The organism is Photorhabdus sp. RM96S (genome assembly GCF_042879335.1).
GTDB classification, from domain to species: domain Bacteria; phylum Pseudomonadota; class Gammaproteobacteria; order Enterobacterales; family Enterobacteriaceae; genus Photorhabdus; species Photorhabdus kayaii.
In genome coordinates, this window is record NZ_JBHFKT010000024.1 from 1 (window position 1) to 57,671 (window position 57,671).

At 40.4% G+C, this 57,671-nt stretch carries 46 protein-coding genes and 8 pseudogenes; 31 read left to right on the top strand and 23 right to left on the bottom strand.

The annotated features are described in order from the left end of the window. Positions 1-322: 322 nt before the first annotated feature. From ACGF49_RS15130 to ACGF49_RS15140, 3 genes and pseudogenes are all read right to left on the bottom strand, one after another. Positions 323-1,270 (bottom strand): annotated as a pseudogene (locus ACGF49_RS15130) (ATP-binding protein); the annotation flags it as partial. 631 nt (positions 1,271-1,901) lie between these two features. Continuing rightward, positions 1,902-2,375, bottom strand: coding sequence for a hypothetical protein (locus ACGF49_RS15135; protein ID WP_228903062.1), 474 nt, complete (start codon positions 2,373-2,375; stop codon positions 1,902-1,904). Beyond that, entirely contained in the window at positions 2,375-2,872 is a 498-nt protein-coding gene (locus ACGF49_RS15140; protein ID WP_113042817.1) for a hypothetical protein, read from the bottom strand. The genes ACGF49_RS15135 and ACGF49_RS15140 overlap by 1 nt, the downstream gene beginning before the upstream one ends. A 633-nt stretch (positions 2,873-3,505) precedes the next feature. Here ACGF49_RS15140 and ACGF49_RS15145 point away from each other — a divergent pair. Beyond that, complete coding sequence (locus ACGF49_RS15145; RefSeq protein WP_228903230.1) at positions 3,506-3,886, top strand: triacylglycerol lipase; 381 nt, start codon at positions 3,506-3,508, stop codon at positions 3,884-3,886. Between the two features lie 226 nt (positions 3,887-4,112). Here the strand turns inward: ACGF49_RS15145 and cynS are convergent, their stop codons facing one another. The 3 genes and pseudogenes from cynS to ACGF49_RS15160 form a co-directional block, all read right to left on the bottom strand. Beyond that, entirely contained in the window at positions 4,113-4,583 is a 471-nt protein-coding gene (gene cynS, locus ACGF49_RS15150) for a cyanase (RefSeq protein WP_228903229.1), read from the bottom strand. A gap of 27 nt (positions 4,584-4,610) precedes the next feature. Next, positions 4,611-5,195, bottom strand: a complete 585-nt coding sequence (locus ACGF49_RS15155; protein ID WP_387491685.1) for a carbonic anhydrase — start codon at positions 5,193-5,195, stop codon at positions 4,611-4,613. A 170-nt stretch (positions 5,196-5,365) separates the two neighbouring features. Beyond that, positions 5,366-5,704, bottom strand: a pseudogene (locus tag ACGF49_RS15160) (IS6 family transposase); the annotation flags it as partial. 180 nt (positions 5,705-5,884) lie between these two features. On the opposite strand from ACGF49_RS15160, the pseudogene ACGF49_RS15165 reads away from it, so the two are divergent. The 4 genes and pseudogenes from ACGF49_RS15165 (at position 5,885) to cynR (ending at position 8,051) form a co-directional block, all read left to right on the top strand. Continuing rightward, a pseudogene (locus ACGF49_RS15165) lies at positions 5,885-6,195 on the top strand (type II toxin-antitoxin system HigB family toxin). Continuing rightward, positions 6,192-6,620 (top strand): type II toxin-antitoxin system HigA family antitoxin, encoded by a 429-nt coding sequence (locus tag ACGF49_RS15170; RefSeq protein ID WP_113042813.1) that lies wholly within the window; start codon positions 6,192-6,194, stop codon positions 6,618-6,620. Before ACGF49_RS15165 ends, ACGF49_RS15170 begins: the two are co-directional and overlap by 4 nt. 243 nt (positions 6,621-6,863) lie before the next feature. After that, a pseudogene (locus ACGF49_RS15175) lies at positions 6,864-6,962 on the top strand (transcriptional regulator); the annotation flags it as partial. Between the two features lie 186 nt (positions 6,963-7,148). Next, positions 7,149-8,051, top strand: a complete 903-nt coding sequence (cynR, locus tag ACGF49_RS15180; protein ID WP_113025979.1) for a transcriptional regulator CynR — start codon at positions 7,149-7,151, stop codon at positions 8,049-8,051. Positions 8,052-8,092: 41 nt separating this feature from the next. On the opposite strand, the gene ACGF49_RS15185 is transcribed toward cynR, so the two are convergent. The 8 genes from ACGF49_RS15185 to ACGF49_RS15220 all read right to left on the bottom strand — a co-directional run bounded on the left by ACGF49_RS15185 (position 8,093) and on the right by ACGF49_RS15220 (position 22,304). Further along, positions 8,093-9,289 carry a Wadjet anti-phage system protein JetD domain-containing protein gene (locus ACGF49_RS15185; protein ID WP_113025980.1) on the bottom strand — a complete coding sequence of 399 codons (1,197 nt, stop codon included), beginning with the start codon at positions 9,287-9,289 and terminating at the stop codon, positions 8,093-8,095. Further along, positions 9,286-12,681: an ATP-binding protein gene (locus ACGF49_RS15190; RefSeq protein ID WP_229015720.1), complete on the bottom strand. Its 3,396-nt coding sequence runs from the start codon at positions 12,679-12,681 to the stop codon at positions 9,286-9,288. Before ACGF49_RS15190 ends, ACGF49_RS15185 begins: the two co-directional genes overlap by 4 nt. Next, complete coding sequence (locus tag ACGF49_RS15195; protein ID WP_113042809.1) at positions 12,674-13,591, bottom strand: DUF4194 domain-containing protein; 918 nt, start codon at positions 13,589-13,591, stop codon at positions 12,674-12,676. Before ACGF49_RS15195 ends, ACGF49_RS15190 begins: the two co-directional genes overlap by 8 nt. A gap of 41 nt (positions 13,592-13,632) precedes the next feature. Beyond that, positions 13,633-15,093 (bottom strand): DUF3375 domain-containing protein, encoded by a 1,461-nt coding sequence (locus tag ACGF49_RS15200; protein WP_113042807.1) that lies wholly within the window; start codon positions 15,091-15,093, stop codon positions 13,633-13,635. A gap of 408 nt (positions 15,094-15,501) precedes the next feature. Further along, positions 15,502-18,774 (bottom strand): pullulanase-type alpha-1,6-glucosidase, encoded by a 3,273-nt coding sequence (pulA, locus tag ACGF49_RS15205; protein WP_228902512.1) that lies wholly within the window; start codon positions 18,772-18,774, stop codon positions 15,502-15,504. Between the two features lie 967 nt (positions 18,775-19,741). Then, entirely contained in the window at positions 19,742-20,233 is a 492-nt protein-coding gene (locus ACGF49_RS15210) for a heme-binding protein (protein ID WP_113042803.1), read from the bottom strand. A 107-nt stretch (positions 20,234-20,340) separates the two neighbouring features. Continuing rightward, the gene (locus ACGF49_RS15215; protein ID WP_387491692.1) at positions 20,341-20,967 is read right to left on the bottom strand and encodes a response regulator transcription factor; all 627 of its coding nucleotides are present in this window, start codon (positions 20,965-20,967) and stop codon (positions 20,341-20,343) included. Continuing rightward, positions 20,967-22,304, bottom strand: coding sequence for a sensor histidine kinase (locus ACGF49_RS15220; RefSeq protein WP_387491695.1), 1,338 nt, complete (start codon positions 22,302-22,304; stop codon positions 20,967-20,969). The genes ACGF49_RS15215 and ACGF49_RS15220 overlap by 1 nt, the downstream gene beginning before the upstream one ends. A 718-nt stretch (positions 22,305-23,022) precedes the next feature. Here ACGF49_RS15220 and ACGF49_RS15225 point away from each other — a divergent pair. After that, a complete protein-coding gene (locus tag ACGF49_RS15225; protein ID WP_113042797.1) occupies positions 23,023-23,718 on the top strand; it encodes a pirin family protein in 696 nt (231 codons plus the stop codon). Positions 23,719-23,765: 47 nt separating this feature from the next. On the opposite strand, the gene pckA is transcribed toward ACGF49_RS15225, so the two are convergent. The 4 genes from pckA to ACGF49_RS15245 form a co-directional block, all read right to left on the bottom strand. Further along, positions 23,766-25,385, bottom strand: a complete 1,620-nt coding sequence (pckA, locus tag ACGF49_RS15230; protein ID WP_387491699.1) for a phosphoenolpyruvate carboxykinase (ATP) — start codon at positions 25,383-25,385, stop codon at positions 23,766-23,768. 214 nt (positions 25,386-25,599) lie between these two features. Then, positions 25,600-26,472, bottom strand: coding sequence for an Hsp33 family molecular chaperone HslO (hslO, locus tag ACGF49_RS15235; protein ID WP_387491702.1), 873 nt, complete (start codon positions 26,470-26,472; stop codon positions 25,600-25,602). A gap of 20 nt (positions 26,473-26,492) precedes the next feature. Further along, positions 26,493-26,909, bottom strand: a complete 417-nt coding sequence (gene hslR, locus ACGF49_RS15240; RefSeq protein ID WP_113042791.1) for a ribosome-associated heat shock protein Hsp15 — start codon at positions 26,907-26,909, stop codon at positions 26,493-26,495. Positions 26,910-26,966: 57 nt separating this feature from the next. Next, positions 26,967-29,099, bottom strand: coding sequence for an intracellular growth attenuator family protein (locus ACGF49_RS15245; protein WP_113042789.1), 2,133 nt, complete (start codon positions 29,097-29,099; stop codon positions 26,967-26,969). Between the two features lie 351 nt (positions 29,100-29,450). Here ACGF49_RS15245 and nudE point away from each other — a divergent pair, with 351 nt between their 5' ends. Then, entirely contained in the window at positions 29,451-29,999 is a 549-nt protein-coding gene (gene nudE / locus ACGF49_RS15250; RefSeq protein ID WP_113042787.1) for an ADP compounds hydrolase NudE, read from the top strand. Between the two features lie 42 nt (positions 30,000-30,041). Here nudE and mrcA read toward each other — a convergent pair whose 3' ends face one another. Further along, positions 30,042-32,570 carry a peptidoglycan glycosyltransferase/peptidoglycan DD-transpeptidase MrcA gene (mrcA, locus tag ACGF49_RS15255; RefSeq protein ID WP_387491706.1) on the bottom strand — a complete coding sequence of 843 codons (2,529 nt, stop codon included), beginning with the start codon at positions 32,568-32,570 and terminating at the stop codon, positions 30,042-30,044. Between the two features lie 121 nt (positions 32,571-32,691). Between mrcA and pilM the strand changes: the two genes are divergently transcribed. From pilM to trpS, 11 genes are all read left to right on the top strand, one after another. Further along, the gene (gene pilM, locus ACGF49_RS15260; RefSeq protein ID WP_271859477.1) at positions 32,692-33,522 is read left to right on the top strand and encodes a pilus assembly protein PilM; all 831 of its coding nucleotides are present in this window, start codon (positions 32,692-32,694) and stop codon (positions 33,520-33,522) included. A 2-nt stretch (positions 33,523-33,524) separates the two neighbouring features. After that, entirely contained in the window at positions 33,525-34,076 is a 552-nt protein-coding gene (locus ACGF49_RS15265) for a PilN domain-containing protein (RefSeq protein ID WP_387491710.1), read from the top strand. After that, positions 34,063-34,608: a hypothetical protein gene (locus ACGF49_RS15270; protein WP_387491712.1), complete on the top strand. Its 546-nt coding sequence runs from the start codon at positions 34,063-34,065 to the stop codon at positions 34,606-34,608. Before ACGF49_RS15265 ends, ACGF49_RS15270 begins: the two co-directional genes overlap by 14 nt. Beyond that, on the top strand, positions 34,601-35,635 hold the full coding sequence (pilQ, locus tag ACGF49_RS15275; RefSeq protein WP_113042777.1) for a type IV pilus secretin PilQ: 1,035 nt from the start codon (positions 34,601-34,603) through the stop codon (positions 35,633-35,635). Before ACGF49_RS15270 ends, pilQ begins: the two co-directional genes overlap by 8 nt. Positions 35,636-36,005: 370 nt before the next feature. Beyond that, on the top strand, positions 36,006-36,527 hold the full coding sequence (gene aroK, locus ACGF49_RS15280; RefSeq protein WP_011144496.1) for a shikimate kinase AroK: 522 nt from the start codon (positions 36,006-36,008) through the stop codon (positions 36,525-36,527). A 47-nt stretch (positions 36,528-36,574) separates the two neighbouring features. After that, a complete protein-coding gene (aroB, locus tag ACGF49_RS15285) occupies positions 36,575-37,663 on the top strand; it encodes a 3-dehydroquinate synthase (RefSeq protein WP_113042775.1) in 1,089 nt (362 codons plus the stop codon). 181 nt (positions 37,664-37,844) lie between these two features. After that, positions 37,845-38,771, top strand: a complete 927-nt coding sequence (locus ACGF49_RS15290; protein WP_271859476.1) for an SPOR domain-containing protein — start codon at positions 37,845-37,847, stop codon at positions 38,769-38,771. An 84-nt stretch (positions 38,772-38,855) separates the two neighbouring features. Beyond that, a complete protein-coding gene (gene dam, locus ACGF49_RS15295) occupies positions 38,856-39,668 on the top strand; it encodes an adenine-specific DNA-methyltransferase (RefSeq protein ID WP_112878414.1) in 813 nt (270 codons plus the stop codon). Positions 39,669-39,728: 60 nt separating this feature from the next. Continuing rightward, on the top strand, positions 39,729-40,409 hold the full coding sequence (gene rpe, locus ACGF49_RS15300) for a ribulose-phosphate 3-epimerase (protein WP_113042772.1): 681 nt from the start codon (positions 39,729-39,731) through the stop codon (positions 40,407-40,409). Further along, the gene (locus tag ACGF49_RS15305) at positions 40,399-41,103 is read left to right on the top strand and encodes a phosphoglycolate phosphatase (protein WP_271866175.1); all 705 of its coding nucleotides are present in this window, start codon (positions 40,399-40,401) and stop codon (positions 41,101-41,103) included. The genes rpe and ACGF49_RS15305 overlap by 11 nt, the downstream gene beginning before the upstream one ends. 4 nt (positions 41,104-41,107) lie before the next feature. After that, entirely contained in the window at positions 41,108-42,145 is a 1,038-nt protein-coding gene (gene trpS, locus ACGF49_RS15310; protein WP_113042768.1) for a tryptophan--tRNA ligase, read from the top strand. A 19-nt stretch (positions 42,146-42,164) separates the two neighbouring features. On the opposite strand, the gene ACGF49_RS15315 is transcribed toward trpS, so the two are convergent. Then, positions 42,165-42,299: a hypothetical protein gene (locus ACGF49_RS15315; protein WP_262405155.1), complete on the bottom strand. Its 135-nt coding sequence runs from the start codon at positions 42,297-42,299 to the stop codon at positions 42,165-42,167. Between ACGF49_RS15315 and ACGF49_RS15320 the strand changes: the two are divergent. Beyond that, positions 42,254-42,507, top strand: a pseudogene (locus tag ACGF49_RS15320) (ISKra4 family transposase); the annotation flags it as partial. The gene ACGF49_RS15315 and the pseudogene ACGF49_RS15320 overlap by 46 nt on opposite strands. Before the next feature lie 26 nt (positions 42,508-42,533). Here the strand turns inward: ACGF49_RS15320 and accA are convergent. The 3 genes and pseudogenes from accA to ACGF49_RS15335 all read right to left on the bottom strand — a co-directional run. After that, positions 42,534-43,493: an acetyl-CoA carboxylase carboxyl transferase subunit alpha gene (gene accA / locus ACGF49_RS15325; RefSeq protein ID WP_387491718.1), complete on the bottom strand. Its 960-nt coding sequence runs from the start codon at positions 43,491-43,493 to the stop codon at positions 42,534-42,536. Between the two features lie 232 nt (positions 43,494-43,725). Next, positions 43,726-44,029: pseudogene (locus tag ACGF49_RS15330) on the bottom strand (transposase); the annotation flags it as partial. 1,072 nt (positions 44,030-45,101) lie between these two features. Further along, a pseudogene (locus ACGF49_RS15335) lies at positions 45,102-45,245 on the bottom strand (ISAs1 family transposase); the annotation flags it as partial. Between ACGF49_RS15335 and ACGF49_RS15340 the strand changes: the two are divergent. From ACGF49_RS15340 to ACGF49_RS15395, 12 genes and pseudogenes are all read left to right on the top strand, one after another. Then, positions 45,231-45,364: pseudogene (locus ACGF49_RS15340) on the top strand (transposase); the annotation flags it as partial. The pseudogenes ACGF49_RS15335 and ACGF49_RS15340 sit on opposite strands and share 15 nt — an antisense overlap. A 199-nt stretch (positions 45,365-45,563) precedes the next feature. Next, on the top strand, positions 45,564-45,848 hold the full coding sequence (locus ACGF49_RS15345; RefSeq protein WP_113042765.1) for an acyl carrier protein: 285 nt from the start codon (positions 45,564-45,566) through the stop codon (positions 45,846-45,848). A 117-nt stretch (positions 45,849-45,965) separates the two neighbouring features. Then, the gene (locus ACGF49_RS15350; RefSeq protein WP_113042763.1) at positions 45,966-46,646 is read left to right on the top strand and encodes a hypothetical protein; all 681 of its coding nucleotides are present in this window, start codon (positions 45,966-45,968) and stop codon (positions 46,644-46,646) included. Beyond that, positions 46,639-47,388: an SDR family NAD(P)-dependent oxidoreductase gene (locus ACGF49_RS15355; RefSeq protein WP_113042761.1), complete on the top strand. Its 750-nt coding sequence runs from the start codon at positions 46,639-46,641 to the stop codon at positions 47,386-47,388. The genes ACGF49_RS15350 and ACGF49_RS15355 overlap by 8 nt, the downstream gene beginning before the upstream one ends. Before the next feature lie 204 nt (positions 47,389-47,592). Then, complete coding sequence (locus tag ACGF49_RS15360; protein WP_113042759.1) at positions 47,593-49,794, top strand: beta-ketoacyl-[acyl-carrier-protein] synthase family protein; 2,202 nt, start codon at positions 47,593-47,595, stop codon at positions 49,792-49,794. A 163-nt stretch (positions 49,795-49,957) separates the two neighbouring features. Beyond that, the gene (locus ACGF49_RS15365) at positions 49,958-50,290 is read left to right on the top strand and encodes a hypothetical protein (protein WP_158536572.1); all 333 of its coding nucleotides are present in this window, start codon (positions 49,958-49,960) and stop codon (positions 50,288-50,290) included. A 1-nt stretch (position 50,291) separates the two neighbouring features. After that, positions 50,292-51,113: a transglutaminase-like domain-containing protein gene (locus tag ACGF49_RS15370; RefSeq protein ID WP_113042755.1), complete on the top strand. Its 822-nt coding sequence runs from the start codon at positions 50,292-50,294 to the stop codon at positions 51,111-51,113. Further along, on the top strand, positions 51,113-51,508 hold the full coding sequence (locus ACGF49_RS15375; protein ID WP_113042753.1) for a hypothetical protein: 396 nt from the start codon (positions 51,113-51,115) through the stop codon (positions 51,506-51,508). The genes ACGF49_RS15370 and ACGF49_RS15375 overlap by 1 nt, the downstream gene beginning before the upstream one ends. A 267-nt stretch (positions 51,509-51,775) precedes the next feature. Further along, positions 51,776-53,401: a phenylalanine aminomutase (D-beta-phenylalanine forming) gene (locus ACGF49_RS15380; RefSeq protein ID WP_191214870.1), complete on the top strand. Its 1,626-nt coding sequence runs from the start codon at positions 51,776-51,778 to the stop codon at positions 53,399-53,401. Positions 53,402-53,772: 371 nt separating this feature from the next. Next, positions 53,773-54,021, top strand: coding sequence for a hypothetical protein (locus ACGF49_RS15385; protein WP_113042752.1), 249 nt, complete (start codon positions 53,773-53,775; stop codon positions 54,019-54,021). Positions 54,022-54,028: 7 nt separating this feature from the next. Next, a complete protein-coding gene (locus tag ACGF49_RS15390; RefSeq protein WP_387491727.1) occupies positions 54,029-55,597 on the top strand; it encodes an AMP-binding protein in 1,569 nt (522 codons plus the stop codon). A 247-nt stretch (positions 55,598-55,844) separates the two neighbouring features. Then, complete coding sequence (locus tag ACGF49_RS15395; RefSeq protein WP_113042749.1) at positions 55,845-57,527, top strand: non-ribosomal peptide synthetase; 1,683 nt, start codon at positions 55,845-55,847, stop codon at positions 57,525-57,527. The last annotated feature ends 144 nt before the right edge of the window (positions 57,528-57,671 follow it).

Here is a 57,671-nt window from a genome sequence, read left to right on the forward strand (position 1 = left end):
TTGCGGGGCACCGAGCCAAAGGAACAAGCTTAAAAAAGCGGGTTGGTGCGATGATTATCGGGCAAGAGTTTTCTTTGGATGAATAGCAGTCAAAGTATGCTCGTGCCCTGGCATTCATTGGTACTGCAAATGTGTTTGGTACGTGGCTAATTGGCAGACAATTGTTACCTGTGTAAAGTAAGATGCCTCCCTGCCAATCTCTGTCAGCCAGTGAAGCTAATCTTGCCAACCCCATACCGTCTTTCGGCTGTATACTGGCCGCTTTTTTAATTTCAACCCCCCAGATTCTTCGACCATCTTCAATAACAAGATCAACTTCAACCTGATCTTTATCACGATAGTGGGAGAAGTGCAGTCCATGTTCTCCCCAACCCGATTGGCAGATCAATTGTTGCACCACAAAGCTTTCGAGTACTGCACCAAAGTCATTACTAAGGTTATGCCAATCGTCGACTCTCATATTGTTTAAAGCACAAGCTAAACCGGAGTCTACTACATGAACTTTAGGGGCTTTTATTAAACGTTTGGCTTGGTTTTTATGCCAAGCCGGTAAGCGTCTCACTAAGAACAAGCGCTCTAGAATGGTGATGTATTTATCAACGGTTTCTCGCTGAAGACCTACATCTTTCGCTAATCCACTGATGTTCAAAAGGCTACCAGTACGCAATGCGAGGATCTTAATGAGTCTCAGTAATTCGTCTTCATCTCGAATCGCGGCAATGTCTTTCACATCACGTTGAATAATGGCGTTGAGGTACTGCTTATGCCACTGACGAGCTCGCGCCTCACTGCGCATATTCGGCTCTGGATAACCTCCTTGTACTATAGCTTCTGCTACGCCTTCAATGAGGATTTGTTCCCCTTTGATTGAAGGAGAAATTTTGTTAGTGATCAGCTGTTCGAGTAGCGATGTTGGACTATGCTGCTTTTCTTGTTCAGAAAGTGGCTGCAAAAAGATTACTTCGACGCGACCTGCTAGTGATTCCTGTAGTCCAGGCAGCAACAGCAAATTAGCTGAACCAGTTAGTATGAACCGCCCTGGTCGACGATGAATGTCTATAGTTGCTTTTAAGGCAGGCAGGATCTCTGGCACACGCTGTACTTCATCCAGTGTGACACGTTCTGGCAAGCTTTGTACAAATCCAGTGGGATCGGCTTTAGCTGTGTTAAGCAGAGTGCTGTCATCGAAAGTTAGGTAAGCCCGCCCAGGCTCTAGAGATTTCGCCAACGTTGTTTTGCCGACTTGGCGAGGACCAAGCAAGCACACCACTGGTGTATCAGCCAATGCTGCCTTGAGCTGTGGTGCTATGTATCTTGGGTGTAGTGCGTTATTCAAGGTTGTTCTTTTATGTTCAATGTGGAGAATGAAGTTTAAATTGCTCCGTCTATTTGTTGGCTATGCTATCGTCTAAATGCTGGTTTGTACAGCGTCTATTTGCTGGCTATTCCATCGTCCAAATGCTGGTTTTCATAGCGTCTATTTGCTGGTTTCCTTTTCGTCTATTTGTCGATTTATGACGTTCTTACACGTCAGTCAAAACTTTTCCTTTGGGCTTAAAGGCACTACTGTAACGAAAAGCTAGAGTAATTGGAGGAATAAATCTAACAATATCAGACAGTAGAGGAGTCGACGCCAGTGAACTCTGTATCCAGCACACAGAGAGGATAAGGAACGCCAGCGGACTTAAAAAGCTTACAGTAAAGCTGTATCGTGAAAAAACCCAATCTTGCATTCGCAAAACTGGGGCCTAATATCTTTCGCTTTATGACGGGGGGACTGAGCACCATGATAAGATGGGAGAAGAACCGTCGACTAGCTACGCTTTGGAAGCGAATTCACAAGTAATAAATTGTCAACATAATAATAGCGGTTTAACCACCAAGAATTTATTTGGACCTTATCACCTAAACTGCTTCCCCATTTTTATCGAAAAAGCATTCATGATTGAAATAACAGTTGCACATAAACTGGGCAGCAGTTGCGTAATAAAACCAAGAATAGTTCCGTGATTCACCGAAGAATGATGATTAGCCATGCCTCCCATAGCAATTTGCATAAAAGCGGAGTTTGTCAGGTAAGCATAAACCAAACCGCAAATCCCTGTAACCAACAGAAAGCTTATAAACATGGCAACCACCGAACCCACCCTCTGAGGTAATCTTCCCCTGATTGAATTGATGGTGAGCACGGTCAGACAGCCCGGAGCAAAACCCCATCCCAAGAGATACCAAATAATCATTAACCCCTTTAGCGGGACGCTATGTGCCATTTCCAAAATATCAGCGCGCCATAATATAAGATTCAGGCATGCAGCCAACACAGCCAGAAATATGGAAATAGCGAAACTGTTAGGCAAAGTTAATTTCTTATTCACTAAAAGACCTTGAGACGAGCAAGGAATCTCGCACCAGTTATTGAGTTAAGAAGAAAACTACCCAAAATGCCAGCAATAAGTGCGGCAGTATATCCTTTAATCAGGAATAGCAACGGCATTTCTATTGAACCCCAATAATTCAGCCCCACGTTGTGGTCCAAGCCCCAACAAAGTGTTTGGCAAACACTGAATAACAGAACGCTACTCACGGCGGTCATGATATAAGCGCCAGCACTTCCTGGTGTGAAACGTGCTGATACCAGGTAAGTCAGTCCCCCAACAGCGGCCCCCATGCCAATACCACATAAACCAAGCGCCCATACGAGACGCCATACCAGAGGGCCATTGCCGGGAAATAAAATAAGCCCCATTAAAAGAAATCCAGCCTCTGCGATAAAGCCCAGAGAAATAAATAGCTTAATCGTGCGTATAGCACGTTTCTCACCTTCTGCTATCGCATATTGTTGATGTTGTTCATTCACGATTCGAGTAGACATTTTTCATCTCCTGAACAGATGTGTTAAATATCTGATGATGCCATTCAGTTTTATCCCTCTAAAGCAGACTTCACACGCTGATGAATTGTATAAACTGAGTCAGGCGTTATAGCAGAATGCTGTCAGAGTGAAAAAATACTTTATAAAATATTTAGAAAAATGATCTGTGTGTATTAATGGTAATTCTTAATCATATAAATCAATAATATTCAAACAATAGATGAATAAAATTATTTAACAATGCAATCATATATAAAAAAGTGATGTAATCACTATGGTATGAGGATGAAATTCTGTCAATGTGAAATAAGAAATTAATAAGACAATCCAGCATATGATTTTTTTAATATTTTGATATTCCCTCCATTCAGCCAAGAAAAAAACTTTCAGCCTAATTAATAGGTTGAAACTTATTTTCCCTGCCTGCAATATAGCAAAAACACAATAAATAAGATCTAATATTGGGATTTATAATAATATTAATATTCAATCATAACACTATTTTAATTTTATAATTTGGCAATAACTCTATACTGAGTTATTAATTTAATTAAGCAACTAACAAGATCATTGTTTAATTACCTATATTTGGCTTCTATATAACCCATATCTATCAGGAGATATTTCATTATCATGAATAAATCCGAGCAAAAATTTAATATCAACGAAAATGTCATAAACGTAGATGGAAAAGATGTAAAGTTCTTCACATCCCAACCTCTCGATCCAAATAAGAATAGCACCAAAAGAAATCCTATCGTCTTGGTACATGGCACTGGCGGCAGCACAGAGATACATTTCAGTTATCTCCTTCAACTGCTTGCCTCGGAAAATCGAGTTATATCCCCGGATTTTTCTCAACCAGTAAAAGCAAACGAAACGCTTCCCCTCGAACAGCTTGAAAAACAGGTCGAAGCCGTTATTGAAGCAGCAGCGTTGGGAGAGACTGTCACACTGATAGGTTACTTGTTAGGAGCTGTCGTTACTGCTTCTGTCAAATTGTTCCTACGATAAAAGCCACAACACTGATTATTGGCTGTACACATGATCAAATGATGCCCATCCGCCACAGCAAAGCTCTGTTTGGCGCCATTCAGGGAGCGAAACGGCAATTTCGATCTACTCCCTATACACCTTATACAAAAACCGAAGTGGCTAGTTAATAAACTTTAATTTGAAATGGCAAGAGGTTTATCTCTCAAATTCAAACCTCTTGCCGATGCCAACAATTGCAATTGTTTTAGAACGGCTTAGTCGGCAAATATTTCCCATCTAGCGTAATTACAGCTCGTGAACCGCCATTCGGATCATCGACCTTTTTGATATCAAGTTTAAAGTCAATTGCACTGATAATGCCATCACCAAACTTCTCGTGGACAAGCGCCTTAAGCGTTGAACCGTAAACCTGCACCATTTCATAGAATCGGTAAATAGTCGGATCTGTCGGCACACCTCCGGGTATACTACCGCGTACAGGGATAGTTTGCAGCAGAAGGAAGGCATCTTCGTCGAGTTCAAGTCGGTCAACCACAATCCTCGCAGCATCGGCGGGCAAAGGATGTTGGCCGAGCAGTGCAGCAGTAACGAATGCGAGGCTCAGACCCGTTCCTTGTGCAATATCCTCAAACGTCAAATTCTTGCGTGTCTTGGCGTCGATGATAGCATCAGTAAGGGCCAGCCGGGGAGTTTGGGAGTATTGAGATTGTGTCATAATGATTCCTTTGGATTAATAAGCTATTTAAATGCCGTGGTGAAACACGGATTGCGTTGCAGAAACATGCGGATAGTCCGCAAGCGAAACAAATTGGCCGACCAAGCCATCTAGAGCATCGATCGAACCAGCCTCTATGTCGTAAATCCAGCCGTGTAGATTCAAGTGTCCCTGTTCCAGCCCGAGCGCCGCGGGCGGGTGAGTTTTGATATTAGCAATTTGAGCGATGACGTTTTCACGCACCATCGAATCAAGTCGGGCAATCTCACTAACGTGCGCACGTGCCTGATTAATCGCTTTCGCAGAATCCACCAGAGCACTCGATAAACAAAGTACGAGGATTTTGGCCGGCAGCAAGCCGCTTGAAAAGCTCGCAACACTTTGGAAATACCTCGCGCTGGAATTATAAAAAGCCTTCAATAATATCCTGCATGTCTTCACTCCATCGTGATCGATAAGAAAGCGGATGGATGAAGAATGAACGAATTTATCTATAGCGTCAAAGATCGGATTACTATCATCGCTATAGTATTTTCCAATAGTTGATTGTCGTTCTGCGGCGACGTATTTGTTTTTGTTGTTGGAGAGCATAAAAATGTGTGGGGCAATCATTTAAATGCTTCCCCCAGATGGCCGTTCTGAATGGCGAGCTAAAGGCGCAATTTGGACGTTGGTATCTCAGCATCAAAATTAATGGACTAGTCGGCAGTACAGTTGATAGTTCCCGGCTATAACGGCATAAACACCAATATAGTGCCCCACACATTTTTATGCTCTCCCGTTGCATCGCGGCGAGCGGTCAGCAGGAAGTCAATCGTCTGACCGTCGGTATCGACCACCCGGTAAAGGCATTTCCACTGGCCTTTGACTTTAATGTACGTTTCATCCATTCGCCACCGGGAGCCAACGGGCTTTTTGCGAGGTCGGAAAGCCTTGCCGAGCAGGGGCACCAAACGTAACACCCAGCGATGTATCGTGGCATGGTCGACCCCAATGCCGCGCTCTGTCATCTCTTCGAGATTGCGCAGACTCAAGGCATAAGCGAGGTACCAACGAACACATTGGGCAATGATATCGACCGGATAATGCAGACGTTTGAACGCTTTTCGGATAAGGGACATCACTCTGGACTCGCTCAAAAACAGGGAAGCTTACCTGATGACCGCTTAATGCGACAGAACCCTTCTGTTAGGCTGCTCGGTCTAAAGAAAATCTTTTTCGGAAACATAATTTGTTTCCATGTTGTCAACATGATAAAGCTGTGGCATGCTGTTTCCATATTGGAAACAATAGGTATGAAAATGCATGTTATTTCAAGGGAGCCGTTTGATTTAGCTACACGCCGCTACCCAAATAGTTTCGCTGCACTTGATGATCTATATAAGTCGTTGCGGCGCTTAAAGTTCAGTTCTCCAGATGAAATGAAGTGCGTATTCCCTAGTCTGGATCGGATGAAATATCGGGAAAAATGGTGGGTCATTGATGTTGGCGGCAATAATTTAAGAGTGATGTTTTTTGCAGATTTTGAGCGTGGGAAAATTTTTATCAAGCACATATCACCCATGCAGAATATGACAAATTGACGGATTATTACCGGAGGAATAAAGAATGATGATCAACGAAGCAATTCATGCTGCAAATAGCCTGGTGAGCAGCCTAGTGAGCATTGTCCCTCTCTTAGGGGGCAGCACTTCCCGCAAAGATTATGATGAGGCAATGAAACTTGTAGAATATCTGGTCGAGCACAATCCAGATAGTCCGCTGGTTGATATGCTTACGGCTAAAATTGACACCTACGAAAGTAGTGCGCCAGAGTTTACAGAGTTCAATGAACGTATTGCTAGCACACAAAGCGGTGTAGCAATTCTACGTACATTGATGGATCAGTACGGCCTGAATCAGACTGATTTTGAGGACGAGATTGGGAAGCGTTCTCTTGTTAGTCGTATTTTGAAAGGTGAACGTTCATTAACGCTTGAAGCTATGCGTAAACTCTCAGTTCGTTTTGGTGTACCGGTTAGCGTTTTTATTGATTAATTGATAGTAAAACGACATAACCGGCAGCCGTGGTCATTAAAAAATGGAGAGCATAAAAATGTGTGGGGCAATCATTTAAATGCTTCCCCCGGATGGCCGTTCTGAATGGCGAGCTAAAGGCGCAATTTGGACGTTGGTATCTCAGCATCAAAATTAATGGACTAGTCGGCAGTACAGTTGATAGTTCCCGGCTATAACGGCATAAACACCAATATAGTGCCCCACACATTTTTATGCTCTCCAATGGTGGATTACCTCATTGAGCACGATGATGAAAATCCACTGATTGACTTTCTAGCCACTAAAATCGCTGAGTATGAAAACAACAATGAACGCTTTGCTGCACGGATGAAAAACCCGTTACATGATGCATTCAGTTCGGCGGTTGACATGTTCAGGAAGCCCTTATAGTCTTCACCCCATCGTGGCCGATAAGACAGCCAACAGGTGAAAAATGAGCGAATATTTCTATAGTCTCAAAGATCAGGATGTCATTACTTCCATATTATTTTCAAATAGTTAATTGATATGCTGCTACGACACATTCGTTATCTGCTGGCAGTTGCCAAACATCAGAACTTCACACGCGCCGCAGAAGAACTTCATGTCTCGCAACCAACCCTATCGCAACAAATCAGACAACTTGAAGAGTCACTGCACGTGCAACTGTTCGACCGCTCTGGAAGGACTGTACGACTCACTGACGCTGGCGAGGTATACATAAGTTACGCCCGTCGTGCATTACAGGATCTGGATGCTGGGCAACGTGCGATTCATGATGTGCAGGATTTAAGCCGCGGATTGCTCAGGCTAGCAATGACACCCACCTTCACCACTTACTTCATCGGCCATTGGGTAGAACGTTTCAACGCACTCTATCCAGGAATTGCGTTGAATATCAAGGAAATGACGCAAGATCAAATAGAAGTCTCTTTAGCGGAGAACCAGCTCGATCTCGGCATCGCGTTCTCAGACATACGCTCCCCCGACATTGATAGCGAACCATTATTCATCGAAACACTCAGCCTGATCGTTGGTCAATCGCATCGATTCATTGGTCAACAAACATCATTGACGGCGAAAATGTTGGAACATGAAGGGCTAGCACTATTAAGTAAAGACTTTGCAACACGGAGCCATATTGATTTGTACTTCCAGAAACAGGGGATAACACCACGCATTGCAATTGAAGCCAACTCCATCAGTGCAATCGTAGAAATTGTCCGTCGGGGACGACTCGCAACTCTGTTACCTGATGTCATCGCCCACGAGCTGGCCGGGCTTTATTCCATTGCAATTCGACCTACGTTACCGCAACGCAGTGCAGTACTGTTGTGGCGCCGTGGTGCATATCGAAGCGCTGCAAGCCAGGCATTCGCCAATCTAATTACGCACCGTTTCGATGTACACCAAGAAAGTGACGATTTTTGATAAATGGAAAAAATATCGTGTCTAGCGGCTTCCCTTCTGTGTTAGGACAGCCAATTCATAAGTTTGTTTCTAATGTAATCAGATGAAAGACGCTCCTGCTCTAAACGTGAAGATTGGAACCGGCCAGAAATGAGATAATTAAACAACTTTGCTTCATCCTCATTTAGCAATGTAGGATTGGATTCAACTGGATTTGGTTCAGGAACCATTCTATCTTCATGGGCTTTAACAGTTTCAACATCCATCATCAAAGGCTCAATATCCATAAACTTGTCTCTGGCGTCACTGAGAATAGACAAACCCCAAGTATCAATATCTCCCCAATATCCTACACGCTTACCTTTCAACCAAGCTGCATTCATCCAGGCAATGTTTTTCCCCCCGCCTATCACCGCTACGGTGTCAGGCATTTCGGGTAATGCCAGACCAGACTGTAGGTTTTCCACTACTAATATATTCGATGCTGGAAGTTCGTACTGTCTAAGTAATTCGCCGGGTATTTGTAGTATCGGTATTCCACCAAATGCAGCCATTGCAGCACGGCAAAGCGGCCTGATAGTTAACCAACCTTTGGGATTTATTGAACACCCCAACCAGGCAATAAGACCACCTGATGCCGAAACAGCTCCCTTGTGAATGATATCGGCCAGCTCTTCGATCAGGATTTGGTGATTCTCAAGAAACTTAGTATCAATCCCAATGAGTGGCAGTGCTCTTAGATATTGCCCTTCCCCTAAGCCTTGCTTTAATTGTGGCAGCAACTTTGCTAATAATTCCGCATCTCTCAACGAGAGTTTTTCCACAATATCTATGCACTTAACCAATGCAGGATAGAGATCTTTATTAACCCACAAAAATGGCTTCATATTTCTTTCCCATACCTTACTTCGGGAAAGGGCATCACTCCCTAAAAATTGAATCAGACATTGCATCGATTCAATGACAACAAAAGTTGGAATGCGTTGCTCAGATAGCTCCCTGAAATTCTTAGAAGACCACTCCACAACATCTTGATGGGGAAATGATTTCCACTCATCAATAAACCGTTGGAAATGAACTATATCTAATATGGCAGAATTCCCTTTGGGTGGTTTCAAGCCAACGCGAATAGGGAATGCCTTGATGCCCAGTAACCGGGCTTTTAGTGAAGGAAGGCTATCCCACTCACGCTGCCTAATGATGCTTTTAACTTGTGCTGGTAATAACCCCCAACTCACCTCATACTGCCCTCTTTTCATGTCAGTTTCTCAAACTCAATACCCAGATCAGCCGCCTCATCAGGCAACTTTTTCTCCTTCTCTTCGCCCATTCTCCGGTCAATCTCTTCCCAAGTCACTTCACATAAATGGCTGTCATGGTTTTCCTGATCTCTTTCCGCAATGAGCAGTGAACGAGCAGATTCCCTTGCCAGATTCAGGTTTTTATAAGGCGTAATCAAATTAACGTGAATATGAAGCTCTCTAAATACTCGGAGCACCCGCCGACTTACCGTTTCAGCCGTATTTGAGAATGCCTCATCCAAGAAAACAGTACAGTAAACCGGACGATCATAGCCATCCGGCGTCAAAACATAGGCCAAACTTGCCGCGACAATAGTCGCCGCAAATGACTCTTTCTCGCCACCTGACTTTCCACTGGATGACTCCAAGACATCACGAATCTCACCGGTATTACTATCCAACTCTTCGGCATAAAATGACATCTGATAACGAGGATCAAGCAACCTTAAACTTTCTAATGTATTTGAGGAGCCTGGCGCACTTGCTTTCCCAAGTATTTCAACTACTTTAGCCAACTGACGGAACCGTGCTTCATGGTCATCACTGGTTACCTGACTCAGCACCTTACGCAAATGCTGTTCAAACTCATTAACATGTGGGAATTTCTCTCTCTTTGAACCCAGCTTTAAATGTGTCCCTGATCGAAACTCTGTACGCTTGAGGACCCGGTTAATGATACCAATCCGTTCAAGGACATCTTCCCGTTCAGATTCAAGCTTAGTTTTAATCCGAGCCAGTGACTGCGTTGCATGCTTATTCAACCGCTCAATAAACTGCTCCACAAGGTTGGGAAGCCCTTCCTCTTCCAGTTGTCGCAAATGATTAAGATAATCAGGTAAGCCATCAATATTACTTTGCCAGTCAACTGTGAAGACTTGCCATTTATCGTTAGACCTGAATGAGACCATAATGCTAATGGCTAATCTTTCCGCTTTGTCTTTACTGTTTCGGCTAATATCTAACAGACGTTCTAAATCTTCTTCAACTTTCAACACCAATTCAGACATCCGGCCTAAATCGTTTGTATTCAGTACGCCAACTCGAATCGCAAGTAATTGCCGGGCTGAATCAGGTAATCCTTTCGACGCTTTTGCCTGCGCTTTGTTCCATTCTTCTTTTGCATTTTTCAGCGTATTTTTAACGCCACCAGAATCAGAGTTGAGCTGATTTAATACCGATTGAATTTGAGCTAGCTGCTCTTTAGCCGACTCCCAACGCTCTCTGGCCTTATCAAGATCACCCCCTGACTGTTCCAACACCTTGAGGTCAGCCTGCAAATCAGAAAGCTTTTCGTGCCAGTAAGGAGCATTAATATCATCCCAGCGGTAACCTTGGATCTTCTCCCAAAGAATTTTACGATCAGAAACAGAATTCAAATCTTGACGGGCTTGACTCACCTTTTTCTCGGTTTCTGCCAGTTGCAGAGTTAACTCTTTTTTATCGTTATTAAGAATGGCTAAACGTGACTTGTTCGAAAAACCCAGACACCAACGCCTTCTGTCGTCTATCCGGTGCTGATCTTTTTTCTCAAAGCGCCCCTTATCCATGTGCATCAACCCCTGCTGTGTCATCGAAAACGGGGTTTGATCCAATTCTTCCGTACTTGAAACACATTGCAGGTCAAATCGCTGCAAATGGTGCTTGAGCCACTCTCGATAAGGGTGATTACGCCATACCAGTTTCCTTAGATAACCATCAGACTTAAACACCACCGATTGGCCTTGAGTTGTAGAATCATTCACAACTTGAACACGGACATGTAAACCGGTATGTCGGGTATTCAACCAGCGAGTCACCATCGAATAACAATGATGTGGCACAGCAAGTGTGGTTCGTAACCCGCCTAACGCCCTCTCTATCGCGCCCTGCCAGCTCTTTTCACGATCTTCGACATCGATAAGCTCACCGATAAATACACATTGGTCCTTACTTAATTCTAACGAATTAACCAGTTCATCTCGCAGTTGCTGATATTTCACATCAATATTGGAATCGGGTCTTGCCTCGATCTCACGAATTTCCTGAGAGATATCATGGATATTGGCTTGCAGCTCACTGAATTTAGCACTGATGGTGGCAAACCTGTCCTGATACTCTCCTTCTTCTTGCTGAATACTGGCAAGCCGGGTTGATGCTACGGATTGATTTTTAAGAAATATCGCCTCCTCTAATACAGAAGGAAGAGCCAGCTCGTTAGCATGAGTTTGATATTGCGATGAATTTCTAACCACCCGATTCAATTGAGCTTGGGTATGATCAACCTCTTTTCTCAGCGACTCTATTTTATCCCCACCAAATTGAAGATATTCCTCGTGCCTTCGCTCAACCAACTTATTCGCATCCACTTTTTGCTCTTCAGCTTGGCTAATTTTGAGGAGTAGCGCTTCCAGTTCAGCCTCAATATCGGCAATTTTTTCACTCCACAATTGTGCGAAAATCTCCCCAAAGTAGACCGGGAGACTATTTTTCTCAGCTATCAGCTCCGCAAATTCTTTCGTGGTTTTTTCGATAATTGCGTTGAGTTCAGGTAACCTAGATAAGTGCACTTTTTGTGCTCTTGCATCCACTAATTGACTATGAATTGCCACCAAATCAGCAAACTCTTCCACGACCTTTTTAGCATCATCCTTGACCGTACTCGGTTCCAGTACCAATTCACGAATCAACCCGGTTAAATCATCAATTTTTTTCAGACCTAACGCCCGCGACAAAAGTGCAGGCGCATTCTTATTGTCCATATACAGGAGCTTTCGGTACAACTCTTGATAATCAGAAAAATTATCATCACAGCACGTAATCGTCGGGTCATCACGAAGCCATTGCTTGAATGCCCGAGCATTACCGTTCCCAAAAGCATTAAGCATTTCCTTAAGAGTCAGGTCTCTTTTGGCAACAACATAAACTCGTGTCACATCCGCGAGCACATTCGTCGATTTAGTCATCCAGAAAAGCGCCGCAAGCGTGATTTTTGACCCATCATCACCCTGATATAAGGCTCTAAGCCCAGTCACTACGCCAGACTCACGCTTACTTCTGACTCTCGTCCCCGCTCCGTCATGGGCAGATCCAAAACTTCCCCGCATATAGGAAAGTAAAGTCCGGTCAGAACGATCACCCTGTGCCGCAGCTACATTGAAAGTTGCCTTTCCGGCAGGAAGCAGCAAAGCCATAAGGCCATCAATGAATGTCGATTTTCCGGCGCCATTATCTCCAGTGACCAACGTTCCCATAGGATCTATCAACGCGGTATGCAAGCCATTAAATGACCCCCAGTTATAAACTGAGAGTTCAGCTAATCTGATTTGACCAACATGAAATAATGAATTAGCCGAAAGAGTTTGATCAGTCATTTTCATCTCCTGTCTCTTCCCCTTCATTTTGATAATCAACAGCATCGCTGCCATTTTTATTTAGCTCAATACCCTTCTCTCCCGCCATTTTCAGGTATTCATTGAGCATACTTTCGAGAAATTCAGCACTGACTACATAGCGGATCACCGGCGTAATCTCGAAGCGATCCTCGCTTCCTCGGACCGAACTCAATATTTTTTTCGTCACCATTTTCTCAAGAGCACCCTTGAGTTTTCTCCGGTCAGATTTAGTACTGTTTGTCAGCGGTAAAAACGGTGTCAGATGGGATTCTATACGTTCTATATCAATGATAACCCTTTGCTCTCCCGATGTTTCCCGGTCCTGGTAATGTTTACGTAGCACCAACAGCAACAATGTATCGTATAAAGAGAGCGTTCTTCGGCTAATCAGAGAGACAACCTCTTCATCATCTATACCCAATGATTCAGTATCTTCCTCATTCTGAAAGCCAGCTATAAAGGCAACACCTGCTTTTTCATCTAAGATTAACTTCAAATAGACTTCTGACAGATGTTTGCGCACAGCACATTGGTATCGACAAAGTAATTCAAACAATTTAGCTTTCTGCGAAGACAAAATAACGCCCTGACGCAGCAAGCTAACCAGCACCCGGCGCGCATCAGGCGGCATATCACTGTTTGAGTTTTCAACGTGCTTACTGACTAATACATCATCAACTTCACCGGATGGGCTTTGGTTGACAACCGAAAAAGCAACATCAGATTCAACGCCGGCTGTATCTGTCAGCGGATCATACTCTGATTGAGTATGGTGTTTTATCAACTGATCGAAGAACCCTGTTTTCTGTTCTTCCTGAGGATCGGAATGAGACTTCCCAGAGGTAGCGAGGGCACCATTATCTTTATTCAACTTTTTACCTACATGCATTACAGCCCTCACTATATATATACAACCATTTTCTATTCACTCTAAAGAACCAATTCATCCAAACTGTCTGGAAACAGGTCAGCACTCAGCAAGAAAGTGGGTATAGACGCCCGCAAGCGAACTCCCCGTTTATCACTGATTTCAATTGATTCCTTTTCTTCCAATAATGCAGCCCCGACAGATTTGGCCACCCGCAAATAGGCAACTAACTCCTCCAACCCTGAATTAATCGGCTGATAATTTGCAATAGACGCAATCGTCATTGGACCAAACTCTTTTAACGTTGCTAACGCCCTCTCAGCAATTAATCGAATTTGAACAACATCAAGGCAATCCAGCATTTGCATACTCGGTTCCCGAGAGTTGAGCTGTTCTTCAGCACCTGAAGTATCCAGCTTTTCATCAGGTGATTTAAGCAGCATGCTTTCAGGAGAGCTAATACTTGCCGCGCCAACGGGTAGTGACAGAGTTGTTGCCGTTTGTAAGTCATAACCTGAGTTCTTTAATTCAATGGCGAGTCGTTCCAATTGACCAAGCAATCTATCAACCGCACGATTTTCTTGAGCAGTACCACTCTCTATGTAAGCACGCAAACTCTCTTCCGTTCTTCGCCTGATTTGAAAAACTCTGTCACTCTCGCGACTCAGTTCTCTCATAAGCTGACTTAAGAATTGCCGCTGCTGGGTACTTAAGTGTTCTGCGACCGGACGACTTAAAATACTTCGAAGCTGATCTCGTAGCTCCATAGTTCTATTTTGATCACATAACAAATCAAAAAAACTTTCAAACGCACTACCGGCATCCGTTTTAGCCAGTAATGCTTCTTTTTCTAAAACAGAAAGAAGGATATCTCCTCTGGTGGAATCCCCCTCAATAATTTGAATACGAATTTCCTGATCCAACTGACGAATTTCATCTTCAACACGGCGAAAATCACCCGTTAAAACAGAAGCCAGTTGGTAAATTTCACGAATTCTTTCCCGCTGCTCAGCCTTGGTTAATTCGGTCACGATGCCAGCTCTCAGAGCATCAATCTCTCTTTGAATCTCGGATTTTCTATCTTCCAAAAGCGCGACACGCTCATCGGCATTTGGGCTAATCGCTACTGCGAAGTCCCTAACCGCTTCCTGTACAATTCGAAGATGAGACGCAGTGGTTCCTGAATTGCGTTCATCAAGCCCCTGGCTAAAACGGAGTGCAATTTCACTGGCATCCGTTTTAGTTAATGTGTCATCCATCTCACGCAACCAGCCTTCCCGAATCCATTTATTGAGATAAGTACCCGCTCCCGTTTCAGTTTCCCAAAGGCCAAGTTCACGGCAGCGTACCAACTCTGCATCAAGTGACACGCGGGCACGACTAAAAGGGACTTCACTATCCTCGGAAAATAACTCCCCCAAAAATGCCAAAATTATAGGAGCATTATCAGCTCTTAACAGTTTCCAGGCAGCACTTTCCTGAAATAGACGGCGGTACTTTGCCTGCAACCCTTGGAAATTCAACTTGCCTCCCTCTGTGTGGTGATGAATAAAAAGCGATTAGATGAGCATTGGCCCACTGCCATTCTTTCCAAAAAGCCACCACCAAGAATTTTGTATAATTTACAATCGATACAATCAAATAAAACCATATCATCATATTTTTTTATTATGTCAACACAAATTACTGACTTTTAAACTATTCAGCGTTGCGACCAATGGGAGAATTAAACTTATTAAACTCACCTATTTTTGAAGAATAGCGGCAACATGATGGTGAAAAACAAAAACTGCTAGCGCAGACAGATAATAAGAAGATAAACAATGTCTTAATTATCATCAACAAGAAAAGCGGTGGGAGTACCCTTTCAAGGTAAAAATGAGCGGTCTGGACAAACCGCCCCGATACAAACAATGGAAAACGCCTACGCGTTACTTTCTACGAACAGGCAAACCAGTACCGCGCTTCCCATCTTGCGGCAAAACCAGCACCGCTACTGACCAAGCCGGCAGCGTGACCGCGCCATCTTTCGCAATTCTGGTACCCGCCGCCAGAGATGTATGGCCCAGTTCCCTTTGAATATTATTCAACTTCAACCCTTTGACGTTAATATCTCTTACTGTGGCAGGATGTGGAGCCGCATTAATCATCACCACCAAACCGTCAAATCGCGAATCACGGTCATCACCAGTAGTATTACCATCATCTATGGTCATCACCAGCAACCCAAGCTGCTGATGCGGCCCAACGTTACGGAAATCAACACGTTGTTTAACCGATGCACCATCACCAAGAGTCATCAGTGGTGAATATTGACGCAAGCGCAACAATTCCTGATAAAAAGCCGCCATCTGTAATAATTCAGTCCGGCCCGGTTTATCTACCACATTTTTCACTTTTTCAATCAATGCATAATTTTCGCCATCAACACGCTGATCCGGCATACCAACATCATAGTTGTTATCCTGGTAGGTGTAGCTAACACGGTTAAACCAATCGCCGGAATTATAGGAATCGCGGGTAAAAGATTTTGAACGTAGTAATTCCGATCCGTGTTGAGCAAAGGCCAATCCTTGCCCAAGGAATGTCGTGGCGAGGGATATTGCCTGCATACGAACTCGTGTTGCCAGATTCGCCTCACGTGCAGCTTTGTAGCTGATTATGTCCCACAGCGTTTGGTTATCGTGCTTAGAGACATAATTAATCACCTCAATGGGATCAGCGGCATAACCGGCTATAGCGCCTTTGTAGTTAATTTCCCTACCCGTTTTTACCGTCCCATCTTTATCGATCATCACAAAATCAGCCAAATTGCCCGCCATGCCAAGACGTACCAGATCCGCCAGATGACGCACCTCATTAGCATCTAACCAAGCCATTTCGTTCAGTAACGTTCCCGCGCCATTGCCCACTCCCTGGTTAATACGAATAGTGTCAGCGGAATCAAACGGCCCACCACCTTGTACCGCGTCGCGCAGTCGATCAGAGAAAGTACCAATTCCAGTGCCTTTAAGATTAATCTGTGAAGCAATCTCGAAACGGTCATCCTGCCCGGAATTCCAACCTTCACCGAAGAAGTAGACCGATGGATTAATCCTACGTACTTTTGCTAGTGCTGATAAAATCTGGGCCTTGGGATGATAGCCCATTAAGTCAAATCGAAACGCGTCGATTTTATAGTCCTTAACCCAAGTCACCAACGAATCTTCAATGAGTTTAGCAAACATGCGGTGCTCTGGAGCCGTATCGTGACAACAAGTGTTAGATTCAACATTGCCCGTAATCTCATCCAAACGATGATAGTACCAAGGCACGACCTTATCCAATACTGAGGATCGGGGCGTCGGCCCGGCTGCGTTGGTATGGTTATACGCCACGTCCATGATCACATTCATCCCCAATTGTTGCTTGATGGCCTGAATCATGGCGCGAAACTCTTTTATACGTACCGAACCTTCCGCATCTGTAGCATAAGAACCTTCCGGTACCGAGTAATGAAACGGATCGTAGCCCCAGTTGTAGGAGTCAGTTTCTGCAATCATTGCATTCAGTTCTTGTACCTGCGGGTTATTAGCATTGTCACCGCTCTTCAGCTCCTGCAACACTTCACCCACAGTCTGTGAACTATTGCAATAACCAGCGAAACGGCTGCTCTTCACCTTTGGGTTGACTTGGCACAAACGGCTAAACGGGTGATTCAGATCAGCCACTTCATTGCTGAATTCATTAATGGAAGCCACATCGAATACTGGCAACAGCTCTATATGAGTGACTCCAGCCTGACTCAATGTCTTAAGGTGTTTGAACATATCGCTGTTGTCAGCGGTGAGAGCTAAATACTTACCACGCCAAGTTTCTGGTACCGTGCCATCTGCAACAGAGAGATCACGAACATGAGCTTCATATATGGTCATACGCGCAATGTCCGCCGGTGTATTTTGCGAACGCGGCATGATCAGGCTATCCCAATTTTGTGGTTTCAGTGCCTCGTCATTTAAATTGATGACTTGACTGTACTCCGAATTGGTAGACAAACTGTGGGAATAGGGATCGGTAACCTCGTAGTGCTCCACATTACGGAAATATGGATGGTATACCGTTAAAGCATAGCGGTAGTAAGCACCAACCAGCTCTTTATCACCTTGCCATGACCAGGAACCACTAACAGGATCACGATTCATTGCATGATTGGCAATGACCTGTTTATTTGCATCATAGATAACCAACCCAACATGTTGAGCAGTAGGCGCCCACAAACGGAAGGTAACACCGGTATCGTTGATTAACGCTCCATATTCCAGTGTGTCAGCAGCATTAGCGAAGCGGTCGTCCAGCACACCAGCCGTTTGTACTTGAGTAGCCGACAATAGCAAGCCAGTTTCATTGGTAGCCAACGCCACCAGATCACCGGTAAGCAGTGTATCAACATCCGTGTCCTCTGGTAGGCGGAACGCTGTTAATTTCTTCAAGTGCGGGAATCGCTCAGCCGCCTTCTGGCTCAGCGTCGTCGGCGTTAACGTCAGATAACTATCGATGAAGTTCCCTTCATCATTAGCTTCCACCTTGCCATTCCGGTTGTAATATAAGCGGACATCAGGCTTATCCGCTCCACCCGACCATAACAACGTCTGGTTGTCGACCCAATGTGCCGAAGCCTGAGAAACACCAAACACAGAATTAAAGGCTGCTGCACGACTGCCATAAATTTGATAATTGCCGGGTATCACAGAAACGGTACGATTACTGAAATCGGAGAAGGAGACTTTCAGGTCACTGTCGATCAATTTATTGTTGTTACCATCACGCACAATAAAATTGATACAGCCCTCGTTCTTGGTTAACGGTATCACCCAGTAAGGCCCATAACTATCGCTACCCGTGGGAGTTGCACTGGTGTCGTTCCAGCTTGATGAAGGGGAAGCCAAGGCATCACAATTTTTATCGTTCCATAAGTAGAGGGTGTTGGTACTGTAGTCACGGTTCGTTGTTGGGCTTTGACTTAATTTAGCAATGTCCACCAAGTGGATCACTGCCTGAAAATTGCCAGCAGTAGCAGCTTCACTGGGTATTTTATTAGGGATATGCGCCATCGGTTCCTCCGGGGTTTTGGGTAAAGAACGATTGTTATCACAGCTAGCCAGTAGCAAAACGAATGTGCTGCTTAATAGGGCTAGGTAAGCCCTTTTCCAGAAGGGAGCTACCATAATCAGACCTTTTTAATAGAAATAAATCGTCGCCGATATTATTGTTAATAAAATAGGAATGAAATATTAAATAATGTCTCAGATGAGTCAGCATCCTCCTAGTTTTGATACTAAGAGGGAGGAGACGTTAGGAGGAGATACTTTTTCGTGATATTGCGCACGATAATAATGTAATAATCTTTTATTACATAAGCCTAGTGTGAATTTATTTGTATTATTCCATTAGATATAAGTGTAACTTGTTACAGGACCTACACCTGCGTAAAGTTTGTCCTTCTACGTCCATTTATATTTTCATCCCAATTAAAGCCAAACTCATCACTATGATAAGCTGTTAAGATTAAAATTGGTTTTCCATTATAATTTAGAATCGTAATATAATAGGGTTTTATAAACAACTTAAATGACAGGATATGAACTATAGAGATAGCGATATTATAGTGTTATATACCCGTCATCTTTCAAGTTGCCTCTTTGTTGGCTGCACTCACTCACCCCGGTCACATCGTTATCTATGCTCCTGGGGATTCGTTCCCTTGCCGTCGCGATGCATCTTGAAATCCATAGGGTATAGAATGATAATCTAGAAGAATATCTATAGAGCTAACTAAATTGAAATAACATTCAATTCAATAAATTTTCCAAATGCCTATTACAAGTATTTTGATTTGCAATATTATTATAAAATCAACAACAGAACTAATTATGTAAATACAAGTATATTTATTTATAATAATTGCTATTTTAAAATAAAACTGAGGCTAAATATGACCTATTAACCATAAACAAAATCAATGAAAGGCAATAATTTAATTCCAGTTATTGCCTCTATGCAAATTACGATAATGAAAGATATTAAACCTAAATTCCATATTCCTAATATCAACATAACGAATATTTTAATCATAAGTAGAAATAGATATTTAATTCATTATCGTTATCCCGTACATTTTATAAATCATTATGATTAAGATAACTCTGATGAAATTTTCTGAATTGCATCAAGAGCACACTGTTGGTCTAAAGAACCACTCGGTGCACCACCAATACCAATTGCACCAATCACTTCATCACCAGATTTAACAGGAACACCACCACCGAGTAATAGGAAACCTGGAATATCCCCTAAATATTGAGCACCAAGATTTGATTGTGCGGTTTTCATTACGTCCTCTGATGTTCTCTGAGTAGATAACGCAGTATAAGCTTTCATTTTGCTCGCCTCAACGGTATGCAACCCGGCTTTATCCATACGCTGAACCGCTTTTAAAACCCCACTTTTATCAATAACAGAAACCGCCACGTTATAATTATTCGATTTACAGGACTGAATTGCCTCAGAAGCTAATTTATTCGCTACCTCAAGAGTAATATTACGTTCAGTAATTAATGATGAAGCAAAAGCAGATTGAGCGAATAAACCTGCTGCCAGGACAGTATAGAAAAGAGAATGTTTCATAGGTAAACCTCATTAAGTTTAAGTTGATGAATTATCCTGTTCTAACTTAATGAGATTTATCGGCTATAGCTATTCGTCCAATTACTTATTCGACTCAGTAGAAATACTTAGTCATAAGATAATGACTTAAATAATTCATACTCTTTGACTAACTGCGGTAAAGAATGTATATCCAATTTATGAAATATATTGGCTCGATGAACCTCAATAGTACGTGGTGATAATGATAACTGTTGAGCAATTTGTTTGCTGGTTTTACCTTCCAAAATAATTTTCATCACCTCCCTTTCACGTTCAGATAACTGGCTAAATTTAGCTTTTAACTGCTCATATATCTGACGTTGCTTAAATACTTTCTGATGAAATAATAATGCACTTGATACTGTTTCAATGAGTAAATCTGCATCAATAGGTTTGGTTAAAAACTCGAAAGCACCGTTCTTAAAAGCACGACGACAAATATCAATATTTCCGTGTCCTGTCATGATAATAACCGGTAATGTACTATTGAGTTTTAAAAGATCGTCCTGCAATGCCAATCCAGGTTTTCCCGGCATACGAATATCCAATAAAATACACCCCTGAAGCGCTGCAATATTCTTACTGCCAATTTCATCAAGAAATTCTTGCGCACCAGGAAATGAAATTACCTGCCAATTCATTGTTTCTAATAACATAGATAATGAGTCACGGATCGCTTCATCATCATCAATAAGATAAATCACTGCCGCCATTACTTCTCCTTACCTTTATTAGTTGGTAACCAAATAATAAAACGCGCTCCTCCTGTTTCACAATTTTCAGCATTAATATCACCACCAAGTTTATGAATTAATGTTTCTGTTAACGTCATTCCCAGCCCCATACCTTGTTGACGTGTTGTGAAGAATGGAATAAATACGTTTTTTAAAGCTTCATCACTTAGTCCAGGACCACCATCTGTTATCATGATTTTTATCATTTCATTAATATAGGCGATATCGATGCGGATCCAATTTTGATATTCTGACCGACTTTGACCTTGCTGCGCCTGAATAGCATTACTGATTAAATTGTGAAATATTTGCTCAATCCACAATGGCTCGGCAGATATCATTGGCAATTCATCACAAATATGTTTTATTATCTTAATCTTACCCGCCTTAATTTCATTTTCGAGCAATATCTCAACTCGACCTAATATCGGTAAAATATTTACAGATTGTAAAATAATACTACCCGTCGTCAGTTTTTGACGGTACTGCGTTAATAAATTTGCGATTCGTTGAGTTTGCAAAATTGATGAATCCAGTATTAACGTTACTTTATCATATTGCTGCTTTTTCATTAACCGCAATGCGGTTTGGTTATAACTCATAATTGCCGTCAAAGGCTGATTTAATTCATGAACAACACCTGTTGCCACTTCATCCATTGTATTTAAGCGAGTAAATTCAAAGAAATGTGCTCGTAAATCAGCAATTTTCCTCAATCTTTTATTCTTCTGAATTAAAAAGATAAAACAGATAATCACTGCCCATAAAAAACTCAGACAAGCAATATAACCCCACGGAATTTTAGACCATTGTTGATCGTTACCCACTTTAAGCACAAAAGGCTGAAAACGATTGGTTAACTTTTTCTCCCAGTTCCAAAAATAGTGCTCTTTCTCCAGTCCATACGTAATCAATGGGCGATTATTCCAATCCAGTTGTACCATTCGAAATTGTGAAAATAATGATAGATCTTTCATTAAGATATTAAGATCTATTAATAACCGGATATTATCGCGTTTACTATTAAGCCAATATCTTCCCTCTCCCTCTTCACTGATTATAGGGAATATTAATACATTCATTGGCATCTCTTGTAATCCGACGATTTGTGGAAAATTTTCCTGTAGCTGATCTAATTCGATATTAGTATCCGTTAGTGATACAATCGCGTCATGTTGTGCCAGCTTTTCACTCAGCTCTCGATAAAGAATATTAAATGAAACTGTTTGTTGTTGATAATTCTGATTTAGTGAATGATTAATCATTCCCAAAATAGTCAAACCTGTTAACACAACCCACGCTAAAAAATGCCACATATGATTACCTGAAAAGATATCTTTCATGACGTTAAAGTACAGTCAGAATATATAAAAGAAACGGCTATTAAACAGAATGAGTTGAATTTTAGAGAACATTTGGCATCGAGCAGCATATTAAAATTCGTTATAGCGTAATTATTTCATCAAAACATTTCTTAAAATAAATAGTTGCCTATGGTAAATGAAACTCCAGCTCTAGCTTATTTTGTCTAAGCATGTTTCATGCCCCTGATCAAATTATTTCGATAGATAGACCCCAGATAAGAGTTTCGGTGACCCCTGTCAAGGCTCTTAATATCATGTCAAATTTACTGAATAATCTAAGGTAATCACCTAATAAATCGACTCGATGAAAGGGTTTTCTTTCCCTTGGACATCACACCGATATCTAAAAAAATAGCAATATTTATCAAATAGTTAAGATAAATCCTCACCATTATTCTATATTTGACCAGAAAAAACACTTTACAATCGATAGTGATAATTATTATCATTCGTATCGCTTTCAGATGAACTGCCTTCAGGGTACAGATGAAAGCACGACATTGCTCACATTGCTTCCAGTGTTTACTTTAGCCAGCCAAGTGCTGGCTTCTTTTTATTAATTAATCCAGTCACCCTTTGTTTAAAATATTTGAATTTTTAAGTCAGATTTTTAAGCTTTAATGCTATCTCTTCTCAATTAGACTGTAAAAACCATTGAGGAGATTTAAATATGATCCATTTACGCAAAGCATCAGATCGCGGCCATGCCGATCATGGCTGGTTAACTAGTTGGCATACCTTCTCATTTGCCAGCTATTACGATACTAATTTTATGAATTTCTCAGCATTGAGAGTCATTAATGAAGATTTCATCAAAGCAGGTCAAGGTTTTGGTACCCATCCGCATAAGGATATGGAAATACTGACCTATGTTCTTTCTGGCGCCGTTGAACACCAGGATAGTATAGGAAATAAAGAGCGAGTACCTGCTGGTGAATTCCAAATTATGAGCGCAGGTACCGGCATTCGCCACTCAGAATACAATCCGAACAGTGATCGCCAATTGCATCTGTATCAAATTTGGATCATCCCAAGTAAAACGGGTTTAACACCGCGCTACGAACAAGGTCGCTTTGATGATGTACAAGGCCGCCAACTGGTGCTCTCGCCTGATGCGCGGGGTGGTTCACTAAAAGTATTTCAGGATATGACTTTATGGCGTTGGGTACTTGAGGATCACGAAACCGCCGAATATGTCGCAGAAAAAGGCCGTTATATTTGGATACAAGTCATTCGTGGCGAAGTGACGGTTAATGGCGTCAAAGCCACCACCAGCGATGGTCTGGCTATTCGAGATGAAGTCAATATTCAACTTAGCAGCAGCAGTGATAGTGAAATATTGTTGTTTGACCTTCCTCCAATATAAATATCAAATAAGCCTCACCCTAACGGATGAGGCTAAAAAATTCACAATTACAGTTTAGGACCTGCTTTCACTAAAGCTTCTCCCGCCGGTGTATCGGTATATTTATCAAAGTTGTCGACAAAGCGATGAGCCAAATCTTTCGCCCTCTCTTCCCATTGAGATTTATCTGCATAAGTCTTACGTGGGTCAAGAATATCGGTATCCACACCCGGTAACGCTGTCGGAACCGCTAGATCGAAAATAGGTAATGTAATGGTATCAGCTTCTTCAATATCACCATTTAAGATGGCATCAATGATCCCACGGGTATCCTTAATCGAGATTCGTTTACCCGTCCCATTCCAGCCAGTATTCACCAGATAAGCCTTAGCACCTGCGGCCTGCATACGTTTTACCAAGACTTCCGCGTATTGGGTTGGATGCAAAGTCAGGAATGCGGCACCAAAACAAGCAGAAAATGTAGGTGTTGGTTCAGTCACACCACGTTCGGTACCTGCCAATTTTGCCGTAAAACCAGATAGGAAGTGATATTGAGTCTGTTCGGGTGTCAAACGAGATACCGGAGGTAACACACCAAATGCGTCCGCAGTCAAGAAGATGACCTTAGTTGCATGGCCCGCTTTGGAAACCGGCTTAACAATGTTTTCAATATGGTTGATAGGATAAGAAACACGGGTGTTTTCAGTTTTTGAACCATCATGGAAATCAACCGTGCCATCTGTCAGTACAGTAACATTTTCCAGCAACGCATCACGTCTAATCGCATTGTAGATATCAGGTTCCGCTTCTTTGGACAGATTGATGGTTTTCGCGTAACAACCACCTTCAAAGTTGAATACACCGTCATCATCCCAACCGTGCTCATCATCACCAATCAGCTTACGTTTTGGATCAGTAGAAAGTGTGGTTTTACCTGTACCAGACAAGCCGAAGAAAACCGCAACGTCCCCTTTTTCACCCACGTTGGCAGAACAGTGCATCGAAGCAATTCCTTTCAGTGGCAACAGGTAGTTCATCATAGAGAACATCCCTTTCTTCATTTCGCCACCGTACCAGGTACCACCAATAAGCTGTATACGCTCTGTCAGGTTAAACGCGACAAAGTTTTCAGAGTTCAAACCCTGCTCTTGCCATTGCGGGTTGGTGCATTTTGCACCGTTCATCACAATAAAATCTGGTTTGAACTCAGCCAACTCTTCATCTGACGGACGGATAAACATGTTTTTAACAAAGTGGGCCTGCCATGCAACTTCTGTGATAAAGCGGACTTTCAATCGTGTATCTGCATTAGCACCACAGAAAGCATCAACTACAAACAAACGTTTGCCTGAAAGCTGTTTAGTTACCAAGCCTTTCAGGTATGTCCATGTTTCCTGCTGTAATGGCTTGTTATCATTTTTACCTTTTCCCTGGTCAGCCCACCATACGGTGTCACGGGTGACATCATCACGAACAATGTACTTATCTTTGGGGGAACGACCCGTGAAGATCCCCGTATCGACAGCCACAGCCCCCAGGTTGGTCAGAGTGCCACTCTCGCAGCCTTCGAGTGAAGGTTTGGTTTCTTCTGAAAATAACAACTCATAGCTTGGATTATAAATAATTTCATTAACATCATGGATTCCATAGTCCGCGAGTTCCTGCGGGGTAATACCTTTAACACTCATGTTATTGCTCCTGGGTAGTCACGCTTTTTCTGTGAGCAATAATAAATAGTTATGATTAATTAACAGCGATAGTTATCAAAAAATTGAAAACCCACTATTTTTTTAAGTTTAATCTGGGGCCAAAGGCACAAAAGCAGTTTTGAGTATTATGGATATTGCTAGAAAGGCGCGAATCCGCGCCTTAAAAGGTGAGAAAATTTGTTTAGATAGAATATCAATGGAGCTGATTCTTTTTTTCTGTTCTGATTGCAGCAAGATCATCAGCATCAAAAATATGGTGCGTGCCGCAATACTCACACGCCATATCAATGGCGCCATCTTTCTGCAAAATATGATTAACATCCTCATCGGAAAGTGTGACTAATGTGTCAGCATAACGTTGGCGAGAACAAGTACAACGGAATTCAACCGCTTGTGGTTCATATAATATGACATCCTCCTCATGATAAAGGCGGTGCAAGATCTCCTTAACTTCCAATGAAAATAACTCTTCACCTTTAATGGTTGCGGTAAGTTGCACCAGATGATCAAAAGCTTCTGCACTCCCCTGCTCCGCTGTTGGCAGAATTTGTAACAACATACCACCAGCAGCAACTCTTCCATCCTGAATGCCTGTACGGATAAATAGACGAGTGGGTAGCTGTTCAGACTGTCTGAAATAATCATCAAGGCAATCCGCCAGTGTTTCACCTTCCAACGCAATCACTCCCTGATAACGCTTACCATGAGTCGGTGTAATGGTAATAACCATATAGCCTGTACCCACCATCTGTTTCAAGCTGCTATTTTCAGTCACTAATCCATCAATACGAGCGAGACCACGCATTTGTTGCTGATGATTACCATTAATAACGGCTAATTTGACCGGGCCATCTCCCTGAATCTGAACCGTAATATCGCCATCAAATTTCAGGGTTGCAGTTAATAGACTAGTTGTTACCAACAGTTCTCCCAATAATTGCTGTACCGGCTGCGGGTAATCATGATTATCCAAAACATTCTGGTAAGTCTCACTGGCTAAAACCAGCTCACCACGTACAGAATAATTCTCAAATAAAAAGCGGTGTAATTGGTCTTGTTTAAACATATCTCTCTCATTCGAGCAGGTTATTCCTGCCCACTTAATTTATCGTTTTTAAACTTAATCAGCGTGCGTCTTTCTTTTTTATCCGGCCGGCGATCAGGATGAGGCATAGTTAATGCATTCATTTTTCGAGCAATTGCCATTTTTTCCCGGTTAGTAATACTCGCTTCCGTCTCTTGGTAAAGTTGTTGCGCCTCCGGCGCACCGCGCCGATGATTGCTTAGTGCAAGAACTTCAACTATACGTTCATCATTACCCTGACGCAGTTTAATTGCAGCCCCTAGTTCAACCAATTTACTCGGTTTACTTCTTTGACCATTATAGTGAACTTTACCACCGTCTATCATTTCCCGTGCAATAGCCCGTGTTTTATAAAAACGAGCCGCCCACAGCCACTTATCCAGACGGACAGCTTGATCGGAGTCTGAATTACCCTTCATTTTTCTTCTCACTATCAGCTTCGGCAAATAAAATAAATCCTAACATGCCATTGTCGATTATCGCCAATGCGTAGGCGGAAAAAGTGTATTAAAACAGTTATCGTAATATTGACTGATTTTGTTTATACGTTGTTTATTCTGCCGATTTTTCTTAATAACCAGCACAAAATTAATGATTAAGGTCGTAAAAAGAGCCAAGAATAAAATAGTGGTACCAATACAACGAGCAAGTGTCATGGTATCTAGTTCACTATGCAGCACAATCCGGCGGGTTCCATTACTATCTACGGACAATTCCATGACAATTCCCGTTGTCTCAAAGGGTGTTTGCAATACCATATCCGATAACCGCTGTAACTCACGCCATTGTTCCAACGCACTATGATCTTCCAACACACTATGGTCATAAGAGATGATGGCTGGCGTTATATATTCAACCAGTTGTTTGCCTTCATCACTGATAAGTAGAACACCGCCAGGAGAAGGGCTATTAAGCAGCATTGCAACTTTATCTATTTCCCGGTAGATAAATGATGATGTCGTCGCATCAACCAATTTCCCTAAAGCTTCAGCACCTGCCGGGCGCAATAAAACATGAATGCCATCCAGTTTGCCACTTTCTGCATTCTTTAACAAAGTTAGCCAATCAATAGCACTACCCAGGTTAACCAAAGCATTTTTCAATCGTAAACAGTCTGTTTCTTTTTCACATAGTTTTTTAGTTTTCAATACAATATCAGAGAAATCTTCCAATAAGATCATACTAGATTTGAAAATCTCCTGAGTAAGGTCTGGATTTATTACATCGTCATTTTCCTGTAAACGTAATTGTTTATTAACAGTCGCGATCAGTTTAGCTGCATTTTCTATAATTTCTGATTCTGGTATTGGCAGTGGATTAACCCTATTCCAATATATCCCCGAACAATCTAACGGAGAAAAATAGGTGTCGCCTTTACCGTTCATATTGTTTGGGGGCATATAACACATACCAATCCCTTTTGCTTTTAGGATATCCCCAACTCGCAATTCCATCCCTTCTATCATATCAACGTCAGTGATAACTTTTGTGATGCTGCCACGCAACCAAGCAAAACTGAGTTTCATCGGTACACTAACCGGCTGATAAAAATAGAGTAGTAACATAATAAGCAAGCAGCTAACGATCATCATGAGATTTTTTCCATAACGACGATAAGGGTAATTTTTCTCTTCATCATGCAAAGAGAGATAATGCCCTTGCCTGACTACCTGACCGTTAGTGTAAATATCAATATTGGTTTTCTGATCAAAATAGTGAGCAACATAGGGCTCCCAATGAGGAGGATAGATTAAATCAATCCCACCAAGAGAAATATTACTCATTTGTCCTTGTTCAAATTCGCCAAATAATCCCCATCGTTTTGGTATACCGGTAAGACAGTGAATATCCTGGCGCCTGCATATTGAAAGTGGGCAAAGTAATGGCCAAAAACTGACAACGACTAAACTACCTGCAATCAACATCAGCCACGGCAAAAGCAGTGCCGGTGAAAGTAACGCAAGAAACCAAATGAAAAATCCGAAACACAAAAATCCCCCCTCCCAAATACCCGATGAGTGATTCAACCGGTATTCCTCCAATGTCTCTTTACGAATATTTTGTAACTTTACGCTGGTTTCACCATTTTTTTGGATCGATGCCTGCTGATGAGATATATCTGAGATTACCGGAGCAGAAGGAAAATCCTGTTGAAAATCTTTCAGAAAGTGACCATTAATCGAAACAACCAGTGGTATTGTCGCAGTGTGAACAACATCAATAATATTCTGCTGTTTAATAAAAGGCTCAAGGAAAAACGGCAAATGAATTTCTGCCATATCAATATAATAACGCCAGCTATGTCGTTCATCTGAGGCAACAGAAAACCGGGTAATGGAATGACAGATAGTATAAACCATATCATTTTTACCCATCAGAATTGGCCAACTTGTTTTATTAATACGGTCTGTTACAACTGGCGGCAACACTCGATTCAAATAACATTCAATAGCCTGGTATTCATCAGCATTAAGTTTACGATAAGTTGGTTCAGCAACAGAAGGCAGATAACGGGCGCTATCATGTAGCTTCCATTTGAAAATCAGAAAGGAAGCCATGACAACCAGGCTAATTATCAAGATAGCCAATATAACGACTGTTACACTCATTTTATCCCTATACCTATGACAATCTTGCTATTGTTGTTTGCAAATTAGCAACTACACGTTAAGTTCTGAATTAGGTTATTTCTATTTATTTTTTTAATTTATTTTACAATGAGTTACATAATAACGCACTAAACTATATACAACATAGATCTATTTCCAAAGAGAATAAAGATAACAGTAACAACAATAACCAGCGATAATCACTATCATTTATCAAAATAATCGGCCATATTTAGTCAAGCTATGGAGTGTACCTAATTTCATCATAAAATCTAAGGTTAATGAAATAATTTATGACGTAATAATGCACAGGCACTCAACTCAACCAATATTAAATCATCAGGGGCAATTATGAATGACCTGAAAAACCCTAAAATCCTAAACATAGAGGACATTGCCCATTCACGTTTATTTCATATTCAGTCAGTTGATCTCGAATTTAGTAACGGCGTAAAACGTGTTTATGAACGGATGCGTCCGGCCAATCGAGAAGCTGTTCTGATAATCCCGGTCATTGGGGATGAATTGCTACTTATTCGTGAGTATGCAGTCGGCATTGAACAGTACGAATTGGGCTTTCCTAAAGGCGCGATTGACCCTGGGGAAAGTATCTTCGAAGCAGCTAACCGTGAGTTAAAAGAAGAAGTCAGCTTTGGTGCCAGAAAAATAGAACAATTAGCCAAACTCACTATGGCCCCATCCTATTTTTCCAGCAAAATGAACATTGTTATTGCCGAAAATCTCTATCCAGAAAGCCTGGAAGGGGACGAACCTGAACCACTACCACAAATACGTTGGCCGATAGCAGATATGATGTCATTACTGGATCACGCTGATTTCAACGAAGCACGCAATGTCTGCGCCCTATTTCTGGCACAAAGATACTTAACACACCGTTGAAGTTCACAGGCACAACAGCGCTTCGTTGTGCCTGTTTTATCATCAGAATAACTCCTGACTTTCACCATTCTCAATTAAAGTTGTGCCAACTTCTTGCACCGCACTCTCTGTAGGTTGAGTGCCGTCAATGAAGTATTCACTACGGGTATCTCCGCCGCCACCAGCAAGTTTACCTGTTTTACGATCTATCACGGCAGAAACAATCCCCGGAGGAGGTGTAACTTCTTTTTCAGGAACCCCCTCCAGCGCAATTTTCATAAAATCATCCCAAATTGGCTGTGCACTCTTAGCACCCGCCTCACCGCCACTGGCTGCTGTACGGCCAAGGCTTCTACGATGGTCATCAAAACCAATCCAAACCGTCGTGACAATATCTGGCCCATAACCTGAGAACCAAGCATCTTTTGAACTATTAGTTGTCCCAGTTTTGCCACCAATATCACGACGTTTCAGATCGCGTGAAGCACGCCAACCCGTACCTGACCAACCCAGCTCACCAAAGATATTGCTATTCAAAGCATCATGGATCAAAAATGCCAACTGAGTACTGATAACATGAGGAGCATATTCTTGCGCACCTTCACGGCTATCAATTACCGGAGCTCTTTCCAATTCAGGTAACGGCAATATCTCTTGTTGGCTGACATGAGATTGAGCAACATTCTCAATCGAGTTTTCAGACAGTTCGATTGAACGTACCGTATCCCCATAAATTACTGGAATATCGCACTGCGGACATGCAATTTTAGGTTTAGCCTCAAAGAGAACATCGCCATCTTCGTTTTCAATCTTAGTAATAAAGTAAGGATCGATCAGATAGCCACCATTGGACATAACAGAATACCCTCGTACCATTTGCATTGGTGTGAATGATGGCGAGCCCAAAGCCAGAGATTCTGTTCGTACTATATTTTGTGCCGGGAAACCAAACCGTTGCAGGTAATCAGCGGCATAATCGACTCCCATTGCTCGCATTGCTCGAACCATCACGACGTTCTTCGATTGCCCTAATCCCTGACGCAAACGGATTGGCCCAACATAAGTCGGTGGTGAGTTTTTCGGGCGCCAATCAGTACCGGCTCCTGCATCCCAACGGCTAATTGGTAAGTCATTCAGCAGTGAAGCCAATGTCAGCCCTTTATCCATCGCTGCGGTATAGAGAAATGGTTTAATATTAGAACCAATTTGACGTAATGACTGAGTGACACGGTTAAATTTACTCAAGTTGAAATCAAACCCACCAACCAGCGCCTTCACAGCACCATCATTCGGATCAATAGAGACCAAAGCAGCATTAGCTTCCGGCACTTGTGCCAACCACCAAATATCCTTTACTTTCCGAACCCAAACCTGTTCACCAACTTGAACCACTTCATTCACACTACGAGGAATCGCACCCTGAGCACTATCAGATTTGAACTTTCTGGCCCAACGGACACCCGCTATGGACAATTCTACACTGCTGCCATCAGGCAACATCACTATCGCCTGATCACTACCCGCTTTGGTCACTACTGCCGGCATTAACGACCCATAATTTGGTAAAGTCTTAAGCTTCTTGACAATCTGTTCTCGATCCCAAGCAGGTTCGCCCACTTTCCACAAAACTTCCTGCGCCCCACGGTAGCCATGACGCACATCATAATCAATGAGGTTATTACGAACCGCATCCACGGCAGCTAACTGAAGCTTACGGGTAATCGTGGTATAAACTTTATAACCGTCGGTATAAGCATTCTCACCATAACGCTCAATCATCTCCTGACGCACCATCTCGGACAAATAGGGCGCAGAGAAAGCAATCTGAGGTGCATGGTAATTAGCAACCAACTTTTCACTTCTAGCTTGATTATATTGCTGCTGAGTAATATAGCCCTCATTGAGCATACGGCTCAGAACCACATTACGGCGGTTAATCGCTCGGCCATAAGAATAAAGCGGGTTAAACGTAGAAGGTGCCTTTGGCAAACCAGCAATCATGGCTATTTCACTCAGTGTCAACTCATTGACACTCTTACCAAAATAAACTTGAGCCGCAGCCCCAACACCATAAGCCCGGTAACCAAGGTAAATTTTATTGAGATAGAGTTCGAGGATCTCATCTTTATTCAGCAATTGCTCAATCCTGATGGCCAGAAAAGCTTCCTTGATTTTACGCATCAACGTCTTCTCAGGAGTGAGAAAGAAATTTCTCGCCAGTTGCTGAGTAATGGTACTTGCCCCTTGTGATGCATGACCTGAACTCATCGCGACAGAGGCTGCCCGGATAATCCCTACAGGATCAACCCCGTGATGTTCATAAAAACGGCTGTCCTCCGTTGCAATGAACGCCTTCACCATAATGGGTGGAATTTCGGACAGCTCAAGAGGCATACGGCGTTTTTCACCATATTGGGCAATAAGCTCGCCATCTGCACTGAACACCTGCATTGGTGTCTGTAATCGAACATCCTTTAATGTCGCCACATCAGGTAACTGAGGCTCGATATATTTGTACATACCAAAAATCGAGGCTGTTCCCAGAAAAATGCAACTCACGACAAAGACTAGAAAATACTTTACGAACTTCACCTGAAATTTCCCATGCCATGTTAGTCGGGTGGTTTATAAACAATCGGCGCGTAGTATAAAGGTTACACAGCACCTTGAATATGGTCTTTTATTAAAATTACTGATATGGAGATCGATAGTTATGTATTCACCAAAATGGTATGTCGGATTGGACATCCAAAATGGCATCCTTCGCGCCGTCGCAGCTATAAAACGCCGAGATGGCTGGCAGCTTCGCCACTGCTGGCAATATCTTTTATCTGACGCGGTCATGCCAGAGGGCCGTTTACAACGGCCAGAAATATTATGTGATATTTTAAATCAATGGCGCCAAGAATTACCTAAAAAAATCAGTTTCAGACTCGCCCTACCTGTACAACAAACATTGCAGAAGAGTCTGATTTTACCTCCAGATATCAATCTTAAAGAGCCGGAACAAGGCTGGTTTATCAACGCCAGTGCCGAGAAACAATTTCCCTTTAACACCCGAGAACTAGCGCTGGATTACCGTATTATTGAACAAAACGCCTACATCAGCGCCGCTCGCCAGAAAGATCTCAACCTCTGGCTACAATGTCTTGCACAAGCAGGAATATTTCCAGACGCCATTGATATTGCCCCCTGTGCCCTACGCTATATAGCGCAATATGCTGGCGTTCCCGCTGATAGTTGGCTGTTACACAGGCAACAATCTGGCTGGCTATGGGTATCTCCTGCCAATGTCCCCTTCGCTTATGATCTAGTATCAGCAAATACGGCTGTTTCTCCACAGCAGATTATCCGTCAATTATTTACTTCATCTATGGCTGAACAGCCTGTTTACTACAGTAGCTACCAACAAGAAGCCCTACCTGAAGGAACTTACTCTTGGGATATGTTGACAGCATTTCGTCACTATCAACCACCACTGCCAATCCAACTGATGGAATATGTGATAGCTGGTGGTTTAGCACTCAGACCGGATGATAAGTAACGATGTATCAGGTTAATTTTCTACCTTGGCGCCAAACCCAGCTAAAACATCGTTATCGTTGGTGGGCGATTCTTCTCTTATTGCAATTGATATTGTGGCTGACAATGCTCGTCTGGATGTTATTAAAACAACAGGAAACGATTAACCAGTATCAAAGACAATGGCAGCAACTCAACCAGCAACAATTATATTTGCAACAACAGATAACTCAGACAGAGGAGGCGGTTAATCTTCACAACAAACTGGCCTATAAATTAAAACAACAACAAACGTGGCTGAAACAGAACCAACAACATTGGCAATTATTCAATGAATTACCTGAATTATTACCGGAAGGAAGTTGGTTAACCGCTTTCGATGATCAGGCAGGTCAATTAAAACTGGTTGCTAATAGTCTGGATTATTCCAGTATGACGTCTCTGCTGGATAATCTTGAAAACAACGGGCAATTGTCTGAAATTCAACTAAAAAAGATGACCACTACCGAACAACAAATTAGACAATTTATTATTGACGCTAACTGGCAGACGGAGATATCCGATGATAAAAAGTGACTATCTATGGTGGTTTGCCAAACCAACCTGGCTGCTCTTTATCTGGCAGCAGGCTATTATCATGCCATTTCTGATTCTGTTTTATCTCTTCTTCTGGCAAGAAAGAATTGAACAGCGAAGTAGCCTGACACAAAAAATAGCAGCTCAACAAATCAATACCAAAGCAGCTAATGAACGACTAAATCAGCTACCGCTATTGGAAGATATACAACAACACATCAACCAAATAGAAAATGGACTCAGTAAGCCGCGACAAAATGAGGTAAAAATTACCGCAATAAAACAATTACAACAGCCATTGATAAACTCTGGCGCGCAAGTTCTTGAGTGGCAACGTAAAAAAGAAGGGGAAAAAACGCTCTGGCAAATCACAATTTATTTGAACTACGAACAGATGCTAAGTTTTCTTGAGGCGTTACAAGCGTTATATCCACCGCTGCTGATTAAACAGCTTTCCATTTCACCATCAGGTGAATCCCTAAACATCAAAATCACCCTGTCAGAAACCTCACATGAGGAATTTTATGACTAAAAAATTTATTCTGTTTATCCTTTTTCTGCCCGCTATTGTTGTTGCAGAAATAAGAAATCCTTTTACTCCCCCGATGATAGAGACAGAAGAGCAATCGGTTGAGTTATTTGATCAATCAGTCAATGAGACCGAAATTCAGTCCCTCTCAACCGTATTACAATATGCAGATGCAGAAAGAATCGCCATGAATCTCAGGCAAAATACGCCCGCACTGATAACAAAAGAAGGTAAAGTTGATTTTGATCCTGAAACTAACAGTTTAATTTTACAGGATACCCCCATCGCCATCGCACAGATAAAAAGCTGGTTGAAAGAGATAGATACACCACAGCAGCAAGTGCAGATTACTGCACATATCGTGACCAGTAGCCGAGAAGCATTACATGAACTCGGCATTTACTGGGGTATGCCGATAGGAGAGCAGATTAATACATCAACTGGTATAAACCGACTCAATATCAACCAAGCAGCCAGCGATAACATGCATCGATTTGCGTTCAATATTGCCCGCATTCACACCAGTTTGCTGGAAATGGAGCTCAGTGCCTTAGAACAAGAAAACCAACTAGATATTATCGCTAGCCCAAGACTAACCGCCTCTCATCAACAGTTAGCCAGCATCAAGCAAGGCTCTGATATTCCTTACATCAGCCAAGAAAAAGAGAAAAGTACCGTGCAATTTAAAGAAGCCGTACTAGGAATGGAAGTCACACCCCATATACTGAGAAAAAACAAAATCAGGCTCTCTCTGAAAATCAGTCAAAACATGCCAGGGATCTCAATAAGTCAAGGAGGAGGTGAGAATTTAACCATCGACAAACAGGAAATAATAACTCAAGTTACTGTAAAAAATGGTGAAACACTTATTCTCGGTGGAATTTTTCAACAGAAAAAAGGCGAGCAAACCCAGAAGGTCCCTTATCTATCGGACATCCCACTAATCGGCTCATTATTCAACCAAAAAGGTCATAAACACAGCCGACGTGAGTTAGTCATATTTATTACACCTCAATTGATGGACATTTGATCAAAAATAAAAATATAACCATTATATCAGTGAGTTGGATATAAAAAACTTAACTGTTCCGTATGATGATGCGCAGATTTTTCCAACTAATCCTGTTTATAGATTTGACGCTGAGTCCGATTTAGCATACAAGAGTTAACTAATTGAGTGGTCGGGTTTAACATCACAATAATCAGCCAATGAAACCAGAGCTTCCGTCACAAAAAGCTCGTCGTTGATTTATATAGTTGCAAAACTGGCTGATGTACTGAGATAATTTTGTTATCTGATCTCACATTACCGCTCATGAGGTTTCAGTTTAGGTCCCGCTGCTGATTTTGATTAGCGGGGCGGGTTATCATTAACGAATAGTCTTAGTAATACCAAAAACATGGCAGAGAAACGTAATATCTTTCTGGTTGGGCCTATGGGTGCCGGCAAAAGCACTATTGGTCGTCAGTTAGCTCAGCAACTCAATATGGAGTTTTACGACTCCGATCAAGAAATTGAGCGACGTACCGGAGCTGACGTGGGCTGGGTATTCGATGTGGAAGGCGAAGAAGGCTTCCGCGAACGCGAAGAAAAAGTGATTAACGAACTCACTGAAAAACAAGGCATTGTACTGGCGACTGGCGGAGGTTCTGTGAAATCCAGAGAAACCCGTAATCGTCTGTCTGCCCGTGGGGTCGTGGTCTACTTGGAAACCACCATTGAAAAACAGTTAGCACGCACTCAGCGCGATAAAAAACGTCCTTTACTTCAAGTTGATGCACCAGCACGTGAAGTTTTAGAAAATTTAGCAAACGAACGTAATCCTCTGTATGAGGAAATTGCTGATGTCACTATCCGTACCGATGAACAGAGCGCTAAAGTTGTCGCTAACCAAATCATTGAGTTACTGGAAAAAAACTGATTCAAGCAAGTCTGTACAGCGATAAATAATTAAGGCGAAGGCTGCTTATGGAAAAGATCACTGTCACTTTAGGGGAACGTAGTTACCCAATTACCATTGCAAAAGGGCTATTTGACGATCCTTCTGCTTTTGCACCATTGAAAGCAGGCCAGCAAGTTATGCTGGTGACGAATCAAACCCTAGCTCCGCTGTATTTGGCAAAAGTAAAAGCCACCTTGCAGCAAACCGGGATTCGGGTAGATGAAGTGGTTCTACCTGATGGTGAACAGTACAAATCTCTTTCTGTATTAAATGACGTATTTTCTGCCTTGCTGGAAAATAACCATAGCCGGGACACAACGCTTATCGCTCTCGGTGGCGGCGTAATCGGTGATTTAACTGGTTTTGCCGCCGCCTGTTATCAACGTGGTGTCCATTTTATTCAAATGCCTACCACCCTTCTTGCCCAGGTTGATTCCTCTGTCGGAGGAAAAACCGCAGTAAACCATCCCCTTGGCAAGAACATGATAGGTGCATTCTATCAACCAGTCTCTGTGATGGTCGATCTTAATTGCCTGCAAACGCTTCCAGCCCGCGAACTCTCTTCCGGTCTGGCTGAGGTCATCAAGTACGGTATCATTCTCGACAGCGTATTTTTTAGCTGGCTTGAAGATAATATGGATAAACTCCTGGCTCTTGACAGCCAAGCAATGACTTACTGCATCCGTCGTTGCTGCGAATTGAAAGCTGAAGTTGTCGCAGCAGATGAGAAAGAATCGAGTGGCTTACGTGCCCTACTGAATCTTGGTCACACCTTCGGTCACGCCATCGAAACAGAAATGGGATATGGTGTCTGGTTACATGGGGAAGCCGTTGCCGCCGGAATGGTCATGGCAGCAAGAACAGCTCAACTTGTTGATAATTTCTCTGAACAGGATATTCAACGTATTATCCGATTGTTGGAGCGGGCAAATCTGCCTGTACACGGGCCACAAAACATGCCACCAGAAGCCTACCTCCCACATATGATGCGAGATAAGAAAGTTATAGCAGGTAAATTACGACTGGTTCTTCCAACAAAAATAGGTAAAGCTGATCTCCGCTCAGATATTGAACACAACTGTGTTCTTGACGCTATCCGTCAGTGTTTACTATGAAAGTGTGTAAATTTTAAGTAAGTTGTATACTTATAGCATTAAATTAAATGTTTTTTTGCATCCATCTGGTTGTTATGTCATAAAATAACGACTCTATCAGACAAATTTCTATCTTCGTTAAGTCAGCCTGCCGGACTGACTTCAATTGCAATTGGCAGTATTGGCTCTGTTTGGAGGGCATATGGACGAATTCAAATCAGAAAATGAACAAAGAGCAAATAACGAGTTTAGGCCAGATACCTCAGATCGCCGTCCTTCACGCTCGCGTCAGCCATTAAACAAACCCAAATTTGCGGTTTCACGTCAGCAAATGATGCTCGGCATTGGGATTTTAGTGCTGCTACTGCTGATTATTGCTATCAGTTCTGCCTTAAAAGCCCCAACTGAACATGAAAAACAGCAATCGCCAAATGTTGCCGAGAAGAATATTGATTTATCAAGTTCATCATCCAACAACGATGACAATAAATCCATAACATCAGAGAATACCACTACAGAGACAATCAACAGACCACAGGAAATCAATGTTCCTCCTGTCAGTGGTACTTCAACTCAACCTCATCAGCTTCAAACTAACAATGGCGAAACCCAAAATCAGCGCATTGAATTATCAGGAAATATTCCTGATGCACTGACTCAACAACAAAGTAATATAAATCACGCAGTACAGAATCTGAATCAAACCCAACAATCACAGCCAGTAACACCACCACCGGTGGTACAGCAGAAATCAGAAAATATCCGTCCACTGAAATCAGAAACACCAGCTAAATCAAAACCATCGACAAGTCATGCTAGCAGTAAAAACAATGTGGTCAGTAGCACCAGTAGTGATCAATTAAAAACCCCGGCAAACCATTACACTTTGCAATTAAGTAGTGCCAGCCGCTCAGATACACTGACCGCTTTTGCTAAAAAGCATAATCTTACCCATTACAAAGTTTATGAAACTAAACGTAATGGAAAAGTTTGGTTTGTTTTAATTCATGGTGATTACCGTTCCGTTTCTGAAGCCAAACGGGCCGTTTCATCTCTACCAGCCGAGATTCAGGCGAAAAAACCTTGGGTTAGAACGATGCAGCAAGTGCAACAAGACCTAAGAAAATAAAACAATATTTATTAGGCGCTGATATGCTGTCCTAAACAGAGTACAATCTGCGGCTCTGGAATGATTGAGTAATTAATTGACAGCATGAAAAAAAAACGCGCTTTCTTAAAATGGGCCGGTGGAAAATACCCGTTGGTAGATGATATCAAACGTCATCTGCCAGCCGGTAGTTGTCTGATAGAGCCATTTGTTGGCGCAGGTTCTGTCTTTTTGAACACAGACTACGATTCTTATATCCTCGCTGATATCAACAGTGACCTGATTAACCTGTACAACACAGTAAAACTCAGGGCTGATGAGTTTATCGTCCACACACAGCCTCTGTTTACCCAAGAATACAATACAGCCGAACATTTTTATCAGTTACGAGAGCAATTTAACCAAAGCACTGACCCGTTCCATCGCAGCGTGTTATTCCTTTATCTCAATCGCCATTGTTACAACGGCCTCTGTCGTTATAATTCTCATGGTAAATTTAACGTACCTTTTGGCCGTTATAAAAAACCCTACTTTCCCGAAGAAGAATTACACTGGTTTGCTGAAAAAGCCCAAAATGCGACTTTTATCTGTGAGCACTACCAACACACGTTGAACGAAGCACATAAAGGCTCAGTTATCTATTGCGATCCCCCTTATGCTCCTTTGTCAGCAACAGCGAACTTTACGGCATATCACACCAATAGTTTTAACGTTGCAGATCAGGAAAATCTGGCAAATATTGCATTTAAGTTATCATCAGAACGTGCAATTCCTGTTTTGATATCCAACCACGATACGCCAATGACGCGAAAATGGTACTATCAGGCTTCACTTCATATTGTCAAAGCACGTCGTACTATCAGCAGGAATATCCTTGCCCGCAGTAAGGTAGACGAACTTTTGGCATTATATCGCTGATTTATCCACTCCCCTTTTGCCTGGCAATTAAGGGATGATAGAAACGATTTGGAGAAGATAATGAAAGACTTTCTGATTGCCCCATCCATTTTATCTGCAAATTTTGCGCGGCTGGGTGAAGATACAGCTAAGGTGCTGGCAGCAGGGGCTGACGTTGTTCACTTTGATGTGATGGACAACCATTATGTCCCTAACCTGACTATCGGGCCTATGGTCTGCCAGGCTCTAAGAGATTATGGTATCACTGCACCAATCGATGTTCATTTGATGGTAAAACCGGTTGACCGCATTATCCCTGATTTTGCCAAAGCAGGAGCAACTTACATTACCTTCCACCCAGAAACCAGCGAGCATATTGACCGCAGTTTACAACTGATCAAAGAGTATGGTTGTAAAGCTGGTTTGGTATTCAATCCTGCAACTCCATTGAGTTATCTTGATTATGTCTTGGATAAACTGGATATCATTCTATTGATGTCGGTAAATCCCGGTTTCGGTGGTCAATCTTTCATCCCTGGAACACTAGAGAAACTGCGTCAGGTTCGTAAAATCATTGATGAAAGCGGTTATGATATTCGTCTTGAAGTAGACGGTGGCATTAAAGCTAGCAACATTGCCGCGGCAGCAACCGCGGGGGCAGATATGTTTGTTGCTGGCTCAGCTATTTTCAGTCAGCCTGATTACAAAACTGTTATTGATAATATGCGTAGTGAATTGTCAAAGGTATCTCATGGTAAGTAAGGTATTAAAAGGTATTCGTGCTATCGCTTTTGATCTGGACGGCACACTGGTAGACAGCGCCGATGGTTTAGCTGATGCACTGGATCAAGCGCTGTTAGCCAAAGATCTCCCTGCTGCGGGAAAAGAGCGGGTTGCTGCTTGGGTAGGTAATGGTGCAGACATTATGGTCGAACGGGCGTTGACATGGGCCAGAGTCAAATTGACCGCGCAACTGCATAAAGAAACCCGTGAGCTATTTGATCGATTCTATGAAACAACTGTAACAACAGGCAGTCAACTGTTCCCAGAAGTCAAAGCTACATTGGCTGAACTGGCAAAACACAATTTGCCAATGGGTATCATCACCAATAAACCAACACCTTTCATTGCTCCTCTGCTGGCTTCTTTAGGCATCAGTGAATATTTCTCATTAGTGTTAGGTGGTGATGATGTTAAAGAGAAAAAGCCACATCCGGCACCTATTTATTTAACAATGGGCACATTCGGACTGCGTAAGGAAGAACTGCTCTTTGTCGGTGATTCCCGTAATGATATTTTAGCAGCACAAGCGGCTGGTTGCCCTTGTGTTGGTTTAACTTATGGATATAACTACGGTGAATCTATTGCATTAAGCAATCCAGATTGCATATTAACGAATTTTTCGGATCTGCTATCCATAATTGAACTCCCATATTTAAAACTTCAGGAAGCATAATAAAATGAATAAACCCACTGTATCTGAAACACTAAACTCCCAAAAACCTATTGTATTCAGCGGCGCACAGCCTTCCGGTGAATTAACCATCGGTAACTATATGGGGGCGTTACGTCAGTGGGTTAAAATGCAGGATGATTATGACTGCATCTATTGCATTGTTGACCAACATGCAATTACAGTCCGCCAGGACTCAAAAGAGTTGAGAAAACGCACTCTGGATACACTAGCTCTCTACTTGGCTTGTGGCATTGACCCAGAGAAAAGTACTATTTTTGTCCAATCTCATGTCCCACAACACGCTCAGTTAAGCTGGGTTCTAAACTGTTATACCTATTTTGGTGAACTCAGCCGCATGACTCAGTTTAAAGACAAATCAGCCCGTCATGCCGAAAACATCAATGCAGGCTTGTTTGACTATCCTGTACTGATGGCGGCGGATATTTTGGTATACCAAACAAATCAGGTTCCTGTAGGTATCGATCAGAAACAACATCTTGAATTGAGCCGTGATATTGCTCAACGATTTAATGCCATCTACGGCAATATCTTCTCTTTACCAGAGCCGTTTATCCCAACCGGTGGTGCCCGTGTTATGGCCCTTCAAGACCCAGAAAAGAAAATGTCCAAGTCAGATGATAACCGTAACAACGTTATCGCTCTGTTGGAAGATCCAAAATCAGCCGCTAAAAAGATAAAACGCGCAGTCACAGATTCAGAAGAACCTCCTCGTGTTCGCTATGATCTGGAACAAAAACCGGGTGTTTCCAATTTATTAGATATCCTCGCGGGTGTTACTGACAAAACCATTCCTGAACTGGAAGCAGAATTTGAAGGCCAGATGTATGGTCATTTAAAAAGTGCTGTTGCTGATGCAGTTTCCGGTATGTTGACTGAGTTACAAGAGCGTTTCCACTATTTCCGTAATGATGAAATCCTGCTGAACAAAATCATGGCAGAAGGTGCAGCGAAGGCAAAAGCCCGCGCTCAGATTACGCTAGATAAAGTGTATGAAGCTGTTGGCTTTATTGCTCATCCTTAATAATTAACCTGCATTCTGTTTAAGCCGTCATTGGAAAATCTTCTCCTGAGTAGAAAACTTTCAGTGATGGTTTCTTCCATTTAAGGCAGTAAGCAATCACACCACCTGAATTACGGCGAAATGTACCGATATGGTGAGCCGATTGCTTCTTCATTTGTTGAATCGACGATCAATGAAGTCATCGCTAAACGCATGGTGAAAAGCAGCAGATGCAATGGAGCCAACAAAGTGTGCATTACTAACTCCAGACATGCGCAGCGGTACTCAATGATAATTTAAAAGCCCGATTCGAGCATTGGTATCCGGGCATAAAATTATGTGAAGAAACGGATCATAATTTAACAGAGGTGGTTACCGCATAAGTGCCCCTGACTTTTTTATGTTCTCCTTAACAATAACCAATTGCCATTATTTTTTGGTAGCGTTCCACCAGTAATGTTTCAATATCGAGCTTTTTCAATGCTGACAAATCGGCGAGTAGCTGTTGTTTTAAATTTTCACCCGCGATCAGATAATCACGATGAGCACCACCAAGTGGTTCTGGGATAATAGTATCGATAATACCAAGCTCTTTAAGTCGTTTCGCCGTCATTCCCATCGCTTCAGCGGCAACCTGAGCTTTTTGTGCATCTTTCCAAAGAATAGATGCGCAACCTTCCGGTGAAATTGCCGCATAGGTACTGTATTCCAACATATTAATGCGATCGCCAACCCCTATCGCTAACGCGCCACCAGAGCAACCTTCTCCTGTGATCACACAGACGATTGGTGTTTTTAAGCAAGACATTTCCATAATGTTTCGCGCAATCGCTTCGGCTTGTCCCCGCTCTTCAGCACCAATACCTGGATAAGCGCCCGCAGAATCAATAAGAGTCACCACTGGTATATGGAAACGCTCGGCCATTTTCATTAAGCGTAATGCTTTGCGATAACCCTCAGGGGAAGGCATGCCAAAGTTGCGCATCACTTTTTCTTTCGTGGTACGGCCTTTTTGCTGCCCTATTACCATCACAGGTTGGTCATCAAGACGAGCTAAACCGCCAACAAGGGCTTTATCATCTGCAAATGCTCGGTCACCCGCTAGCTCTTGAAACTCAGTAAAGATCAAAGAAACATAGTCGAGGGTGTAAGGTCTCATGGGGTGTCTGGCAAGTTGGACGATTTCCCAAGCGCCAAGTTGAGAAAAAATGGTTTTCGTTAATGAAAGACATTTCTTCTCAAGTAATTTGATTTCCTCGTCGATCTTAATATCCGACAGATGGCTATTTTCTTTAAAGGTCACTAAAGCGTCGATTTTTTCATTCAATTCGACGATTGGTTTTTCAAATGCGAGAAAATGAGTAGACATAGAATCCTTAACATGGTAACCATCCCATTTTTAATGGAGGTTATTAGCAGTAGAATTTTTGTTTTGTGACAGCGTCAATTTTTGAATAGGGGTTATTCCCCGCTAATCCCATGTTAGGGAGTTCGTGATTATAAGTCTATAACCATCGCGTTGTTTTATCTTGGTGACCATAGATTTTATGCTCTCGTATAGGTATACAGAGTGAAGTTTGTTATTTATTTCTGACCTTTTCATTCATCACATAAGCCCAGTCTTTCACCAACTCACTCCGATGGTAACCGGCTCCGTCAAGGATAATATGCACCTTCTGACTGACCGGATAGGTTTCACGAATGGCAATGAAGAATTCGGCGATATGATTAACTGTCGATACGGTCATACTCGCGTCCCCCCGTTTTACTGATATCGGCCAGATTCAGGGCGCCCATCAGGTTCAGACGGGGACGGTTTCCCGTTGTTTTCACCGCGGTTTTCTGGCTTTTGCACATCCAGCCATAAGCGAGTTTCGTCCCCTGCGTGGGATGGAGGTATTCAAGTTCGGCTTTTTGTTCATCGGTAATGAATATTTTCATGACTGATACCATGATCCTCATTTTGGGGAAAATCAAGCAGTTTCAATGAGCACGGGTATACTACGATTTTGGATATTAACAGATAAAAAATAAAAAACACTAAAAAATATAAAAACAAATGAAAACCATATTGAAAGATTGTAACTAAACGTAATGAATAATAAGTTAATTAATAAAATAGAATAAAATTAACCACATGTCATTTTATTAAAAATATAAATTAGATATTATATATGAACTATATTACATCAAATGAAATTATTTTTAGAATAGGAACTTTGATGTAATAATTTTGCAGCCGGATTATATTTTCTTGAATTAATCACAGCGTGGAGTCTAATTTAATGTTGTATATTATGAATACACGTTAAGAAATAAAAGTATGGTATTTATCACAAAAAGGAATCTTAGATTCTCTTATAATAAGTTAAATTACTAAGACAGCCGGTCAATTATTATGGCTGGCGACTTTTTAGCCAAAGGAAAATGCATTATTTACATTTATTGAACGAAAATCGCTATTTACAGTGATAAAAAAAATTGTAGGCTCATTCGCAAAAGCAGCAACAAAGTACTTATCTTTTTAAAACTAAAAATTAGAACTATACCCAATAGATTTCAAGTTGCAGCGCGGCGGCAAGTGAACGCAGCCAACAAAGCAGCAACTTGAAAGATGAAGGGTATATACCGAATGAACTTCAAAATGCTTGAGCCGTCAGATATAAAAACATTTAAATTCAACAACATAATCATTTTTCAAACATGCACTTTGAAGTATCTTGAGTATATAACCATTGATAATGACCTGGGATTTACTACTCATGATCGTACCAGTAAAAATTTAGGAAAAAAATATTGTTCCCATCCTTATTATCTTTGAGATAAAGGGATAAAAGAGGATCCTAATAGGTTATTTTCTAAAAACAAATTTTAATATCATTGATTGATTGCTTGTAGGAGCCAAACCTAAGGGCGGTAGCGTACTCAAATAGGATAAAAGCCCCACCCAATCAGAGTGGGATTCTTTGCCGTTAATTTAATCAAATATAAGCTGGCTACGGAATTCACCTGACCACGTTGCTATTCGACGTTTAGCTTTATGACTATCTTTAATACTGGCATCTTGATTAATCACATTTAACGCAATCAGGTTAAAGAACGCCATTTGGGTGCTTACATCAGCTATACCCTGAATCAATGGCCGAAGCTGCTGACCTATCTGGATGACGGAGATACCAGTATTGATAACAATGTCACTGAGCGGGATATTCGCCCTTTACCACGGGGCGGAAAAACTGGACTTGATCTTCTACCGTGGAATGTTAATCTCAGTGAGATTGAGTCTAATCACACGGGTTAATTGGACGCTTACGACTCTCTTTGAAACCGAATATATGTTTGCGACTACTTTTGTCAGAAAAATATGCCACCCACTTGAATTGAGTCGGTGTCCATATAAGTTACATAGTAAATTTAACATAAACAAAATAGGAAAATTATGGATAAGAAAGAAGTTATCGCTTATATAAAAGAAAAAATTATTTATGAAAATCTTGAACTCAGTGAATGGGGGCATGAACTATCAGATATTAAAGATGATACATCTTTAATATCTGACGATGGACTGGCTTTGGATTCTGTAGATTTACTTGATATTTTTGTAGGGGTTCAGCAGAAATATGGCATTGAATTAGGTAACATAACTAAAGAAATGATGGAAGAACATTGTAGAACGCCATTAACCTTAACTGAACTGGTTATTAATAATCTTAGTGGCAATTGAGATAAATAACATAAATGGCCATTAGATAATACTTGATGGGTCATTTGAATTTATTTTTATATGGCCTGTCAATCCATTTGCGAATAGTTGTTAAACCTATAAGTATTTCTATAGAATATGAAAACACTAATTATAACCAACTATCAATCAAATCTCGTTGAACATATACTCAATAACCTTGACTCTGACGATATTCTTTTGCACTCAGTAGATATTAAATATAACACTAAAGAAAATTCAAAAGTTAAGTTGATTGAGAAAATTGAAAATCATAATGATACTTATGAAAATGTCATTGTTGATTTGAGATACAATGAGCAAGAAGACTTAGAGAAAATAGTAGACAGTCCTGATATCAACAATAGAGATGGTCTTTTTTCAAATACAGTAACTGATAATGTTCTATTTGTAATGAAAACGATAAAGGGTTTAATATTAGATAACATAAAATCAGGTAAGGGAAAATACTTCTTCCTGTTACAAGATGATTCATTCGGTTATCTAGACAGCTGCTATAGCTCTCCAGTATACAACGAGACAATAACTGCAATGTCGAAATCCTTAGCAAAAGAGTACTCTCGTTACAATATGTTTTTTAATACATTGGTAATTCAACCCGAGTTAAAGGAGTTGAAACTTGATCGAAATAGTAAAGAAGTTTTAAAAAACTATGCATTGAAATATAAAACAATCAACTATGAGGATGTAACTAAGTTTCTAATTTCAATGATTCAAAACGAGTTTCCCTTAAGTGGGGCTACGATACGGCTAGGAAATGGAGTTGTAGACTATGTCTAAGAAAGTAGTACTCATTACCGGAGGAGGCAGAGGGATCGGTAAAGAAATTTGCATGAAACTATCATCCGAAAATACCCATGTAGCTCTAACATATACAAGAAATTCATATAAGGCAGAAGAAGTTAAACATTATCTAGATGAAAGAAACATATCATCTTCTATCCATATGCTAGATATTAAAGACTTCCACATGTGCAAATCAATAGTTGAGGAAATTGAAAAAAAACAGGGTTCAATAAATATACTTGTAAACAATGCAGGTATAACTTTGAGTAAACAATTTGTCAGTTGTAATGATGCAGAGAATAAAGACGTTTTATATACTAACCTTCAAGGCGTTATAAACATGACTTTAGCTTCTGTCCCATCCTTGAAAAATTCCACATCTAGCAACAATATGGGAAGAATTATAAACATATCCTCAAACACATCGCTTTGCGGCAATGCGGGTCAAGTAGCATATAGTAGCTCCAAAGGAGGCGTCAATGGATTCACAAGACTTTGCGCAAGAGTTTTATCAAAATACAATATCATTGTGAATGCTATTGCCCCCGGATATATCGACACCGATATGACAAATGACATCCCAAAAAGTATCTATGAGCATGTATTACGTGCTTCAGCTATAAGTCGTGTAGGAAATGTGGAAGATGTCAGCTCAATAGTTAAATTACTATGTGATGAAAATTGTAATTACATGACTGGTCAAGTGCTCCATGTTGATGGTGGAAAGTTCTGTTAAGTATCTAATAAGGTCAGAGCGGGATTCTACTTTGTGTAAAAATTATCTATTTCTCAGATATAGATAATTTCTCACATTCAATACGTTTTATTGATAGGTTTTGACATCTCGGCTGCGCATTTATTGATGCAGCCAGAGAATTGTTTTTATACATAATAATCATATAAAAAATGTGAGATCCCGCCCTGCTAATAAGGTAAATTAATGAAAAATTCAATTATTATTACTGGTATGGGATTATATACCCCACCTGTTCCTAATTTAGATGAATTAAAATTATATATTGAAGACAAACACAAGCTAATAAATAACCATGAATACAATTCTATTGGAATAAAAAATGCGACTGTATCTGTTCATGATATAGAATGTACAGATTCTTTTGGAAAAAATGGTTGGATTAATAATGCTTCTATTTTTGCTTTACGAGCAACTCAAGAAGCTATCAAAAATTCGGGATTAGATCTTGATGATTATGATAAGAGTAGGATTTCTGTTGTATTAGGCAGTTATAACTCTGGGACAGATAGTTACTCAAAGATGTTCTCTAAGGTACTGAAAGGAAACGTAGAACAAGTAAAGCTTAGTGAACTTATGTCATCAATGTTGTCTCATTGTAGTAACGCTATTGCATCCCGTTACAACATCGAAGGAAAAAACATTGTCGTTTCATCAGCATGCTCTTCTAGTTTAACCGCTGTAGGCATAGCTACTGATTTACTAAACTCTAATAAAGCTGACTTAGTAATTTGTGGAGGTTGTGACTGTGTTGATCTGCCGGTATTGGCTGGATTTAATAGTTTGAGCGCATTAAATGAAGGAAGATGTGCACCTTTTTCAGAACTTAAAGGGATAAATTTAGGTGAAGGTGCAGGTATTTTGATACTAGCAAGAAATAATGACAAAAATAGTAGTAAATGGTTAGTAGCGGGATATGGTGCGTCAAGTGACGCTTATCATGAAACATCACCAGAGCCAAATGGGGCAGGAGCCATACAGGCCATTGATGCAGCTCTATTTGCCGCTGACCTTAGTAGAAAAGATATAGATTTAATTTCTGCTCATGCTACAGGCACAAGCGCAAACGATGTACCAGAATCGCAAGCTTACGAGAGGCTGTTTGGTAACGATATTCCCGTGAGCGTAATGAAACCTTTTTACGGTCATACATTAGGAGCCTCGGGAATTATAGAACTCATCAGTATTTTGTCTCTTCTGGACGCCGGTATTACGCCAGAAAATAATCATGTATTAAAACTCAGAGAAGATTGTAGTTCTATAAATCTTAATTACAAAAACTACCCTAGCCAGAAAATTAAGACTATATTGGCAAACAGTTTTGGCTTTGGTGGAAGTAACAGTGCACTAATCGTAACCAAAAACAGTTGTAATCGAAAGGTTAAATATGAAAAAACAGCTATACCTATAATAAAAGCGAGCTCTAATGATGGTGAATTAAAAAAAATAATAAAACCCGAAGGAAGTGTTTTTGGGGAAAAGTGTAGGATTAATCAACAAAATAAAAGATTTAAACGGGATTCACCGGAGATAAAATTCTGCATAGAATCTGTAGGAGATGTGATTGATGGTTTCGAGGATGTAATACAAAGTAGTCCTAGAGCCGGATTAATTACTGGGAACTCACAAAGACCGCAAAAATGTTTAGAAACTTATTTAAAGTCTATCTATGAAGGTGATCCCAAGTTTGCGAGTGCTCGTCATTTTCCTGGGCATATCGTTAGCGCAATCTGTGGTCAGGTGTCTATCGCGCATAAAATTAGTGGACATTGCACGGTATTATGCAGTCCAACAGCTGCTTTCGAATATAGTGTAGATCTTTTAAGGAGCAATACTCAAGATTATATGATTGCTTGTTCAAGTGATGAAGTAACGCCTGCACAAGAAAGTGTTATAAACCATTTGTTTAAAGATGCCGAATGTAACCTTACTAATGGGAGTGCAGCTATTCTATTGTCCAATAGAGAAAATCTAAATAAGACTAATGGCAAACCAATAGCGTGGGTACGAAGTATACTTCATTCTTCTTATAACGGACTAGTGTTAAGGAATGACATGAAGTTCCATAGTCTTTTGGAACGTCTCATTCTTGATTCTTGTGAAGAAGCATGTATAAGCTATGAAGAAATTGACCATTGTATTTTATCTAGCTCATTGATTGATAATGATATATATGATGGTGCTCGAAGTGTGTTGACCAAATACAACTCAAATTTACTCGTTGAGATTCAGAATGAGAAAAGGCTTTCATCTGACTTTATGACCAATATTGTGGAAGCAACCGAGAAGATATCAAACAATTCTAAAAAAACCGTTTTGGTGATATCGATAGATTTATCTTCAAATATCGGTGTTTGTATTATCTCTAAAGAAGAGAGATTGTCATAACCAGATATCTTTAAATAGGTCAAAAGTAAGTAAAATTAAAAGAAATAATCACTTCTTATGTGGGTGTTGCGTTACGATAAATTTTCATTAATCATTGATAAAATTTATATCCACCCACTTTATTATTTTAAAAATAATAATTATACTCCGGAGATAACTTATTTTGAATAAAAAAAACAGTCATGGAGCTATTGTTGAAACTATTTCGAGTGAATCTTTTTCCATACTATTCCCTCATAGTTGTTCATTTTTTAATGGACATTTCCCAAACAATCCTATTGTCCCTGGTGTGCTGCTATTGGATACAATATATGACAACCTTGTCAAAATAGGTGTGCTAAATATTAATGGCATAGATAACGCTCGTTTCTATAATACTGTTCAGCCAAATGAAAAAATAACAGTTAAGTTAAATAATTTATCGAATAAGGTTGTTTGCACAGCAAAAAGTGAAAAAGGTAAGGTGTTAAAAGCTAGTTTTATGAAAAGGCTTTAATATGATAGATTATTCAACACAATCATATAATACGACACTGGGTGATTCTTTCCTTAGTATTAATACGATTAATAGTTCTCCTCTAAGTTTAGCGAGAAACTGTAGGAATATTATAGAGCATCAGAGTGGCGTCAACGCTCATAAGATCCCCTTAGCTAGACATAAGGATTATGAGCTTCGTACAGCTTCAGAAGTTCTTAAAGAGGCATATAAACGAGGTCTTAACTTAAACTCTGAAAATCCTTTTGAAAAAAAAATAATTGGAAATTGTCAAACAATTTCACTGTTATGTATAGGAATTATGCGTGAATTGGGAATTCCTTCGAGATATCGATTTTGCTTGTGTACATATTTTGAACCAGGCTCATATGTTGAACACATCGTAATTGAGTATTGGTGTTTTTCAAATAACACGTGGAAGGTTTTAGATCCAACAGTCACTCATGAGATTATTGAAAAAAACAAGACTTCTATTGATTTTGATTTTGATAATATACCTAAAGAGAAATCTAATATATTTACAGATCTATGGAAGAATTACAGACGAGGCGATTTAGATATTGATGAGTTACATCATAAATCATACAAAAAAATTGTTGGATTTGAACGATTCGTGTGGAGAACATTACAGGATATCTTAGCTTTAAATAAAGTAGAGTTGTTTTATTGGGATTACTTCGATTTTAGAAAGTATGTGAATGATCCCACGTTAGTTGATGTGCTAATTGATAATATAGATGAAAACAAGAAAGAGATCTCTAATATTAATATTAACTTTGACGGCTTTACTAATTTACACCCCTACCAAAGAGATTATAAATAATGCAAGATTTTATTAAAGGTGCACATGCTGAACCTTTTTCCTTTGTTCACTCAGTTGAGTCTATCTCTAAAGATGAAGTAACTGCACGATCTCATTTTTCTACTGAGAGTACATATAGAGAGTGCTGTCAAAATTCTTGGCATTTAATTGTAGAATCCTTAGCTCAGGCAGCGGGGATACATATAAAAAATCAACTTGATATTAACTACAATGGATATTTAGTAGGCGTGGATGATTTAAATATTGAGAATGCCAATGTACTTATGGAAGATTACTTCTTGGTGGCTAGAATGATAAGTAATATTGATAATAAGTACTTGTATCATTGTGAGGCCATGGGTGATATGCATCGCCCTATCTTAACCTGTAGGATTTTACTGTCCAACTCAAATTAAATTACAGAGTGAATAAAGTTTTCCTTATTTTTAGTTGGTTTCTTTCTCCGGTTCAGTAAATTCAAAAAAGGAGAGGTTTTTTATGGCAAAGTCTATTTTGGCTCTGATCACCTCCCTCTCTGTCAGGATTGTTTCTATCTGACGATTTACTCCTACTTTTAACCATGTTCTATTTTTAAACTGCCTTCGGTTATGAGCTAGTTTATTATTCGATTAAGTTTCATGGGCATTATTTACGCTCAGTATAAATCATTAATGGATAAAAAAATGAAAACAAAAGATAGAGTTATTAACGAACCCGTAAATAGTGATGAAGAAAACTTAGCTTCATTGAGCTTGAAAAGTTTCCATATAAAATTTAATAAGGAAACTTCCCTTGAAGATATTTCATACGCAGCTATAAATCATTTGCCAGTGACCCTAGATGATGAGGTGATCGCTAGAGTCGAAAAGTCACGTCATATTTTAGAAAGTATGGTAGAGGAAGACCGAGTTATTTATGGTGTAAATACAAGCATGGGGGGTTTTGTCAATTATATTGTTCCTATTGATAAGGCGAGTGAGTTGCAAAACAATTTAATTAACGCAGTTGCTACTAATGTAGGAAAATTTTTTGACGATACGACCGTCAGAGCAACAATGTTGGCGCGAATTGTGTCGTTGTCTCGTGGTAACTCCGCTATTTCTGTGACTAACCTCTGTAAGCTGATTGACGTTTATAACAAAGGGGTTGTCCCTTGCGTTCCTGAAAAGGGGTCTTTGGGCACCAGTGGTGATCTTGGGCCATTGGCAGCGATTGCTCTTGTTTGCACAGGCCAATGGAAAGCACGATATCAGGGGGAGCAAATGAGTGGTATCGAGGCGCTTGAAAAAGCAGGTATCTCCCCAATGGTACTGAGCTTTAAAGAAGGGCTAGCGCTGATCAATGGAACCTCAGCGATGGTAGGTTTGGGGTCGTTATTATATGACGAAGTGCAGCAGGTGTTTGATACTTACCTTACTATCAGTGCGCTGTCTATTGAAGGACTACATGGTAAAACCAAACCATTTGACCCAGCCGTACACAAACTTAAGCCACACAAAGGGCAACTCGAAGTCGCAACTGCCATATGGAATATATTAGCTGAGTCGTCTCTGGCGGTGAATGAACATGATATAGAAAAAATAATTTCTCAAGAAATGGATGGTTTGGTCAAGCCAAGCTGCCATCAGATAGAGGATGCTTACTCTATTCGTTGTACGCCGCAAATTCTTGGGCCTATTGCTGATAATCTCAAGAATATTCAACAAACTTTAAAGAATGAGCTGAATTCATCTAGCGATAACCCGTTGATTGATCAAAACACTGAGGAAGTATTCCATAACGGTCACTTTCATGGTCAATATATCGCAATGGCGATGGATCATCTGAATATTGCACTTGTCACGATAATGAATTTATCAAACCGTCGGATTGATAGATTTATGGATAAATCCAACAGCAATGGTTTACCTGCATTTTTATGTGCAGAAAATGCAGGATTAAGATTAGGCTTAATGGGTGGACAATTTATGACTGCGTCAATAACCGCCGAATCCCGAGCATCGTGTATGCCTATGTCTATTCAGTCCCTTAGCAGCACCGGTGACTTTCAGGATATTGTTTCGTTAGGTTTAGTGTCTGCTAGACGAGTCAGAGAACAGTTGAAGAACTTAAAGTATGTTATGGCTTTTGAGTTATTATGTGCTTGTCAGGCAGTCGATATTCGTGGTAACGCTGGCTTGAGTAAAGCTACCCGAGCTCTCTATGAAAAAACGCGTAATCAAGTCCCCTATTTAAACGAAGATAAAACAATCACGGACTATATTGAATTTATTGTGAAAAACGTGCTAACAAAAAATTCTGACATTTAATTGATATATATAAAGTGTCCAAGCCATAATTATCTATTAAATAGACCTATTCGGTTTTTATGAAATTCTCAAGCGAAGTAATGCTGAGTGATCTTGTAGAATTCTGGTTTAATAATAGGTTTATCTAATTTTGATGTTTTCTATGTGTATTGTTTTACCACGCTAATTACCATGTTATCTAATAATATAAATTCGCATGATTATACAGTTATATCTATATACTCAAGATACTTCAAAGTGCATGTTTGAAAAACGATTATGTTATTTAATTTAAATGTTTTTATATCTGACGACTCAAGCATCTTGAAGTTCATTCGGTATATAATAATATATTTTAAATCACTACAAATATATAATTTGGAGATTGTAAAGTGGAAAAATCGACGATTGAAAAAGAGCTTAAAAATGAAATTGACAAAATATGCAATTATAATATAAGCACTGAAATTTCAGGAGATACAAAACTAAAAAGCCATCTAGATTCAGTTGATATTCTTCGATTCATACACAAAATTAACACAGATTACAATTTGAATTTTGGTAGTAAAATAGAAGATGAGAAATACTTAGATACATTTGATTCGATTGTTTCTTGGGTTCATAGTTCTATAAATAAATAAGATAAAAATGAAAAAAAACAATTTAATATTAATGATAAAACGTTTTGAAAATAATCATAACGTGGCTTATTACGATCATAACAATGGAAAAACATTTTCATATATTTATTCGGAAATAAAATCCATATTAAATTACTTTGATTTTAAAGGAATTACCAAAGGGAAAAAAGTAATATCATTTATGGATAAGGCGTTTTCAGAGTTTTCGCTTTTTTATGCATGTTTATTAAAAGGAGTGGCTTTTTGCCCTCTGGATAATAATATACCATCAAACAGGCTATCAATGATAATATCAGATGTTAATCCTGATTTAATTGTAGCTGATAATTTTTATATTGGTGATGAAAGTTCATTTCGAGAAGATCTGTTAATTCATAAAGATTGTATAGTCTCTAATGGGGAATTTATTTCTCCGCTAGAACATGATATATACTATGAAGATAGCTTAATCACGGATTACACTGATACTGTCGCGTATATTATTTTTACATCTGGATCTACAGGTAAGCCAAAAGGCGTTCAAATTACTCATGATAACTTCAATTCATTCATAGACGCATTATATCCTCAATACGTAAGTGAAAAACCTGAGAAATATTTATCTATTGGTCCTTTGTATTTTGACATGACCATTTTGGATAGTATTCTACCTCCACTATATGAGCATTCTGTATATTTATATAAACCACCATTTATACCCAGTATTTTCGCTAACATTATTGAAAGATATAATATAACTAGATTTAGTTGTGTCCCGTCTGTACTAAAAATTTTGCTCCCACAACTCAGTGAGGGTGGGGTATTTAATCAATTCAAATCGTTAAATCTAATTTTACTTGGTGCTGAAAAACCCAATGAACAATCGATTAAAACTTTATTGGAAAACATTCCTCAGCTTAAAGTCATAAATGCATATGGTCCTACAGAAGGTACTATGTGCTGCTTCTCCTCCGAAATTACTAGCGATAATATGACTAGAGATATAAGTATTGGCAAGCCCTTTAGAGGATTAGAATATATTTTAGAAACAAGTTATGGATATTCAAAATTTGGAGAAGGGAAGCTTTTAATCTCAGGAAATCAAATAATGAAGGGGTACATAAATCATTCGCAATGTGATGATCCATTTATTTTTCACAATGGTGTTAAATACTATGATACAAATGATATTGTTAAGGTTAGCGATGATGGTATCTTCTACTTTATAGGTAGATCAGATGATGAAGTCAAACTAAATGGATTCAGGGTACACCTTCAAGACGTTGAAATGAACATAAAGAAATTACTTAATGTTGGTAATATATTTTTGCATAAATACAGCACCAATAGTAAAGATTACTTAGTTCTATCATACGAGGAAAATTCGATAGTAGACCCGAATGAATGTTTCATTAATTTAGAAAAATTGTTACCAAAATACATGGTTCCTAATATTTTTTTAGTTTTCAAGTCATTGCCAAGGCTTCGAAATTCGAAATTGGATAGAAGTAAAATTCAATCAATAGCAAATGAAAAAATCGAATCCTCAAATAAAACTTTACCCTCTAGTAAGTTTATTACTCTAAAAATACAGTAGTTTTTATTATCTTAATGGTGTTGCTCTAATGCTTCGCCAATTATGCAGTGCCCGGCATAATTGTTGTTATCACATAGTAATCTAAAAATCATTTGGATCACTTTTACGTTTAAATATACCTTACAGAGTATTTAAAACTTAAGCTGTTTGTGATTTTTCTGGCTTATTATGCTTCGATATAATTTTTAATCAGGTGATTGTTTTGATTGATTTTAAATTTATTGTAAGTTAAATAAAGGGAAACTTAATGAAAGATGCTAACCTAAAGGATGCACTTCGTGCTGTAAGAGAGCGTTATGCAAGGAAAACTGCCATCGTATCGAATGGAGTGGTATATTCATATAGCGAGTTGAATAAATTAATCAAAATTTGTAAAAAGGCCATAGCACGTAGTGATACGACAGTTCTGATAAATGTCGATGATAGGCTGAAAGCAATAATTCTTATTTTGTCAGCAATTGATTGTGATGTAACTTTTATTCCTGTCGATAATGATCGGCCCGATTCATTTTTAAAAAATATCACAGATAACTTTGCTAAGATTCGTATAATCAATGACGTATGTCTGGAAACTGGTGAACTCTTTTTGCAAACTATAGAGCACCATGATCACACGGATTTGCCTAGGTGCTTAGGCGATGAGGGAGTGATGTCGATAATGTATACTTCAGGCTCCACTGGCAAACCAAAAGGTGTGTTGGTAAGGTCTAACTCCGTGTTTAATTTGCTGTATCGTCCTTCGTTCATCTCGCTCAGTGATGAAGATGTCGTTGCATCCTACTCCTCGTTATCATTCGATGCTTCAACGTTTGAAATTTTTAGCCCCTTATTAGCAGGTGGTACTCTAGTTTTGTTGGACAAAATGACAGTGCTTGACGAAGAGATGCTTGTCCAATTCATTGAACGATATAATATATCTTGCATGTGGATGACAGCTGGCTTGTTTAGGAATCACATGTTGTCAGGTTACTGTAGGGCGTTGACTAAGCTCAAACACCTGATTACTGGCGGGGATAGAGTCGACCACCAAGCCGCGGTTGCATTTCTTGAAAGTACATCTTTTACAAAGCTCTACCATGCTTATGGCCCCACCGAAAACACAGTGTTCACGACGATATCTGAGTTAAAACTCAGCAATATAAGAGAAGAGAAACGCCTTCCAATTGGAAAACTTGTACAAGGTGTCGACTACTTACTGTACGACGAAGATACTGGGCATTATCTTAAAACTGGAGTGGGTCATCTGTATGTCTCTGGAAAGGGACTCTCTGCCGGCTATCATAATAATCCTACCGAAACAAATAAGGCGTTCTGTACCATCGGCAACACCCGATATTACGATACGGGTGATGTCGTGGAATATACGGAGAATGGTGAATTTTACTTTTTAGGTCGGCAGGACCGCCAGGTTAAGTTAAATGGGCATCGAGTAGAACTCGATGATATTGAGAAAAATCTGGAGAATGATGAGCTGATAGTTAAAGCGTTATGCTTTATGTGGCAAGAGCACCTTGTTGCCTTGATAGAGAGCAAAAATAAAGAGTTTGAATTAGAGTCTCTGATATCACGAGCGCGTTCTCAACTGAGAGCCTATGCCATCCCCGACTTTTTTATCGAAAATAATGAATGGCCACTCAGTAAAAATAATAAAGTTGACACAAAGTATTTAATCAATAATACCATCAAGATATTGGAAAATCGTCAAAATAGATCTACTAGCAATTCGGTAAAAAGTATCGCCGAAGAGATACTAGGGAAATGTATTAATCATCGTAGCATCGGCTTATTTGATATTGGATTTGATTCTCTATCAATGCTCACATTAAGTCATAACCTAAGTAAATCATTTGATATAAAAATTACCTTACTTGACCTTTACTCTTCAGGGACATTGGAAGAAGTAGAAAATTTGGTTATGTCTAAAAAATAAAAATAGCCAGAAGCCAGTTCTATATTTCATGAGTTACTCACATCAACCTTTAGACCTTCGAATAACGATATCACTTCCTTTCGCTAACCAGTGATTTAGTGACTTTTGTCGTCGGCATATTCTTCTCAGACAATGAACGCAAGA

Coding starts and splice junctions, on each gene's coding strand:
- ACGF49_RS15140 (WP_113042817.1), bottom strand. CDS start 2,872: ATGTCTACTCGAATCGTGAATGAACAACATCAACAATATGCGATAGCA.
- ACGF49_RS15145 (WP_228903230.1), top strand. CDS start 3,506: ATGAATAAATCCGAGCAAAAATTTAATATCAACGAAAATGTCATAAAC.
- cynS (WP_228903229.1), bottom strand. CDS start 4,583: ATGACACAATCTCAATACTCCCAAACTCCCCGGCTGGCCCTTACTGAT.
- ACGF49_RS15155 (WP_387491685.1), bottom strand. CDS start 5,195: ATGATTGCCCCACACATTTTTATGCTCTCCAACAACAAAAACAAATAC.
- ACGF49_RS15170 (WP_113042813.1), top strand. CDS start 6,192: ATGATGATCAACGAAGCAATTCATGCTGCAAATAGCCTGGTGAGCAGC.
- cynR (WP_113025979.1), top strand. CDS start 7,149: ATGCTGCTACGACACATTCGTTATCTGCTGGCAGTTGCCAAACATCAG.
- ACGF49_RS15185 (WP_113025980.1), bottom strand. CDS start 9,289: ATGAAAAGAGGGCAGTATGAGGTGAGTTGGGGGTTATTACCAGCACAA.
- ACGF49_RS15190 (WP_229015720.1), bottom strand. CDS start 12,681: ATGACTGATCAAACTCTTTCGGCTAATTCATTATTTCATGTTGGTCAA.
- ACGF49_RS15195 (WP_113042809.1), bottom strand. CDS start 13,591: ATGCATGTAGGTAAAAAGTTGAATAAAGATAATGGTGCCCTCGCTACC.
- pulA (WP_228902512.1), bottom strand. CDS start 18,774: ATGGTAGCTCCCTTCTGGAAAAGGGCTTACCTAGCCCTATTAAGCAGC.
- ACGF49_RS15210 (WP_113042803.1), bottom strand. CDS start 20,233: ATGAAACATTCTCTTTTCTATACTGTCCTGGCAGCAGGTTTATTCGCT.
- ACGF49_RS15215 (WP_387491692.1), bottom strand. CDS start 20,967: ATGGCGGCAGTGATTTATCTTATTGATGATGATGAAGCGATCCGTGAC.
- ACGF49_RS15220 (WP_387491695.1), bottom strand. CDS start 22,304: ATGTGGCATTTTTTAGCGTGGGTTGTGTTAACAGGTTTGACTATTTTG.
- ACGF49_RS15225 (WP_113042797.1), top strand. CDS start 23,023: ATGATCCATTTACGCAAAGCATCAGATCGCGGCCATGCCGATCATGGC.
- pckA (WP_387491699.1), bottom strand. CDS start 25,385: ATGAGTGTTAAAGGTATTACCCCGCAGGAACTCGCGGACTATGGAATC.
- hslO (WP_387491702.1), bottom strand. CDS start 26,472: ATGTTTAAACAAGACCAATTACACCGCTTTTTATTTGAGAATTATTCT.
- hslR (WP_113042791.1), bottom strand. CDS start 26,909: ATGAAGGGTAATTCAGACTCCGATCAAGCTGTCCGTCTGGATAAGTGG.
- ACGF49_RS15245 (WP_113042789.1), bottom strand. CDS start 29,099: ATGAGTGTAACAGTCGTTATATTGGCTATCTTGATAATTAGCCTGGTT.
- nudE (WP_113042787.1), top strand. CDS start 29,451: ATGAATGACCTGAAAAACCCTAAAATCCTAAACATAGAGGACATTGCC.
- pilM (WP_271859477.1), top strand. CDS start 32,692: ATGTATTCACCAAAATGGTATGTCGGATTGGACATCCAAAATGGCATC.
- ACGF49_RS15265 (WP_387491710.1), top strand. CDS start 33,525: ATGTATCAGGTTAATTTTCTACCTTGGCGCCAAACCCAGCTAAAACAT.
- ACGF49_RS15270 (WP_387491712.1), top strand. CDS start 34,063: ATGATAAAAAGTGACTATCTATGGTGGTTTGCCAAACCAACCTGGCTG.
- pilQ (WP_113042777.1), top strand. CDS start 34,601: ATGACTAAAAAATTTATTCTGTTTATCCTTTTTCTGCCCGCTATTGTT.
- aroK (WP_011144496.1), top strand. CDS start 36,006: ATGGCAGAGAAACGTAATATCTTTCTGGTTGGGCCTATGGGTGCCGGC.
- aroB (WP_113042775.1), top strand. CDS start 36,575: ATGGAAAAGATCACTGTCACTTTAGGGGAACGTAGTTACCCAATTACC.
- ACGF49_RS15290 (WP_271859476.1), top strand. CDS start 37,845: ATGGACGAATTCAAATCAGAAAATGAACAAAGAGCAAATAACGAGTTT.
- dam (WP_112878414.1), top strand. CDS start 38,856: ATGAAAAAAAAACGCGCTTTCTTAAAATGGGCCGGTGGAAAATACCCG.
- rpe (WP_113042772.1), top strand. CDS start 39,729: ATGAAAGACTTTCTGATTGCCCCATCCATTTTATCTGCAAATTTTGCG.
- ACGF49_RS15305 (WP_271866175.1), top strand. CDS start 40,399: ATGGTAAGTAAGGTATTAAAAGGTATTCGTGCTATCGCTTTTGATCTG.
- trpS (WP_113042768.1), top strand. CDS start 41,108: ATGAATAAACCCACTGTATCTGAAACACTAAACTCCCAAAAACCTATT.
- ACGF49_RS15315 (WP_262405155.1), bottom strand. CDS start 42,299: ATGAAGAAGCAATCGGCTCACCATATCGGTACATTTCGCCGTAATTCA.
- accA (WP_387491718.1), bottom strand. CDS start 43,493: ATGTCTACTCATTTTCTCGCATTTGAAAAACCAATCGTCGAATTGAAT.
- ACGF49_RS15345 (WP_113042765.1), top strand. CDS start 45,564: ATGGATAAGAAAGAAGTTATCGCTTATATAAAAGAAAAAATTATTTAT.
- ACGF49_RS15350 (WP_113042763.1), top strand. CDS start 45,966: ATGAAAACACTAATTATAACCAACTATCAATCAAATCTCGTTGAACAT.
- ACGF49_RS15355 (WP_113042761.1), top strand. CDS start 46,639: ATGTCTAAGAAAGTAGTACTCATTACCGGAGGAGGCAGAGGGATCGGT.
- ACGF49_RS15360 (WP_113042759.1), top strand. CDS start 47,593: ATGAAAAATTCAATTATTATTACTGGTATGGGATTATATACCCCACCT.
- ACGF49_RS15370 (WP_113042755.1), top strand. CDS start 50,292: ATGATAGATTATTCAACACAATCATATAATACGACACTGGGTGATTCT.
- ACGF49_RS15375 (WP_113042753.1), top strand. CDS start 51,113: ATGCAAGATTTTATTAAAGGTGCACATGCTGAACCTTTTTCCTTTGTT.
- ACGF49_RS15380 (WP_191214870.1), top strand. CDS start 51,776: ATGAAAACAAAAGATAGAGTTATTAACGAACCCGTAAATAGTGATGAA.
- ACGF49_RS15390 (WP_387491727.1), top strand. CDS start 54,029: ATGAAAAAAAACAATTTAATATTAATGATAAAACGTTTTGAAAATAAT.
- ACGF49_RS15395 (WP_113042749.1), top strand. CDS start 55,845: ATGAAAGATGCTAACCTAAAGGATGCACTTCGTGCTGTAAGAGAGCGT.